We start from the raw sequence: 57,671 nt of genomic DNA on the forward strand, positions 1-57,671 counted from the left end.
AATGCGGCATAAATTCTCTACGAGATGACTGTGTTATAAATGGGGTATTTACACTCTTGATCTGCACATCCTTGGGCGCAGCGACAATGGTCTGCAGCGAAGCATACGGGACAGTGAAATCCACCACTTTGGCGCGTTCAGGCGTAATCGACAGGCTCGAGACCGTCAGATCTGCCTTGCCGGTCTGAATGCTGGGAACCCGCGCCGCGTTGGTAATTTGCACCAGATCCAGTTTGACACCCAGATCCTGGGCCAGCAGTTTGGCCGTGTCCACATCCGAACCTTCGGGTTCCATATTGGCATTGGCGTAGCTGAACATGGGCACGCCCATTGCAACGGCCACGCGGATGGTGCCATTTTTCTTGATGGTATCCAGGGCATCGGCATGGCTTGCCGCGCACACACCCATCAGGCCCAGACCAAGACCGATCGTTTTCACTGTCTGTATTAATTTCATTTGTCGTCCTACCTTTTATAAATATAGTGAGCTGCAATTACCTGCTATAAACCTGTGCCGATAAACTGCTGTAGCTCGCGGGTTTGTGGATTGGTCAGAATTTCCGGACCGCCGGTTTCCCATACCATGCCCTGATACATATAAATCACCTTGTCGGCAATTCTGCGTGCGAAAGCCATTTCGTGGGTGACCAGCACCATGGTCATCCCGCCTTTGGCCAGATCTTCAATCACCCGGAGCACTTCACCTGTCAATTGCGGGTCCAGTGCAGAGGTGACTTCGTCAAACAGCATCACTTTGGGTTCCATGGCCAGCGACCGGGCAATCGCCACCCGCTGCTGCTGGCCGCCCGATAGCTGTTCCGGATAGCTTTCTGCCTTTTCGGCCAGACCCACTTTTTCAAGTACGTACTGCGCCTTGTGACTACACTGCTCGCGCGATAGCTTGCGCACATGCTTTAACGCAAGCATGATGTTTTGCCGAACGGTCAGGTGCGGAAACAGGTTGTAGCTCTGAAAGACGATGCCCACATCCTTGCGCAGTTCACGCAGGTTAACCGTACCTGTGCCAAGTTCATGGCCACAGACCGAAATGGAACCACTGTTGATCGTCTCCAGGTGATCCATGCAGCGCAGCGCTGTACTTTTTCCCGAACCGCTCTGCCCGATGATCGCCACCACCTGGCCGCGTTGTATTTCAAACGACACGCCCCTGAGCACCTCGTTGTCTCCGAACTTCTTGTGCACATCCCTCACATTAACGATTGCCGACATTCAGTTTTCTCTCCATGGCCCTGCTCCATAACGACAATGGATAACAGAGCACAAAATAAAAGGCGCCCACCAGCACGAAAACCAGAAATGGCTGGAACAGCGAGTTATTGATAATCTGGCCGGCGCGCGTCAGTTCCACGAAACCGACAACCGACGCGAGTGACGTCAGTTTGATGACCTGCACCAGATAGCCCACCGAAGGCGGCAATGACATACGCAATGCCTGCGGAATAATCACCAGAATCAGCGATTGCCAGCGGGACAGGCCCAGGCACTCCGAGGCTTCCCATTGTGTTTTTTCTATTGCCTGCACGCTGCCGCGCCAGATCTCACCCAGGAATGCACTCACATGAATCATCAGCGCAATGGCCGAGGCCACCAGCGGCGCGACGTTGATGCCGAAAATGCCGACCCCGAAGTAGACAATAAAGAGCAGGACCAGCAAGGGAATGCCCTGAATAACCTGGATATAAACAGATATGACCACCCGGACCGATTTGTGAACCGAGACACGTGCCAGCATGACTGCGAACCCTGCCACGGAGCCAAGCGCAAATGAAATAATCGACAACACCAGCGTCCAGCCCATGCCCTTGAGCAGATACATCAGCTGTACAGAAGAAAATGAGTCCATGGTTACCCTCTGATCGTGACGGCAGGCAGCTTGCGCGACACCGCCTTTCGCTTGCGGGCGGCCGCATTGCCCATGGAGGCCGAGCGGCGCTGCGCCTGGGCGATGACCCGCTTGCGCCGAAACAGCAGTTGCTCGGCCAGCCAGAAAAGCAGTCGCAACACGACTGCCAGCAATAAGTAAAGGGCGGCAACCACGATGTACGACTCCAGCGAGAGGAACGTTTCCGACTGCACATTATTGGCCACTGCAGTGAGCTCCTCGGTGGAGATCTGTGAGGTAATGGACGACATCAGCATCATCAAGATGAACTGACTCGTAATAGCCGGGTACACTTTCTCGAAAGCCGGGAGCATAATGACGTGCCAGTAGATGCGAGGCCGGGACAGCCCAAGACATTCGGCGGCCTCAATCTGCCCCTTGGGAATGGCGTCCATGCCAGCGCGGATGATCTCCGAAGAATAGGCGCCTACATTGATGACCATGGCAATGACCGCAGCCACCGCGGCCGGCATCTGCAGCCCGATACTGGACAGCCCAAAATAGAAAATGAATATTTGCACCAGAAACGGTGTGTTGCGGATCGTCTCAACGTAGACAGCGCAAGCCCGATTTACCCAACGGTAGCGGCTGCGACTGCCGATCGAGCAGAAAATACCGATAGTCAGGCCAAACACCGTCGAGGCCAGGGTCAGTTCAAGCGTCAGTAATGCCCCTTCGAGAAACGTATTCCAGTAAGGAAGCAGACCCGCGAAATTAAAATCATACTGCACTTATATCTCCCATCCACGCTGGCCGGTTTTATATAGTCCTGCAGTCACGTGAATTACTCGAACGGGCCTTGGGCGGTGAACGCGCCCCCCTGGTAGACGGCAACGGGATCATCGGCTGCAGGCATGGGCTGGCGCTCAACCTGCTCGCGGAATATTTCAGATGTGTCCTGTGCAACGAAGTTCAGCCTGGCCGCCAGGTGGTTGTCCCACCACACTTCCTTGTTATCTGACATGCCATACACAATCGTATGCCCCACTGCTTCGGTTACCAGCCCGCAACGAATGAGTTCGGTCAAATCGCGGGAACTGATCCAGGTGTGCATCATGCGCCGGTCTTTCGCAACCGGAAAGCAGGATCCTATACGGATGCTGACCGTTTCAATGTCATAGCGATCGAAATAGAAACTGGCCATTTCTTCGCCATAGGCTTTGGAAAGACCATAATAGCCATCGGGTCGGCGCGGCACGCCGGCGTCAATGGTTTCATCCTGCCGATAAAAGCCGATGGCGTGATTCGAACTGGCGAAAATCACCCTTTTCACACCATGGCGTCGCGCGCCTTCATAGATATGAAACACACCCTTGATATTTGCCTCTAGGATTTCTTCAAAAGAACGTTCAACCGATACCCCGCCCATATGCACGATGGCATCGCAACCGGCCACCAACTGATCTACTGAGGCCTTGTCAGCCAGATTGCAAAGCATGAGCTCCTCGCCAGTTTCCGCTTGCGGATTGTCAGCAGGAGCAATGATGTCCGACAGCCTTATGGTGTCGGCAAAGGGTTTCAGGGTTTGGCGCAGCACGGTGCCCAGTCCGCCGGCAGCGCCGGTTAACAATAGGCGTTTAAAGGGTTTTGTCTGTTGCACGAATATTCCAACTGAAATACAGCGTTTATTTATGAGCCTTATTGTTGTATGTTATCTGACATCATGAAATTGTGGTTTACCCTAAAAATAACCACAAAAGTGTTTCAGGAGACGGCCTGCCAGCACGCTACTGGTGACACGCTTCCATGATTTTTGAGCGCGCAGCAGCAAGGGCTTGTCAATAGCGCTAAGGGTGTAAGCTGCTAGCTTTCGGGTGCAACTGCATATTACACATTTCTATAATGACCACACTGGCTTTGATACCCTTGGCGTTCTCAAGGCACTCGAGGCTGGCGCCCCGGCACGAACAGACAAGATAAGTTGCTATCTCTTCTTTTTTATTCTCCCTGAAAATGTCGTCTGGTCCTGCCCAGCAATATAATTGAAGCGATAGTGGGCAATAGCAACGACAGGAAGCCGTAGCCGAATCCGCCTGCGGCCTGGGATACCAGGCCGATGGCCGGAGGCCCTAAAACGACGCCCAAATAGGTAACCGCCAGCGTACCGCCGGTAACCGAACCCGATTTCCCCTCGGGCGCGCGCCTGGCCACTTCTGCCAGATACACGCCATTCCAGCCGATGGCAGTGGCGCCGAAAACAGCAAAAACAAATACGATCCACCATTGACTTGACCCAGCGTCAATATAAAAGACGCCAACGGCAGACAAGAGCATGCCGGCAGCCAGCACCAGCAACATGCTCCAGGTGGAAAAGAAATTATCAGCCAGGTAGCCCCACAAAATCCGCCCGATTACGCCTGCCGCCTGGGACACTGACAGAAAAACCCCTGCCAGAACCAACGACATGCCGACCTCGTTATGCAGGAAGGTAATGGCATATGTCATTAACGTGAGCTGGCATACAGAAAAGCAAAAGGAACATACGGCCAGCGTGCGCAATACAGGAATGCGATAAATCGTTCCAAGCGCACCGAAGAACTCTTCCCTGAAAGACCGTCTGACGCCGGTTGCGTCCGGCTCCCAGGAACGTGGAGCAAAAAGCGACACCACCGCGCAAAAGAACAGCACGATGCAGACGACACCCAAGGCGCTGTGCCACCCGACCATTTGCTCCAGGCTGGGCATGATCATGGCGGCCAGCACGCCACCAAGCGGCACGCCGGTTTGCTTGATAGAGAAAATCAAGCTCAGTCGGTGCATTGGTGTATTTTTGATCAGAATTTGCGAACTGCACGGGGTCACCGGGCCATATCCAAGACCAATGAATATACCGGCCAGGGCGAGCGTCCACACAGACGGCGCCATCACGAACAGTGTCAGGCCAACGGCGGAAGACACCAGACACAAGGCGCTCAGCCGGATCGGCCCGACCATGGTCAGCATCGCGCCTGCGCTCAGGCTGCTTAACATCGCAGACAGATAAGCCACCGCAATATAAAAGCCGATATAGCCGGCAGGCACGCCCAGCTGATTTGACAGCACGGGCGCCATCACTGGCGGCACCAGCAGCACCATGGTCGCCAGCGCCTGAATGGTCAATGTCAGGATAAGTACCATCCAGCCTGCGCGACTATCCTGTTTCCTTCGGATAGGGTTGGACTGATTATTCGTCGTTGTGTTTGTCATAGCCCACTTGTCTGGAAAAAATCGTTATGCCTGACCATGCCATTCCCGCTTGAAAACAGAATGATAGCAGCGATCCGCTGCATGCGTGCTGACCGACACTTCGATACGCTTGGCTTTTCGATTGCGATATTTTCTGACGATCCTCAGGCTTGGACCGCCTGCCCAGGATTGCCACTGCGCAGCCTGGCTTCAGATCAGACAGATTGCCTGAATTTCGTGCCCAACAGTGGACTCCACAAGGGAAACGGTCTGCTGCTTTTCAATGACAGTTGTCATATAGGTGGCATCCTGATATCGATCGGCAATACCCATCATATACAGGCTGTAAGCACTGCTGGCCTTGTTGGAAACGACCTTGACGTCCATCATGGCTGACTAACGCGTGACCTGATATGGCTGCGCCAGCCTTGTCAATGCCTCTCTGATCGTAGCAAGATTTAATTCGTCATATTGTATACAACATTCAAAAACAGCCAATTGATTACGAAACAATCTATTAATTAATTATTTTTGCATACCAATTGGCCTATGCAACCGTTGTAACGGATCGCAGGTCTGCCTGCGCGACAGACCCCCGCCGTGTCCTCAGTTCTTTGTTTGCAGACTCTCCCGGGCCAGATCCAGGCCAAGCTTGCCCTCGGTGCGGGCAAACTGAACAAACTCTTCCTGGCTGGCAGACGGGTTGACCTCTTCAAAGTTTGCCGTCAGGTTCTTTTTGACAGCCGGTTCGGCCAGAACTTTTCCGGTAGCTGCAAATAGCGTATCAATGACGGACCTGGGTGTGCCAGCCGGAACGAAAATCCCCCACCAGTTGGTGATGTTGTATCCTTTGAGCCCGGACTGGTCAATGGGTTTATATTGACTGATCACTCTGGAAGGCGTCTTGGAAGTAATCGCCAATCCCTTCACTTTGCCGGTATCGATCATCGCCTTGGCCGATGGCGCCGTCGCAAACGATATGTCGGTATCCCCGGCGGCTACCGATTGGGTCGCCGGCGCGCCCCCCTTGAACGGCACATGCAACAGATCGCGGCCCGACAACCTTAGAAACTCAACGCCTGCCAGATGGGTAATGACACCGTTGCCAGAAGAGGCAAAGGTCAGCCTCCCCGGCTCTTTCTTCGACTTTTCCAGCAGATCCTGAACACTACCTATACCCGACTTCTTGCTGGCAATAAGAATCATGGGCGACGTGGTAAGCCGACTGACCGGGATGAAACTGTCCGGTGTGTAGGCCACTTTGTACAGCACGTTGTCGCTACCCATGACACTTGAATTACCCATGAAGATCGTATAACCGTCTGGCTTGGCCCTTGCTACATGGGCTGCAGCAATGGTGGAGCCTGCCCCCGGCCTGTTTTCGACAATAACCGGCTGCTTCAGGGTTTTTGCCAGATGGTCTGCATAGACTCGCGCTACGTTGTCGGCGCCGCCGCCTGGCGGAAATCCGATGACAAGTGAAATCGGCTTGTCAGGATATCCTGCCGCCTGGACAGTCGTGGTCACAGCCAGTAAAGTTCCCGCAATCAAAATCGTTTTTTTTCCAATCATGTTTGTCTCCTGATAGGGTTTGACCTTCGTTGTAATCGCTTATTTGTTAGCGCTACTTTGTCGCTACCTTGTTGTCGCTACCTTCTTGTCGTTCAATGCCCGGTAAACACGGGCGTGCGCTGCGACCTCCAGGCTGCGGCGCCCTCTTTCATATCCTGCGAGCTTTCGGAGCGCAACACGGCCTGGGCAATTTCCTCTGTTCTTATGTCCTGCCGGGCGATCAGATTCAAGTGCTTTTTGATTCCCAGCAGGGCTTGCGGCGCCATGGCGGCCAGATGTGACGAAAGCGCATCGGCTCGCGCCAGCAGGCGCTGTGCCGGCACGAGCTCAGTCAGAAAATCCATATCCAGCATTCGAGCTGCATCAACTTTTTCTGCCGTCAAAAAAAGATACTTTGCATTGTTCAGGCCCAGGCGCGAAACATAGCGCTGCATGCCTCCGGGATAAAAATGCAGGCCGAATTTCACGGCAGGCATAAACATATTGACGCGGTCTGTGCCCAGACGAAAATCACAGGCCAGGCACAGATCTGTGCCACCGCCATATACGCCCCCCTGGATGACGGCGATAGTGATTGCACGACACTGTTCTACAGCATCGACCACTTCACCGAAATACAGCGAACTGGGCGCTTCTTCGCTGGCCAGCGAAGAAATGTCGTAGCCACTGCAGAAATATTTTCCTGATGCGACCAGACGCAACACCAGGAGGTCTTCCCGATTGTTCACGGTTGCAATATGCTGTTCAATCGCTTTGAGGTCCGCAGGCGACAGACGGTTGGCATGTTCGGCTTTGTTCAGTTGCAGCGTGGCTATCGCGCCCTGGATGTGCAGGGTTGGGGTATGCAGGTCTTCTGTCATGATCACAACCTCTTTAATTTTGCCCATCGGCCTGATACAAAACGCCGTCGGTAATCAATTGCTCGACCTGGTCCCTGTTCATCCCCATGTCATTCGCTACCCGCAGCGTATCCTGCCCGAAAACCGGCGGAGAAGAAACAACGCTGTTGCTATCGTGATTGCTCATATGCACGGGCAAGGCCACTTGCCGCAACGGCCCCAGGCGGGCATGCTCGACTGTCTGAACCAGGTTACATGCCAGGACCTGCTCATCGCGGAAAACATCTTCCAGCGTATTGATCGGCCCGGCGGGGATACCCTGCTCGATCATGATTGGCGTCCAGTGCATGCGCGGGTGCTTTTTGAGCGCGCCCTCGAGAATATCCTTGAGCGCATGGCGATTTTTCATTCGGTCTGCATTGCGAACAAAGCGCGGATCGGCAACCAGCCCATCCAGATCCAGCACGGAACACAGGCGTACCCACATATCCTGTGTGGCCGGCGCCAGATTGATGGGGCCATCGCTGGTTTCAAAGGTGCCGTAAGGCGCAATCACCGGATGAACATTGCCGCAAGGTTGCGGCACTTCTCCCACACTCAGGTAGCGCTGACCCTGTACCGACAGCAGGCTCAGCAGGCTGGCCAGCAGAGACGTCTCCACATGCTGCCCCTGTCCCGTCGACTTCATCTCGATCACCGCCGCCAGCACGCCGATCACTGCCCACATCCCCGCTGTCAGGTCACCGATAGCAGTACCGACCCGAGTCGGGCCCGACTCGGGCGTGCCGGTCAGACTCATGAAGCCGGAATATCCTTGGGCAATCTGGTCAAAGCCGGCCCAGCTTTTTGCCGGGCCAGTACTGCCGAATCCCGAAATGGACGCCATGATCAGCGAAGGCTTGTCCTTGCTGAGCGATTCATATGACAGACCCATGCTTGCCATGGTGCCCACTTTGAAGTTTTCCACGACAATGTCAGACTGCAGCGCAAGTTGGCGGATAAACGCCAGCCCTTCAGGCTTGCGAAAATCAACGCCTATACCCTTTTTATTTCTGTTGGCGCTCAGATAATAGACACTGATGTCCTCATCGAATGGCCCCCACTGGCGAATCATATCGCCATTCGGCGTGGGTTCGACCTTGATTACGTCCGCGCCCAGGTCGGCCAGGGTCATGGTACTAAACGGCCCGGACAGCGCGCGCGTCAAATCCAGAACGCGCAAACCGGCTAATGGTCTTGTCATGATTATCTCCTTTTGCATGCTATTCTATGCAATAAGATTTTCCAATCAAAATACTGTTTATTTATCGTACGATCATTTTTTCTTATTGTTATTTTCTAACCAACGCACGACATCAGTATGCAAGGACGGGACCGCCATGAACACACGCCAAATGCGCTATTTCATCAAGGTATTTGAATTGGGAAATATGACCAAGGCAGCGGCCACCCTGCATATTGCGCAGCCTGCCCTGACACAGCAGATACATCTGCTTGAGGCAGAATTGGGCGTCAGCCTTTTTTTACGATCGACGCGCGGCGTAAACCCGACAGAAGAAGGCACGCTGCTCTACAAACATGCTCAGACCATCGTGCGCCAGATTGACAATACCAAGGCAATTTTACATCGGCGCGATAACCCGGTCAGCGGCACCGTATCCATTGCGCTGGCTTCCAGTACGGCACGCATGCTGGCCCTGCCACTGATCCACCAGGTCAAGCAACGCTATCCGTCGGTGATTCTGGAGATTGTCGATCTGCCCAGCGCCGACCTGACCCGTCAGGTACTTCAGGGACGGGTAGACTTTGCCCTGACGCCGGACCAGCAGGAAATCAAAGGCATGGTGCTCAAGCCGTTTCTGGTTGAAGAGTTGCTGCTGTTGCTGCATGCTCAGACAAGCATTAAAAAACGTCGCGTCAATATCGAAGACATCAAGGATGTTCCCCTGATTCTGCCCAGTTTGCCCAACCGTTTACGCTCACGAATCGATCACGCCTTCCTGGAGCGACGCCTGCCTTATGAGCTGATCGCAGAGGCCAGCACCTCTGCCATCCTGATTCCCGCAGTCAAGAACGGGCTGGCAGCGACCATTCTTCCGTACTCCGCCGCCCACGAAGAAATCCATGACGGTACAATCATCATGCGGCGGTTCGATTTTGAGTTTTTCCGCGAGATTTTCATTTGCCATACAAATAACATCATGCGCAATGATGCCGTCGATTGCGTCATGGACGAATGCGAAAAAACGGCCGCACGCCTGATCGCGAAAAACGTCTGGAAATATACCAAGTTGCTCTAAGGCAGCCTGCTGCAACCCATAACCCGAAATTCCCTTCATGCCGGATATTATGAAACCAACCTTAACCTCTATTTGCGAACAGCTTGAGACCTTTGCCAAAGCCAGAGACTGGGATCAATACCATTCGCCCAAAAATATCGCCATGGCGCTTTCGGTGGAAGCAGCAGAGCTGGTTGAAATATTTCAATGGAAGACAGAAGCAGAATCGGCCACACTGAACGAACAAGACCAACTGGCGGCCAGACATGAAATTGCCGATGTTCTGCTGTATCTGCTCACCATCAGCCGGGTCTTGAACATTGACATCTTGCAGGCCGCCCAGGAAAAACTGCAACTGAATGCACAAAAGTATCCGGTGAGAAAAAGCAAAGGCAACGCAAAAAAATATGACAGACTCGATGACTGACGGTAATCCGGGCTCCGTCCCTGCACGTCAAGAGCAGCGCATACAGGCCCCCGCACAGGCGACGACGGACGTCGAGATGGACGTGTTTGCGCCGTGGATAAAAAAATGGAACCTGGTCCAGGACGGCACGCCCATTGCGACCCCGGGCAGCAGCCTGCTGCCGGTAAAAATGAACAATGCCATGGCAATGCTGAAGATTGCCCGTGATGAGCACGAAATACGCGGCGGCAAAGTGCTGCAATGGTGGGATGGCAATGGTGCTGCCAGGGTATTTGCCCGTAACGCTAATGCCTTGGTGTTGGAACGGGCCCAGGGCAAGCAATCGCTGATGCAGATGGCGTTGCACGGCCAGGACGACAATGCCAGCCGTATTGCCTGCGACACGGTGGCGCAACTGCACGCCTACGCAAGGCGCATTCCGGGCCAGCCTGAATTGGTTCTTTTACAACTGTGGTTCGCTGACCTGTTTGCAGCGGCCAGAAGCAACCCGGTGCTGCAACAATGTGCGAATGCAGCACAGCGGCTGCTGGCCGACCCCGAAGAGATAACCGTACTGCATGGCGATATCCACCACGACAATATTCTGGACTTCGCGGATCGTGGCTGGCTGGCCATCGACCCAAAGGGGCTACTGGGCGAGCGGGGCTTTGACTATGCTAATTTGATTGTGAACCCCGACCTGCCCACCGTAACCGACCCGGATCGCTTCGCTCGCCAGGTTCAAGTCGTATCGCAGGCGGCCAGCCTGGATCGTCACCGCTTGTTATGCTGGGTCCTGGCGTTCGCCGGCCTGTCGGCCGTCTGGTTCATCCAGGACGCAAGCGAGGCACAGGCGCAACAGGATCTGAACGTGGCGCGCCTGGCACTACAGGCCCTGTCACTGAGCCCGAATTAACTCGCGCGCCGCTTGTTCATTCCAGCGTAAAACCTGCCTTGATGCTGACCTGCCAGTGGGCCACTTTACCGTCGATAACGTGTCCGCGAGTTTCGGTAACGGTAAACCACTGAATGTTCCTGACCGTCTCATTGGCTTTGGCCAGCGCGTTGCTCACTGCATCTTCAATGCTGGTTGTTGATGAACCTGTCAGTTCAATATGCTTATAAACATGATCGCTCATGGCGCTGCTCCCTGTAGTGTGGATAGGCGCTTACCATGTTACGGCGATTAGACTATTTATGCAATTGGGCCACAATCAATCTGTCTCTTATTTTATTGCTCCTGCACCAGGCCCCTGCCAGGTAAGTCTTCACAGCGGTCGCCCCGGCAGCACGACATGCCAGACTCAGGCCAGGAAAATAAACGCGCCACGTTCCTGGAAGGGAAGACTTAGCGCGTTACCGGCACTTGCAGCAATTTATCGAAAATATCCTCGCTGCCCATCTGTCCGCCCTTTAACATGACGACCATCCCGTCCAATGCAGGATTGTCGCTATGCATTGAGCAAACGGTTACCCCGGGCGACAGTACACTTGCATAAGACAAGGCCCATACATCCAGTTGCGCGATTGCCTGGCTGGACGTATCTCCACCCGCAATGCCAAGCCGGCCCAGGCGTATACCCTGCTCTGCCAGCAGTTGCAACGTGGACTGCACAAACCGGGCCGTTGCACCCGCCAGGTCCGCTGAATGAATTGCACAGTCGCGCCCGTTTTGCTGGTCGACATAGGCCAGAACATGACGGTTAGCACTCAGCTCATCACAGATGTGCTGACATTGTGCAGCCCGGTAGTCGGCATCATTCAACAACGAGCGCGCCTGCAACGGCCGTTTGACATATCCGTCGGCAGCCCGAACCTGTGCAGCGGTCACCGGAGAAAGACTACCCGCCAACACGAAGGTCGGACCAACGTGAGCCGGGTGCTGCCTGTCGTCGATCACGTGGTCCGCAACGCTATGGGCGTGCGTACCGACATTTTCTGCCGCCGCCAGTGCCTGCAGCACGACACTTGAGCCCACAACCAATGCGGTTTTATGCTCATTGGCGATACGCAGGAGCTGTCGTCCCACGCTTGCAAGCTGCGTACTGTCAGAAACATCGAAAAGCACAGCCGTGTCCATTTTGCCCCTGGCGCTGCTACAGCGCTGAACAGTCCGATCTACAAGCGCATCAAGCAGGGCTGGTTGCTGTTGATATGCCGTATAAGGAATGTTAATGACATCTGCCATGGCCTGCGATTGCAGATGCAATCCCAGGTCGGCTTCATGCATCGGTGTCACTGGGTGGCATTGCATGGTTGGGTGCCGGTCAATACGATGCACCTGGCCGGAATCTCCGGCAGCCGCAAAAAGATTGCCAAAGCAGCAATAACGGCCAATATCGGGCTGGCCACCCACAAACAGCGCAAACGGCGCCTCCACATAGTCGCCCAGGATATTGACTGCGATCCCAAGGCTGCCCGTGTGCGCGGCACTATCAAAGGTTGAACAACATTTGTAATGCAGCACCGACACACGCTGATCCTGGAAAAAGCGCCCGATCTTCGGCAAACAGGAATGCATCTGTTGCGGGTTCATACCGCGCGCTGTACCGGCTATTCCTATTGCTTGCAGGGGGCCGATACGCGCCAGTTGCGCTTCGGTGGGCACGTCCAGAAACAGGATGCTACGCAGATTGGCGCGGGCCGCAACGGCCAGCGTATCGGTCGCCCCGGTAAAATCATCGCCATACCAGCCGAACGTCAGGCTCATGATTGCTTGTCGCCAAAAAACGCCAGTGCGGCCTTCAGCTCGGGCATATTACAAGCGAAATCCTCCAGCGTTGCTCCTTCCTGCTGCGCTGCCCAGGCCTGGCGAAGGCTGACCACGCCGGCAGCCGGTCCCATAGGATGGGCCAAAATGCCACCGCCCGACATGAAGAGCAGATCCTGGCTTTGAATCGACTGCCAGGTCACCGGGACTGTACCGGCCCACTGGCCCGAAGAAAACACCGGCAACACCCGGTCATCGACCGTGTCGGACATGCGCGCCAGAGAGTCGGAAGCCGCTGCCACCACTTCGCTATCGGGCTGCGAGAATTTCCCCTGCAGACCATGCACATGCATGTGATCCACCCCTGCCAGGCGCCACATCGTCTGATACGGCTGATAAGCCATTCCAAGCAACGGATGTCGCGAAACGGCTCCAAAGCCATTACGATGACCATGGATAGCAAGCGGCGTACTCTTTCTGAGGCTTTCAATTGCCGAGAACCCGCAGTAATTGAGGCTGGCCATCACGCAGGTGCCTTCTTCCTGCGCAACCAGATCTGCGTGACGCCGCATGGAATCCAGGTCATCGCTGATATTGAAGGCCATCATGACCTTTTTGCCGGTGCGCTGTGCATGCTCACGAATAACGGCCATCACCGCAGGCACGCGCTGGGCCAGTGGCGCATGGTCCGGATTGGCGCACACTTCATCATCCTTGATGAAATCGACACCCGCCTCGCACAAGGTTTTCACCAGCGCTGCCGTTTGCGCTGCGCTCATGCCGACATTTGGCTTGATAATCGTGCCGACCATGGCGCCGGCGGCCACACCAATACTGGCACGCGTGCCGGCAATGCCCAGACCAGGCAAGGCAAACCGCATACGAAATGAAGCGGGGAGCGTCAGCGATTCAAGACGCAGTCCGGTCACTTCACCCAGGTCGTAAAGATTGCCCGAGACCGTCGCAGCCAACGTGGCCAGGTTTGCACCAAAGTTGGCTATCGGAAATGAAATATCAATCTGGGCCCGACGCCATGGGCCGCCGACATTTCTGCGTTCGATCCAGGCATTGGGCAGGCTGGGCGCATCGCCTGCGGGCAACTCGTGAACTGCAGTTACCGTGGCACGGGCTCTATCGCGCAACTCATCGGTTTCGCCAGCAACACGGGTAAAGGTCCCGCAGGACTGTTCGCCAGCCATGATCTGGGCCACTTTGGCCGGTTCAAAAGGCGTTTCCACCACATATCGAGCCTGTACTACTGTATCGCTCATAATGTATCCAGGTCCGGGAATGGCCGGATAGCCTGTTGGCCATTCCAGTCTTCCGACGTCGCGCGAATCAGGTCAAACAGGCGACCCTTGGGGCCCGCTACTTCCGACAGTTCGATGACCGTGCCCGGATGATACTCAGTATCAAAATAGATAAACCTGCCCTGCTCGCCAACTTCCCCGCTCATGCGTGGCTTAAAACCCTGCTTGAGTAACCTTTCAAGATCGGCATCGTAATGCTCGGTCCAGTAAGCGACATGCTGCAGGCCGGTGCGGCCCGCCTGTAGAAAATCGCGGTACATCGACGGAACGTCGTTGCGTGTCTGTATCAGCTCTACCTGCACGAAACCCGAATTGGCCAGCGCTACTGAATTATGCGGCTCGTAGGTCTGACCGTCATATTGATAGTTGCGGATCGGCACCTTAGGGTTGTAATACCAGGGACCCACGCCCAGCGTGTTGCTCCAGTATGCCATTGCCGCTTCGATATCATCGACAACATATCCCAACTGACGAATTTCGCCAAAGAATGTACTCATATTATGTTCCAGCTATTTGATAAAAATGATGCCTGCAGGAACAAGCACCATGAACCTGTATGGCGAGATGATTTATTTGATAAAACCGGTGGATATCCAGGGAACAAATGTCACGATCATCAACCCGACAAACAGCGCGACAACGTAACCCCAGATATAGCGCATGCCTTCAGACGGATTGACCTTGCCAATTGCGCACGCGCCGTAATAGCCCACACCGAACGGCGGAGCGAACAATCCAATACCCATTGCAAAAATGACAACAATGGAATAGTGCACATCATGGATATCCAGGGCGCGTGCGACCGGAAAGAGCAGTGGTCCGAACAGGACGATGGCCGGAATACCCTCCAGAATGCTTCCCAATATGATGAACGCAAATACCGAGATGATCAGAAAGCCATAACCGCCTCCTGGCACGTTCGCCATGAGCGCTGCCAGATCACTGGAAAAGCCTGATTGAGTGAGTGCCCAGGCCATGGCCGTTGCGCAGCCGATAATCAGCATAATGGCGCCTGACAGCGTCGCCGTTTCCACCAGGATAGGCGTCACACGCTTCCAGTCAAACTGCCGATAGACCAGCAGGCCCAGCAAAATGGAGTACACCACCCCAATCGTAGAGACTTCAGTTGCGGTCGCTATACCCTCGACCACGGCAGCTCGGATAACGAAAGGCAACGAGATGGCAGGCAAGGCAATCAGCAGGAAACGAAAAATATCACGCTTGGGTACTTTTGCAACCTTTGTCAGATCTTCACGGCGATAGCGCCAGCCGACCACGACACACAGACACAAACCGAGAACAACAGCCGGCAATATGCCTCCGGTAAACAGCGCGGCAATGGATACGCCGGTGACCGAGCCAATGGTGATAAGCACTATGGATGGCGGAATGGTTTCGGTCTGCGCGCCCGTGGCCGACAGCAAAGCAACAAGTTCACCTTTTTTTGCGCCGCGCTTTTCCATCTCGGGAAACAGTACCGGCGTGATGGCGGCCATATCGGCAATCTTGGAACCGGAGATACCGGAAACCAGATACATGGCGCCAATCAATACGTAAGAGAGGCCACCGCGAACATGCCCCAGGCAACTGGCCAGGAACTGAATCATGGCCCGCGCCATACCCGTCATCTCTATGAGCGCGCCCAGGAAGATAAAGAGCGGCACAGCCAGCAGAATCAGATGCGACATGCCTTCATTCAAGCGACCCACCATCACGACAATGGGGGTCTGGGTCGTGAGCGTCAGATAGCCGAAAGTGGCCAGCGCAAACGAGAATGCAATTGGCACACCGGAGAAAACGCAAGCGGCCACCACGAAGACAAAGAAAATCACCAGATTGAATTTACCGAGCTCCATCAACACGGGATGCGCCAGCCAGAACACGGCCAGCAATGCCAATGTGACGCCCAGACTGATCGACAGTTGCTTGCGATCAGCAGTCATGACCATGCGAAAGACCGACGTCAGAATCATGAGCGCAATGCCCACCGGCAATGCGGCAGCGTGCCATGCATTACTGATTTCCAATGCCGGCGTCACAATATAGGATTCTTCGTAGGCATACTCAAAGGCCGGATACAGAAAAAGCACCAGGAAAGCCAGCGATGCAGACGAAGCAAAACCTTCAAGCAACAGACGTCGATTGGCGGAGACACGGTCAATAAAGGCGGTCATGCGCATATGTTGGCCGCGCCGCAACGCGATTACCGCACCCAACATGGACAGCCACAGAAACAGGATCGACGCCAGCTCATCGGTCCACACCAATGGCACATGCAATACGTACCTTGCCGCGACACCCGAAAACAGGATCACCACTTCCAGGATAATCAGCATCACGGCGAGCAGCTCAACACTGCGGCCGAGCGCGTTGTCTGCAGCGCGCACCAGCTTGGCTGCGCCGGAAACAGTAGTTGTGGCGGGCGTTTTCATCGCCATCGCAGAATCGGTCATCATTGCAGTTTCCATCACACTAAACCAGTTTACCGACCGAGGCCTCGAGCGCGGCCCAGGCTTCATCGCCAAAACGGCCCTTCCACTCTTTGTAAAAACCGGCATTACGCAGTGCAGCCCGGAATGTGTCGGGTGCTGGCGCATTGAAAGCGAGTCCTTTGGATTGCAGATCACTTTGCACCGAATCATTAAGCTTTCTGATATCTTCGCGCTGACGCACACCCGCGCCATTAATACCATCGGCCACGATTGTCTTCAGATCATCGGGCAATCGATCCCACGCCGCGCCATTGGCAATAAACCAGAAGCCATCCCAGATGTGATTGGTCTGGGAGCAATATTTTTGTACTTCGTACAGTTTTGCCACCTGGATAATGGGCAACGGGTTCTCCTGAGCATCCACAATCTTGGTCTGCAAAGACGAATACACTTCGCTGAACTGAAGGCTTGTCGGGGCAGCGCCCAGACCTTTGAACATCGAAATGGACAGCGGGCTGACCGGCACGCGGATTTTCAGGTCTTCCAGATCGGCTGCCTGCTCTATCGGCCCCTTGCTGCTGGTCATCTGGCGAAAGCCGTTGTCCCACATTTTGTCAAAGGCATACAGGCGTATCTTGCGGATGGATGCCCGCACATGCGCACCCAGATCGCCATCCATCGCTTTCCACACCTGGGCATAATCACTGAACGCAAAGCCAAGCGCATTAATGGCCGCGACCGGCACCAGCGTGGCAATCACAAGTGAAGACGGCGTAAAAAACTGAATGCCGCCGGAGCGGACCTGAGACAACATATCGGTATCGCCGCCGAGCTGGTTGTTGGGGAAAATGGCGATATCGACCCGTCCGTCGGATTTTTCCCGGATTTCGTCGGCCGCTTCCTTGGCGCGAATATTCAGGGGGTGAGACAGCGGAAGATTGTTGCCATACTTATAGGAAAATTCGGCAGCACGCGCCACCTGTGGCAGCGCGCTGACAACACCTGCCAGCGGCATGGCGGACAGGGTGCGCAGCATGCTGCGGCGAGAATACTTCTGCATATTTGTCTCCAGACGTTAAATGATGTTTTTTGATTTTATTATTTTTCTAACCGCAACGATATAGTGATAACATATCAACGTCAATCAAATTAAATGATGGTTTTTGATGTAATGAAAAACTCAGAGAAAGCCGCAAGCAGGGCCAATATTGCAGATATTGCCAAACTGGCCAACGTCTCCACCGCTACGGTAGACCGCGTACTGAACCACCGATCGGGCGTGCGCGAAGCCACGGTGCAGCGGGTACTGCGAGCCGCTGCCGAACTGGCCTATCTGCCGGAAAATGATCTGTATGCGGCGCTTACACCCAGCGCCATGCGTATTTCATTCGTGCTTCCAAAAGGCACCAACCGCTTCATCAGGATGCTGGGCGACACCATCACCTACTCCCAGGACAGCTGGACGCCCTACAACGTGAAATGCAAAGTCGATTATGTGGAAGGCTTCAATCCCGAGGTCCTTGCCGCAAGCCTGACCAAGCAGGCAGAGCGCGCAGACGGCGTTGCCTGCATGGCTATTGAGCACCCGCTAGTGCGCGACGCCATCGAGGAACTTGTCGATAAGGGCAAGCATGTAATAACGCTGATTACCGATATTTCCAATACGCGCCGCGCCGCCTATATCGGCCTGGACAATCGCGCCGCCGGCCGTACGGCCGCGTACCTGATTGCCCGCTTCATCGGCGCGCGGCCAGCCAAGGTTGCCATGATCGCCGGCAGCCTGAGTTATCGCGCTCACGAAGAGCGTGAAATGGGTTTTCTGTATATGTTCAAGGAACTGTTTCCCACTGTTGAAGTGGTGGGATTGCGCGAAGGCCTCGATAGTGCCGAAGAAAATTATCGGCTCATGCGGCAACTGCTGGAACAGTCACCGGATCTGGCAGGAATCTACAATATTGGCGGCGCATCCGACGGCGTAGCCAAAGCACTCAAGGAAGCCGGCCTGGCGCACAAAGTGGTGTTTATCGGTCACGGGCTGACGCCCGATACGCGCGCCCTGTTGATCGACGGAACCATGGACGCCGTCATTACACAGAATCCACAGTCCTCTACCATGAACTGTATCCGCATTTTTGCCAATCTGCGCGATCGACGCCCGGTCATGAGCGGCATCGACCCTGTGCAAAGTCAGATCATTTTCCGGGAAAACCTGCCCTGATCGCGCCGGCGGGCATATGCCCGCCGCCCGCTGTGCATTCATTGCAACTGCAATAGCAGGTCCGCCAGGCGGCGCTACACTGCAGGCATTGCAGCCAGCGGCTGCGCCGAAGAGGCCGGAACAGGTGTTCTGGCTACATTCATGACCATGGAAAGCAGCGAGTAATAGCCATTGATTCCGACAAGGTCCATCACGCCCTGCTCGCCAAACTGCTGCAACGCGCGCTCGTAGGTGTGATCGCATACCGACTGATTGTGAAAGAGTTCGGTCGAGAATGCATAAAGTATCGCCTCATCTTCAGGCAGACCCTCGGGCTTGCGGCCTTCGCCAATGGCCTCTATGGTTTGTTCGGATACGCCTTCACGCAACGCTATCGGCGCATGAATCGCCCACTCGACCTGCTGAGACCACTGCCGCGAAGTAATCAAAATCGCCAGCTCCGACAGGCGCTGCCCCAGGGCGCTGCGATACCGCAGATACTCTCCCATACGACTGGCGTGAGCCATGAGTTCAGGACTGCGCATCAAGGGAATAAAGGGCGACAAAAGCCCACCGCGCGGGCCGTTGATAATTTCTTGAGCGTACTGTTTCTGATCAGCGCTCCAGGTTTCTGGTGCAAGAGGAGGAAGGCGGTCCGGATACTGGTTCATAATGACTCTACACAATAACAAAGGGGAAGATAAGAAAATGATAGCTGTAACTATACCAAGACTAGCTATGAAGTCTCCTGAAGTTACCTTTGCTTCCCGGTATTGAGCTGTAGCTGCAGTATGAAACCAAAGTCAGGTATTCATGTAATGCGGTATTGACGCCCGTTTGCCTCTGCTGCCATCGCCAAAACTTGTAACGACTGAACGCATCGGTGCTTTTCATGAACCGTTGTATGATCCCTACCGCAAAAAGATAGCTAAACAGCAGTTCGCGCAGCAAATAAACAGCACGTATCCGAATCGCCAATACGAGACCTCGTTCATCGTATCGCGACTCCCGTAAAATCGTGCGAGCAACTGCAATCGGCTTTATCGGGCAGCAAACCAGAAACATCAGGTTCCAAGGCAAGCGGCGGGCGCCAGGCCCGCCCTGCTTATCTATCCGCTCAGGTCACGACCGGCACTACCCGCCCAGGTTTGACTTGAAAAATTCCAATGTCCGGGACCATGCCAGCTTTGCGGCGGCTTCGTCGTAACGAGGCGTTGTGTCGTTATGAAATCCATGATTGGCCCCATCATACATGTGCATTTCATACTTCTTGTTATTGGCTTTGAGCGCTGCTTCGTAATCCGGCCATCCCGCATTGATGCGCTCATCAATGCCGGCATAATGTATCAGCAGCGGCGCATTGATTTTCGGCACATCCGCAGCGGCAGGCTGACCACCATAGAACGGTACTGCGGCAGCCAGATCCGGCATGCGAACAGCCAGCATATTGACCACCCCACCGCCATAGCAAAACCCAACTGCGCCAATCTTGCCGTTCACTGCCTCGTGCCCCCTCAGAAATTGCGCTGCCGCCACCATATCTTCGGTGCGCTTGGCCGGATCCAGCTTCGCAAAAAGCTCGCGCGCCTTGTCTTCGTCTCCCGGGTAACCGCCGGCCGGCGTGAGCGCATCGGGTGCGAAAGCAACATAGTTTTCAACGGCTAGGCGTCTTGCCACGTCCTCGATATAGGGATTGAGCCCCCTATTTTCATGAATAACTACCACACCTGGCAACTTGTCTTTGGCATCGGCTGGTTGTGCCAGATAGCCTTTCATGGTGCCATTGCCCTGGGGAGACGGATAATCCACGTATCCAGCTTTAATTCGTTTGTCATCGGGCGCAATTTGCTGCGCCCAGGCAAAATTCGGTGCAAGACTGCTAAGAATCGCAGAGGCAGTGACGCCGCCGACGGCATACCGCGCTGAACGATCCAGAAACTGTCTGCGACTGATACCGCCATGCACATAGGCATCAAACAGCTTGAGAACATCGGGGTGAAAATCACTCGCGTTTTTTCGATTCATGTTGCGGACTCCTTGACAGGCGGGCCAGTAGACCCGGATTAGCTGAGAAAGGAACTGATGGATAAATTGCGTGAACAGTGAAATGTGAAACCCGATACTGGTACCATATGCTGGCGCAGGAGGGCTTTCTGCCGATCCTGTACAGGATCACATTCATGTTAATTAGATCACAATAAGGAGACAATCATGAAAAAAATCTCATTTGTATTAGCCGGACTGTGCGCAACACTGATCGGCGCTGCCCACGCCCAGGAAAAGCCAACAGTTCAATTTATTGCCACCGGCGGGACAATTGCCATGAAAATTGATCCAGTCAAAAAGGCGCCAGTGCCGGCCATCTCCGGCGATGATCTGCTGGCAACGGTGCCCGGTGTGGCCGAGTTCGCCAAAATAGAAGTTAACAATCTATCGAACGTGCCATCAGACTATATGGATCCGCCGCGCTGGATTGAACTGAGCAAGGCGGTCAGCGCTGCCGTGCAACGGCCGGAAGTCTCGGGAGTGATTGTGTCGCACGGCACAGATACCCTGGAAGAAACCGCATTCTGGCTGGATTTGACCGTGCAATCGGACAAACCCATAGTCCTGATCGGCGCCCAGCGCAATGCCTCCTCGTCCGATTTTGACGGCCCTCGCAATCTGCTGAATGCGGTGCGTATTGCCGTAGACGAACAGGCAAAGGGCAAAGGTGCCATGCTGGCCATGAACAACCAGATCAATGCCGCACGTCATGTCACAAAAACCCATACAGCCAATGTGGAAACATTTCAATCGGGCGACTATGGTTTCCTGGGCGAAGTCTACCCTGACCGTGTGATATTTGCCCGGGAGCCATTGCGCCGCCAACATATCGCCGTCAGCGCTGAAACCATGCCGAAAGTAGACATTGTTGCCATGTACGGTGGCGCCGACGGCAGCCTGCTGCGCAGCGCCGTCGATCAGGGTGCAAAGGGCATTGTAGTGCAGGCGTTGGGCATGGGAAATATGAACAAGCCGATGTTTGAGGCTGTGAAATATGCATTGGAAAAACAAATTCCGGTTGTGATTTCCACCCGTGTCTATAACGGTCGCGTAATGGCCAACTACGGGTTTGAAGGCGGTGGTAAAACGACCGCAGACGCAGGCGCAGTGATGGCGGGAAATCTGAGTCCGCAAAAAGCCCGTATTCTGCTGATGCTTCTTCTGCAAAGTGGCAAATCGGGCAAAGAAGACCTGCAGGCCGCATTTGACGCCATGTAAAGGGTTTGAGTAAAATCCAGTCCATAAATATATCAATGCATTAATATCGATGCATTGATATATCTGGCGTGTCAATAAGACTCGGTGCGATACGCAAAGCGTGCACTACACAAAGCGTGCACTACACATTTCTGCCAATCTGCTGCCATCCGCGCTGGGCAGCCCTCACCCGACAGCTGCAGCAACCACAGCAACCATTTGCGTGTTCCATCACTCGATTTTCGGGCACCCTTTTCTTGTTGTACTTCCCCACCTGATCAGCCGCGGCGTCTGCCGGCGCATCAGTTCGATCACTCAAGCCATCGCCCTCGCCTTTTCCCCGACACAATCGGCCTTCATTAGTTGGCACCCTGTCGGCGCGCTACACGCGACCGCGCTTTGTTGCATCCCGAATTTATGAATCAACCACTCATCAGACATGAATCCTCAATCAGCCAACTTTTTTGTATTGACCGGTGGACCCGGCTCCGGCAAAACGACATTAATCAATCATCTGGCCGATATGGGCTACCGCTGTATGCCCGAAGCCGGCCGGGCCGTCATACGCCAACAGCTAAACTGTGGCGGCGTTGCCCTTCCATGGGCCGACAAAACCGCGTATGCCCGGCGTATGCACGAGCACGACATGGCGGCTTACCAGCGCGCATGCAATATGAACGGTCCGGTTTTTTTTGACCGCAGTATTGTGGATATCATCGCGTATCTGCAACTGGAGCAATTGCCGGTTCCAGAACCGCTGCAAACAGCGGTATCCCAATGTCGATATCATACGACAGCATTCATTTTGCCGCCCTGGCCACAGATCTATCGTCGTGACCAGGAACGCCGACAGGACCTGCCCACTGCCATTGCAACCTATCATGCGATGATGAAGACGTATTTGCAATATGGCTATGCACTGGTACGCGTGCCCCGCCTGCCGGCAGCGCAACGGGCGAGGTTTATCGTGAATGCGATCGCTTGCGGCCATGGCGGCAATAAGGATTGAAATCCCTGTTGACCGAGCCCACCACAGCGCGTCACTTGTGTTCGCCCGGTGCGTATCAGAACCGATATCCTACGCCGACCGTGGCAACCCAGGGATTGATTTTTGCGGTGCCGATTTTGGTGCCATCAAGCCGAACACTGGTCTTGATATCAATATAGCGAACACTCGCATTCAAAAACCAGTTATCGTTGATTTTCAAATCGGCGCCCACTTGCGCTGCCAGTCCCCAGGAGTCTGAGAGCTTGAGCTTTTCAACGCCAAGATCGCGTAACGCACCAGTGGGTTTGGTGTCAAAGAAGGTCGTATAATTGAGCCCAACACCCACATAAGGCTGCACCCGGGCGTCGGGCAAAAAGTGCCACTGAACGCTGAGTGTAGGAGGCAGATGCCTGGTGGTGCCAATTCTGCCAAGATCGCCGCCCAGATCGGCAGCGCTACCACGAATGTCATGCTTGAACGGCGCAGCAGCCAGCAGTTCGATCCCTAGATGACGGGTTGCCATATACGTCAGACTGAAACTGGGACGCGTGCTGTCGTTGATATCCAGGTCAATGCCACGGGGGGCTATACTTTTTCCTACCGTGCCATTGCCCGACCTGGGCATCACACTGGTCATGCCGGCTTTCACTATCCAGTCCCCGGCCTCATGGGCAGCGGCAGGCAATGTAGCGAGTGAACTCAGCGCAAGCGCGCCTGCTGCAACCATATGACGAATGATATGCATTTTTTTCTCCATCAGTACTTGTTAACGAACTGACAGAATGCAACAAAAATCACAAATGAATATTGCGTTTGCGCAAGCAACAGCAACCGCACAACATCAAAATTTGATCTAAATCAAATATCATGCATTAAGCACAAGCAGAGCGCTTGGTTCAAGGATGATGCGTTACAGGAAAGCTGTCGATGGGGCAAACCGGTATGTCCTGTTCAGTTCGACTGAGCACAACGCTATAAGACGGGCGCACAATGGAATCGAAGCTGTATCTTTGTCTGCGACCAGAGCCGGCTCTGATGCCAGCACCAGTGTTTTGCTGCCGCTCTTACTGATCCCGAGCCGCCCATTTTGCAGAACCTGCTGCGCAGTGTTCACGCTTGCGACACTGTCGTAGCTTACCAATGCAAAACGGCAGCCACACTCACCAATAGACTTGCGCCATTGGAAAACCGTATTGGCCAGGAGTTGATGGCATCCAACGACCCAGCCTGGATGATGGCAACTGTTCTATCGCTTTGGAAATTGACTAAATGGTTTGTATGAAAACACACAAGCAGAACGAAAAACCCCAGAAGCGACCAGCGCTCTGGGGTTCAAACTACGGAGTTGATGCAAGGGCCGGGAGTCCTTAATACGTTGCCAGGCAACCGCACGTCTTGGATGAATAGTATGTTGAAACATTTCTACTCACTACGGTTGGCAGCAGGCTCCAAGCCTTTATTCTACTGCATCGAACCGCGCTGGCAATAACGACGCCACGCGCCGCATTGCCAGTAGCGGCAAGTCATCAGAAGCGATGATTCAGACCGACACCAACCAGTGTTGATTTCAGTTTGACGTTCTCAGTATTGTCAAACTTCAGTTTGCCCGTGCCGTAAGATGCGAGAGCATAAATAGTAGTGCGTTTGGACAATTTATGTTCGTAACCCAGGCTGAAAATATTCAGCTTGCCTTTCACACCGTCAAATGAATCATCGTTGTTTTTGGTAGAGCTGCCCTGATACGAGAACATGACTTTGCCGTCGTCTCCAACAGGCGCTGACAGGCCGGCCACCCAAGCTTGTTGACGGTAACCTTTGGTTTCTGCGTAAGTGAATCCATCAACATTTGTAGTGAAGTCATCCAATGCACCGGTCAGACCCGTACTTCCGACACCGCTAGCTACGATAACATCGTTGGCCATTGAGCCGCGAACCTGACCGTAACCCAGGAACAGTTTGACGACGTCAAAATCGTAGGCGCCAAACAGGTTCCACATGTGGGTCGTACCCTTCTCGCCTTCACCATTGGACAGACGCACGTCTGTGCGGAAGCGATCGTAAGAAGCGCCGACAGAGATTGGGCCGTTATCATAAGAGGCACCAGCCGTGATCCAGTTGGAAGTATCACGCGCTTCGAAATCTTCAAAGCCGTCGCTACCGGTCGTTTTGGTGTTTTTGCCAGCATAGCCGACGCCAACTTTGAAGCCGGCAAAATCAGGACTTATATATTTGATCGAATTGTCCATCCGGGCGTACGTTGAAGCACCGAATGCGCCAGAAAGCACACCGGCCTGCTTGTAAGCGACGCCGAAAGGATTAAGCGACGCGACTGTGTCTGCCGCAACGTTCAGTTGGCGACCCAAAGTCAGCGTACCCCAGTTGCTACCGGTCAGACCGACATAGGCATGACGACCAAACAGACGGTTACCCTGTAAGGATTTGCCGTTGCCCAGATCAAAGCCACTTTCCAATTGGAAAATTGCGCTTGTGCCGTTGCCCAGGTCTTCAGCACCCTTCATTCCCCAGCGGTTACCGCTTTTGACGCCGTTGATCAACCCGATGTCACGTGTTTTGGCCCAGGCATCACCCTGCGTTACTTTGGTCTGTTGATAGCCCATGCCGGCATCAACAATACCATACAGGGTTACGGAAGTTTCTGCGTGGGCTACGCCGGTAAAGCCGACAGCCAGTGCCGCAGCAAGCAAAGTCTTTTTCATGTATCAAATCTCCTCAGGGATGGTCATAATGCTTCTTACCCGAATGGTTCAGAAACTATTCAGATTTGAAGCAATATAAAGATTAGATACAATTATGTAAAGGAACCGGCTACCGCGAAAAATGGACAATTCGGCGGTTTCCGCAGGTGGCAGCGACGGCATTTCAATCGCAATTACGGCGCCCATATTGCGTATGGTAATAATCTAATTGCAATTGAATTAATCACCGTTTTATACGCAATTACATTTGCAATCATAGGGTTAAGGGATCAGTTCGGATATGCCTCCATCAAGCACCTTTTGGATGATTTGGTTAACTGATGCCCAAAGTTGGCACGTTTCTTGCCCAGGCAACCATTTTTGCCGCTTTAGGACATGAGGGTTTTCCTTTATAGTGAATACGCTTAGCGTTTTCTATTACATTTGTGACATATATGCGACATTGTGCATAACCGGCGCTAGTCTACTGTCGGCGTGTAAGAATGCCAGGCAGTTAGGGATTGAATGGCACTGCCGATACGCAGTAGCGTGAGTTCGTCTCCCGCCTTCCCGGTTAACTGCACACTGACAGGCAGGTTGGTTTGGTCAAAACCGGCAGGCAGGGCCAAAGCACAACCGTTGACCCAGTTCACAAAGCGAGTAAAGTAGCCCAGTGGTGTACTGGACTCGTCCACCTGCGACAGGGGTATCGGGCCAAAAGGCGTGGTAGGCAGCATCAGGGTATCTTTATCGGCCATCCATTCCCCCCAAACGGCCTGCATCTTCAGATGGGAGCCCAGCAGATCCTGGTATTGCAGATCCGATATGCCCTTTCCTGCCATGAGTCGGTCACGCACAAAAGGCCCGAAATGCAGACCCGGGTCCTGAATATAATCCCTGTGCACGCGCCATCCTTCGGCGGCGATCAATTTTCCGCAATCGCTCATTGCTTGCTGAAAGTTCAATGGGGGTGCTTCGCGTACGATTGTTGCGCCGGCCAGCTCGACCATCCTGACCATATCGCGCAAGCCCAGACGTACGGCGCGCTGCACTTGCACGCCATAGTTTTGCTCAGGCAGGACGCACACTCGTACCCCCGCCAGTTCGTGGGCATTATCCTGAGCCAGGTACGTCATGCTTTGTACGGTCTGCCCCGGCGCATGCGTCAGCGCCTGCAGCAGCAAGGCGGCATCATCTGCAGTCCTGGTCATAGGTCCCACACTGTCCAGCGTCCGGGATAATGGATACACGCCGTCGGCATTGATCGCGCCGACTGTCGTCTTCAAGCCGGTAATACCGTTGAGCGCGGCAGGAATCCGCACCGACCCGCCGGTATCGGTACCCAGGGCACCCGGCACCAGGCCGGCGGCAACCGCAACGCCCGAACCGCTTGAGGAGCCACCGGGCACCCGGTGATGGCCGCTGTCCCAGGGATTGCGAGGCGTTCCCAGCAAAGCATTGGTTCCCCATCCGCCAAACGCAAACTCCACCGTGTGCGTTTTGCCGATAATGACCGCGCCGTGGGCTCGCAAACGGTGCACCGCATCGGCGGTCCGGGCACTGGTTCGGGCTTCCCACTGCCTGGAACCGCAAGCCGTTATCGTACCCTCAATATCACATAAGTCTTTGATGCCCAGCGGTATGCCATCGAGCATACCCAGCACCCTTCCCTGTTGCCGCCGCTCATCGGACTGGCGTGCCTGCGCCAGCGCCTGTTCCGGGAAGACACGCGCAAAGGCATGCAATACGGGGTTCAAGCGCTCTATCCGGTTCAAAAAATAGTTCGTCAGCGACTCGGCAGTCACGTTGTTCATTGCCAGACTGCGCGCCAGTTCGGTGATCGAGGCGAATGCATACTGTTCCATGACATATCCTTTACACAACACCGGCTTCGCCAAGCATGCAATGGAGCAAGACGTTGCATCCGGCTTCCACGTGCTCCGGCAAGGCATCTTCGATTTCATTGTGACTGATGCCATCCTTGCAGGGGATAAAAATCATCGCTGCCGGGCATATTCGCGCCAGGTATACAGCATCATGGCCTGCGCCGCTAACCAGCCTGGAATGCCGATAGCCCAATCGGGTGGCATTTTTTTCCACAGCAGCCACTTGCGCCGCGGCAAACGCCTGGGGAGGAAAATAAACCACTTCCTCGGCTTGAATCTGTACCTGATACTTATCGGCAATGGCATCGCAATAGCGCTGGAAATCGGCAGACATCGCAGACAGGTCATCGTCAGTCAACGCGCGCAGGTCCACAGAGAACCGCACCCGTCCCGGAATGACATTGCGCGAATTGGGATACACATCAACCCAGCCAACCGTACCACGCCCATCTTCCCCGTAGCGGCGGCCAATCTCATTGACTTCGTTCATGATGCGCATTGCGGGCAATAATGCATCCCTGCGCAGTTCCATGGGTGTCGTACCGGCGTGCGACTCTACTCCCTGCACGAGGACGTCGTACCAGCGCTGACCCAGCGCGCCCGTCACTACGCCAATGGTATGCGAGCGCTGCTCCAGCACCGGTCCCTGCTCAATGTGAGCTTCAAAATAACTTTTCACGGGTGTCGCCCTGCACGGCACAGCGCCATCGTAGCCAATGTCCGCGAGCGCGGCGGCAACACTGATACCCGTGGTATCGGTACTTTGCAATGCAGTCTGAGCAGAAAATGCCCCGACATAGACACCCGATCCCATCATGACAGGCACAAAGCGCGAACCCTCTTCGTTGGTCCACACGGCGACCTCAAGCGGCGCTCGCGTGCGGATCTGCAGATCATTCAGCGTGCGCAGTACCTCAAGCCCGGCCAATACGCCATAATTGCCATCAAACTTGCCACCGGTCGGCTGCGTGTCGATATGGCTACCGGTCATGACTGGCGGCAATTGCGGATCCGCTCCCTCGCGGCGGGCAAAAATATTGCCCAGTTCATCCACACGGATGGTGCAGCCGATTTCCTTTGCCCACTGAACGAACAGATGACGACCTTCCTTGTCCAGCTCGGTCAACGCCAGACGATTTACGCCGCCTTTTTCCGTGCCGCCGATGCGAGCCAGCGTCATCAGCGAGCCCCAAAGTCGCGCGCCATTGATGCGCCCGATATTACTGTGTTCATTCATATCCATCATTTGTTACCTGTTTAAAAAATCGTTGATACGAGATCGCTGTCAGGCAGCCGCCAAATGGCACTGTACCTGATGACTTTGACTTATCTTGGTCGTCTGCGGCACACTTGTTGCGCAACGCTCCAACACATGCTCGCAACGCGCGGCAAATGGGCAGCCGGGCGGCAAGTTGGCCAGATCCGGTGGCGACCCGCGTATCACATCCAGCGGCTTGCCTCGCTCCATGCCATGGCGACGGCTCTTGAGCAACGCCAGCGTATAAGGGTGGCGGGCATCTTGCAAAATTTCCCGAATGCTGCCCTCTTCGACGATACGCCCGCCGTACATGACAGCGACCCGGTCCGCCATTTCCGTTGCTGCACCAATATCGTGAGTGACAAAAACAATGGCCAGCCCTAATTGCTTTTGTAATTCGCGCATCAAAATCAACACCTGTATCTGCACCGTCGCATCCAGGGCTGTTGTCGGTTCATCAGCCAACAACACTTCAGGCTGCGCGGACAGGGCCAGCGCGATCATGGCCCGCTGACGCATGCCACCTGACATCTCATGAGGATATGCCGCCAGGCGCTTTTCCGGACTCGGAATGCGTACCGCTTCCAGCGCCGCAATCGCGCGGGCACGCGCATCCTGGGCACTGATCTGGTGATGGGTACGAATGCACTCGATCATTTGCTGTCCAACTGTATAGACAGGGTCCAGGGCTAACAATGGCTCCTGAAACACCATTGCGATTTTCTTGCCTCGCAGTGCGCGCAATTGCCGCCGGTCCATCTGCAGCACCTCTTGCCGGTTGACCTGGATCGAGCCGCTTTGCCGGGTTTGTCGTTCCGGATGCAGGCGCATCAATGCGCGCAACGTCACACTTTTACCCGATCCGGATTCGCCGATAAGCACCAGGGTCTCACCTTTGGCCACGTGAAAAGAGACACCGTTGACCGCCCGTATCGTCTTGCCCGCGCGTTCGAAGGCAACCGTCAGGTCAGTCACTGAAATGGCGTTACCGGCTTGCTCGCCTGTGGCCGGATGCCGGCTGGTTGTCCCGTCCATGGGCGTCATCGCTTGTGTATTCATGGTGTTCCTTTTAAGACCGACATATCTGCAGACTCTTGCTGCGCCGTACCCACGCTTTGCCCAATGCGGTCATTTACGCGAATGCACGCCACCTGATGCCCAGGCAGATGCGCCAGTAACAGCGGCATATTGGATTTACACTGCGTGATCATCTGGCTGCACCTCGGGTGAAAGCGGCAACCGGAAGGCGGTTCTATGGGGTTGGGCGGATCCCCGGCCAGTGGCGCCTTTTCAGTGCGCCGATCAGGATCAGTCGTGGGCACCGACGCCAGCAATGCCTGTGTATAAGGATGAGCGGGCGTATTGAGCACCTGCCGGGTCGCACCCAGCTCTACCACCTTGCCCAGATACATGACCAGAACCCGATCACACAGGTACTCGATCACACTCAGATCGTGGCTAATGAAGACAAATGTGAGGTTGTATTTTTTCTTCAGGTCCGATAGCAGATTCAGTACCTGGGCTTCTACGGATTTATCCAGCGCAGATACGGCCTCATCAAGAATAATCAAGCGCGGTTTCAGGGCAATTGCCCGCGCGATATTAACCCGCTGCCGTTGCCCACCGGACAATTCATGAGGATATCGTCCGGCATAGCGTTGCGGGTCCAGGCCCACATTTTCCAGTAGTTCCAGCGCCTCGCGCTCCGCCTGCCGAGGGGGCATGCCGTGGACGATCGGGGCAAACGCGATGGTATCCAGAATAGTCATGCGCGGATTCAGCGATGAATAACTATCCTGGAAAACCATCTGCACCTGACGCCGGAATGATTTCATCGGCAGCTGCGTGCTGCCGACAGTCTGTCCGTCGAAGATCAGTTCACCGCGATCCTGCTGCAACAGTTGCAGCAGCAGCCTGGCCGTTGTCGATTTGCCGCAGCCGGACTCCCCGACAATACCCAATGTCTCGTTTTTCATGACATCGAAACTAATGTCATCTACAGCCTGTACTGCTGCGGCGCCACGACGAAAAAGCGAGGCTTTCAAAGGAAAGTGCTTCAGCAGGTTCTTCACAATAAGCAAGGGCTGGGCCGGTCCACCAATATCCTGATGCTGGGTCAATGTCGTTGTCACAATATTACTCCTTGATATCCATCGCCTGGCGCAGCCCGTCTGAAAAGACGTTGAAGGAAATCGATGTGATGAAAATCATCAGACCCGGCAATGCCGCGATCACCGGCTGGGTGTAAATGGCTGTGCGCAGGGTGTTGAGCATAAGCCCCCATTCGGGCTCTGGCGGCTTGACGCCCAGGCCCAGAAAGGAAAGCCCCGATGCCAGGATCATGGAAACGGAAATCAAACTGGTGGAAAAAACGAAAATAGGGCCCAGCACATTATTGAGGACCTGACTGAACACGATCCTGACTGGCGAGGCTCCCGATGTTCTGGCAGCATCAACAAACTCCTGAGTGCGCATTTGGGTGGTCACGCTTTCGGCCACGCGAATGATTTGCGGGATGAACACCACGGTCAGCGACAACAGTGCGTTGCCAGTGCCGGCGCCCAGCGTACCCGAGAGAGCGATCGCCAGCAACACAGAAGGAAAGGCGTACAGCACATCGGTCAGGCGCATGATTACCGCGTTGATACGCCCGCCGGCATAACCGGCAATAACGCCTATGGTTCCTCCGATTGCAAACGCAATTATTACGGGCGTAATGCCCATAAACAGCGACAGGCGGGCACCCAGGATCAAACGGGACAGCATATCGCGCCCCAGTTCATCGGTGCCCAGCAGATAGTTTTCTGTGCCGATCGGCTTGAGCCGGTGAATAATCGAAGATTTATAAGGATCTGCCGGCATGATCCACGGGGCCAGGATCGCCATCAACAGCAGGAGCAGCAACAGACAGGCAGCAAACATCGCAACCTTGTTGCGGCGCAGATTGAGCATGACGCCGCTCCAGTATCCCGCCGAGCGGTGCGCCTGCACGAGCAGCAACTCTGCGTTCCGGTTAAGGGAATAATCGGTCATTGTGTTACCTTTGAATACGGGGATCAAGCCAGGTCTGAACGGTATCGACCAGCAGGTTGAGCAGCACGAAAAAAATCGCCATGACCAGGATCGTGCCTTGCAGCAGCGGAAAGTCTCGCTGGAACACAGCTGAATTGAGCAGAAAACCGGCTCCAGGCCATGAGAAAACGGTTTCGATCAGGATAGAGCCGCCCAGCAGATAGCCCAGTTGCAGTCCCATCACGGAAAGGGCCGTTGGCGCCACGTTCTTGACCAGATGCATGAACATCCGGCCTCTGCCCAGGCCACGGGCTTGCAATCCGACCATGAATTCACGCGACAGAACATCGCTGACAAGGGCACGAATGGTGCGGGCCACAATCCCCATGGGAATCACTGACATCGTGATTGCAGGCAGGATCATATATTGCACGTGATCCCAGTCCCAGCGCCATCCGGTGCCGTCGCCCGCAGCGGAACCCGTTGCAGGAAACCAGTTCAGGTACACAGAAAACACAATGACCAGCACCATGCCCAGCCAATAATGCGGAATACTGACGCCAAATATAGAGCTCAATGATGCCAGCCGATCCCAAATGGAATTTCTGGCGTAACCGGAAATCATGCCGAATACGACGCCCAGCGAAAAACCGATCAGCACGGCAATCACGGCCAGCCGCAGCGAATTGCCCACTGCCGCGATAACCTCTGCGGCCACGGGGCGACTGGTCGCAATGGACATGCCCAGGTCCCCATGCAATGCCCGCCACAACCAGTTCCAGAACTGAATCAGGAATGGCTGATCAAACCCGTAGATGCCCATCATCTGGCGGCGCAAGGCTTCAGAGGCGTCGGGGGGCATGACCGAAATCAGTGGATCGCCGGGAGCGATATGGATCAGGGAGAAGCACAGAAATGCGACTCCCAGCAATACGGGCAACGAATACACGAGCCGTCTTAGAAAATACATCATGATAATCAGGCTTCAAAAAGAGGAAATATGGGTGGTGCCGACCACTGTCGTGGTCAGTCAAATCACTCCTTGGACATGGTCGCAATATCAATGAACCAGCTTTGTGGCTGAACTACGCCCTTTACCTTGTTGGAAATCGCTCTGGGCCCGACATCATGCGCCACGTAAAGAAACACAGCTTCGTCTACCATTCGGGTATGCAGCTTGGCCAGTGCCGCATCCCGCTGAGCCGGATCAAAACTGGTGCGAGCCTGGCGGATATAGTCGTCGAACGTGTCGTCAATCACATAGCCCCAGTTATTCGATACGGGCGGCAACGCTTTGCTGCTGACAAAACGCACCATGGCAAAGAACGGATCCATGGTTGCCGCACTGACATTGGTCGCCTGTGCCCCATGTGCGCTGGCGTCCTTGGCGCCCAGGCGCCAGCTGTTGAACAGGGTATTCCATTCGACAACATCGAACTGAACATCGAAAAAGCACTCTTTCAAATTCTGCTGTATGTACTCATTCATCGGCAGAGGCTGCATCTGGCCCGAGCCCGACGCTGAGATCTGCACTTTGACCTTGACCGGCTTGCTCTCGGAGAAACCCGCCTCTTGCATCAGCTGGCGCGAAGCGTTCGGATCATATTTGATATCGAATGTCGGCGTGCCCCACCAGGGGCTGGATTTGGCAACAACGCCCTGCGCCGGTGCCATCAGGCCGGCCAGCATGCCTTTCATGCCCTCGCGATCCACGCAAAGATTGGCTGCCTGCCGCACCCTTTTATCGGCCCAGGGCGAGCCCTCGGCCAGGGAAAACTGCCACGGCCAAATATGCGGCTGTACATTTGTATAGATAGTATTGCCACGTGCCTTGATAGGCTCGATCGCATCGGGGGCTGGCGCCTCAATCCAGTCCACCTGTCCCGACATAAGTGCTGCGGTCCTGGCGCTGGCTTCCGGCATGGGAATTAGCACAACCTTATCCAGCTTGGGTATGCGCGCAGGATTCCAGTAACGATCATTTTTGATTATTTCAAGTCTGGATCGCGGCACCAGCCGGGAAAGCTTGAACGGGCCGGTACCCGACGCTTCACTTGCGAATGCGTTCCAGGCCTGCTTTGATCGCTCCAGCGGCTCCTTGACCGAAGCCGGCACTGCATCGAATTTCTTTTGCCATTGCACAGGCGAAGCCATGAACAGGTTTGTCAGATTATATGGCAGGAACGCATCGGGTTCTGTCGTTGTTATTTCAACCGTCATAGCATCAATTGCCTTGGCTGCCTTGAGCGTAGGCATTCTTGATACCGTAGCGCCGACTTGTGCCGGATCATATTGGGGAGCTGACTTGTCCAGTACTTTGGCGACGTTCCAGACCACTGCCTCGGCATTAAACGGTGATCCATCATGGAAGCTGACATCAGGACGCAGCTTGAAAATCCATTTGGTCCTGTCCGCCTCGTCCACGGTCCAGCTTGTGGCCAGCCCAGGGGTCAGCGGTGTCGCGCCTTTATCGGATGACAGATCCCAGCCGACGAGTGCATCGTACATGGGTATGCCGGTAAACCGATTGCCCTCGAATCCCTGATCAGGCTGACCCGAAGTCCGCGGGATATCCGCTGCGGTCATGGCAATGGTCAGCACCGATTCTGCATTGGCAGCCAGAGGCATGGCGCAGGCACTAAAAAATACAGCCAGTGTCATGGCCGTGGATAAGGTGTTCTTGGGAAAAGAGGGGATCATGACGTTTCCTTGAAAGTGACCCAAGCTCTCAAGCAAAAGACGTGCCAACACCAAAGCCACACAGTCTGCGCTGTGCGGCGCGCTTGTCGCGGCTTACACAATAGGGTTGTCGCACCAAAACAAGGCACGCCTGTGCATTGGTTGACATGCACATGAGAAAACGCGCCTGGAAGCGACCTAAATTGTTCAACGTAAGCAACGTAGATGCGCCTGGTCCTGAAGTGCCTTCGCGTTCACATTTAGCAAAGAACGCCTCCCAGGGGGCGTGCCCACCTTGACTTTTGACGGCAGTCCAATCCATGCCCGACGCTTCACTTTTCCAACGTACAGCTCTGGAAAACCCGCATTGCGGATATCCTAAGCGCATTTACAATACAGTCATAATGTAAATGACAAGCGATGTATGTCTCCTTCTACCTCCACACGTCGCCGCCAGGCGGACCGTAGTAAAGCGACGCAGCAGGATGTGATCCTGGCGGCGATCCGCATTATTTCTGAAAAGGGGCCAGAGGCCGCATCCATGCAGGAAATTGCCCGTGAGGCAGGCGTCACGCCGGGCGCGATCCAACATCATTTCCAATCCAAGGCTACGCTCATGATGCATGTGCTTACCACCTTGGTTGACGAGAACATTGAGGCCGGAAAGTTCTGGCCCCCTGTTGACATGCCGATCGACACGCGTGCACAAACCCTCGTTTCCAATCTGTGGACACTGTTTTATAAACAGCCACGTTTTATCTCGGCCTGGGCAACGTATCTTAGTTGCCGTAACCAGCCTGTACTGCTGGCCCATATATCGGAGCAACGCAAAGTCCTGCAAATGCGCCTGCACGCCACTTTCCCGACAATATTTCCTGAACTGGCCAACGATCCCGCACTGACCGCTTTCATCAACCTGGTGTTCTCCACGTTGCGCGGGCTGGGATTATTGGAAATGTTCGCTGCTGCACATGAGGGAACCCAGGAACAACTCGATTGCCTGGCAGACCTGATCGCGCAGCGATGTTACAGCCAAAACTCACCATAACCTTACAACCACAAATTGGCAGACCCCACAAAACCCTAGAAAAGCAATATTCGTCAGGAGACATTCATGCAGTACAAACAGACCGCGTCGTTTTTGAATTCCATACTTACTGCCCTCACCATCGGTTTTTCCGGCTCGGCCTTTGCCGCCTATCCCGAGTCGCCGATAACAATAGTGGCGCAGCAGCCTCCGGGCAGCGGCTCAGACGCGATGACGCGTGTTCTGGCCGATTGCCTGGCAAAACAGCTTAAGCAGCCTGTCGTTGTGCAAAACAAAGCAGGTGCAAACGGCATTCTGGCCATCAATTATCTGAAAGGACAGCCAGCCAATGGATACACGCTGATGACAATCGGTATGTCGCAAATGACCATTACCCCTTATGTCTACAAAAAGATGCCCTATGATCCGCAAACCGACTTTACGGGTGTGACTGTTTTCGGTACATCACCGCTGGTGCTAACGGCATCTCTGAATTCGGGTGTGAAGGTGCTTGGGGATTTGGCCAAGAAATTCTCAGGCAAGGATGGCGGCGCCAATTTCGGCTCGCCAGGCAAGGGTAGCCCAGCCCATTTGCTCACCACCGCGCTCTTGGAACGATTAAAAGTGCCCGGCACACATGTGCCGTTTACGGGCGAGTCTGCAGGGGCAACCGCCCTCATCGGCAATCAGATTGATATCATGACCTTGGTTTCGGGCACAGCACTGCCTCAGGTCAAGGCGGGCAGGCTGGTGCCGTTGGCCGTCTTTGATGACGCACGCTCGCCTGCATTCCCTGAAGTGCCTACCATTGCCGAATTATTGGGCGACCAGGAACTGGCTCGTGGGGCATGGATTGGGCTGGTTGCCGTCAAAGACACGCCGGCACCTGTCGTCCAAACACTAAATAAAGCCGCCAGCCAATGCAGTCAGGACCCGGCCTATATAAAGCGCTTTGCGCAAATGAACGCCAAGGCGATCGCCACTTCAGCGACCGACGTGATCAGCCGCGCCAAAGCCGATTCCGATGTCTGGCGTCCCTTGATTAAAAGCCTGAATCTGACCGTAGACTAAATATGACCGAACACACTCATTTAGCGAGCCAGGACATAGGTACAAAAGTTGGCACCGTACGTGGTGTTGTCCGTGATGGATTATGCATTTTTCGCGGCGTGCGTTATGCCCGTGCATGCACCGCCACCACACGCTTTTCCCCGCCCCAGCCTTTGGCAGAAACCTCTTCGCTCATGGACGCACGCACGTTCGCGGCGCCACCGGTTCAGCCGGCGCGCAGTCCGAATCCGGAGAACATATATGGCAACATTGATTGCCTGAATCTGAATATCTGGACCTCGGAATCGTCCTTGAAAACGGGTGGACTGCCTGTAATGGTATGGATACCCGGCGGCGGTTTTATGCGTTGCGATGCCAACGATCCGCTGTACGATGGCTCTCACTTTGCGCGTAAAGACATTATTTTTGTCACTGTGAACTATCGCGTGGGCGTGGAAGGATTTCTGCAATTGCCAGGCATGGCCGCTAACCGCGGGCTGCAGGATCTGTTATTGGCGCTCAATTGGGTACAGCAACATATTGGCAACTTCGGCGGAGATCCGGCTCGGGTAACCGTTGTCGGGCAATCGGCCGGGTCCGGGGCAATCGCGTGCCTGATGGGCATGCAACAAGCCAACGGTTTATTTCAACAGGCCATTTTGCAAAGCCCCAGTACACTGGTGCAGACGACGGCCGAAGCGCAAACGGCGGCAAATGCGATCGCCGACTTGGCCAACTGCCCAGCCACGCTTGAGGCACTTACATCCATCAGTCCGGCAAAGGCGGCCACAGCGCTGGCCAAACTCTCGCTAAATGGCGCACTGCGCCGACAATACGGCCTGGGTGAACATCACCGTTTCGCACTGCGCCCAGTAATAGATGGCGAAATTGTTGCCAGTTCACCATTGCAAGCGATCAGGCAGAACAAGATAATGCCAAGAGCGATACTGGCGGGCGCAACCAAGGAGGAAGCCCGTCTTTATCTGGTTCCTGACGGCAGCATTTCTAAAATATCTGCCGATGATGTGAACAGATTCATCACGGATGCAAAGCTGCCACCGAACACGGCACAGCGCTATCGACAACAACTTTCCGCCGATAGACAAAGCAACGGCGAAATCCTTTGCGCTATTCAATCTGATTACTATTACCGCGAACCAGCACGGCGCATTGCCGAGCATGCGGCAGATCGTGGCTCAAAAGCCTACTCCTACGAATTTTGCTGGCAATCAAACTTATACGAAGGTCAGCTTGGTGCTGCCCACGGCGTTGAGCTTCCATTTATGTTTAACAACCTGCATAACGACACAGCACGTCATTTTATCGACGTTGACAAACCTGTTTCAAGCGCACTGGTCTCAAGCATGCATCAAGCCTGGGTGAGATTTGCCAAGACTGGAGAACCAGGCTGGCCTGCACAAACAAAAGATCAACGGAGCATGATGCTCTTCGGAGACGGTGATAGCATACAGCGCCTGGTCACTTATTGATCAGGCACAACGGGTGCCTTGTCGCCAGAATGTACGGCCACCCTCTCGCCGCCTGACCTGAGATCGCCATATGGACTGGTCTGCCAGTTCATTCGGCCTCTCCCAACATTGGGAAATCTCCACCTTGCAACAGCCGGCGACTGTAGGTGCGACCCTCTGCCGCCAGGGCCAGCAAATTGCGATCCTGTTCTCGGCTATCCAGAAACAACAGTGCAATGTGTTGGGAATAGGTATGATCTGGCCTGAGTGGAATCAATTTTATACGCGGCGTAAAGGAGGCGATTCGCCCGGGCAGCAAACTGATTCCCATGCCATTGCTAACCAGGTTGATCAGCGAAAAAATATCGCCCACATGCATCCCTATCACAGGTGATATACCGGCACTCTCCATCATTCGGTTAAAACTGAATGATGTGATGAATCCGTCGGCCAGGGTCACAAAATTCTCGTGGGCCAGTTCGTGCAAATCAACCTCGGTGCGACTCGCATAGGGCGAATCCAGCGGTACGGCCAAAAACATTTCATCAGAAAACAAGGGCACGGTAATCAGGCGCTTGCTGGCGATACCGTCATGCACCCCGATGACAATAGCATCGAGTCTGCCGTCTTGCAGCTTTTGCAGCAGCTCGTCATTGGAACCCAGTGTCAGCTCTATATTGAGCCCGTCCTTGCGCAACTTGGTCCCGACAATCAGGTGCGGAATGCAATGCAGCGTCAGGGAATAGATGGCGCCCAGCCTGAGCCGGGACGCATTGATCCCCGCCATGTCTCGCACTGCATGGATGCCCTCTTCGCACTCGGCCACGACCCGACGGGCAGATTCGGCCAATCGTCGCGCCGTATTCTGCGGGACCAGATTTCTTCCTTCCAGCTTGAACAGCGGGCAGCCGATGGCCTGCTCAAGCGAATGCAGGGCGCGGTGCACGCTGACAACGCTCTGGCCCAGATCCTCTGCAACCCGGGCAAGATTGTTGCGCTCCATGAAAGCCAGAAAGACTTCCAGTTTTTTCAGGGTAATGGATTCGTCAATGGCCATGGGTTTAACTCACTGGATATTTCATGATGGCTAGGGTAAACGATAGGTCAGGCCAGACAACCTGGCCGTTGACTATGGAAACGCATGCCGGGACAGCACAATATTTAACATCAGGCTAAATGATTGTACATGCAGGTTGATTGAAAAGCCTGCCATCCCTGTCTATTGTCTGTCTGACGAAAGGGAGTCGTGGCAGCGTTCGCAAGTGTTCTCTGCAGACCGATTCCATTTTCGGCACCAGGAACGTTTAACTACACATCATAAAAACATCCGGAGACAAAACCATGATTATTTACGGTACAGCCATACTGGCTGCATGCCATTTACTGGGAGCCTATATCGGCGACCTGCTGGGCATGCTGATCGGGGTCAAGGCCAACGTAGGCGGCGTCGGCATCTCCATGATGCTGCTGATCGCAGCCCGCACTTATCTGCACAGGAAAGGGCTCATGCCCGCCACAACACTGGCTGGCGTTGGGTTCTGGTCGGCCATGTACATTCCTATCGTCATCGCCATGGCTTCACAGCAAAATGTTGTGGCCGCGCTCAAGGGCGGCCCTGTCGCCATACTGGGCGCCATCCTGACCGTTGCGCTTACAGGATGCGCTATTGCGGCGATCAACCGCTCCGGTCCCGAAGATGCGGGCGCCACCTGGCAAGCCAGCCTCGCTGCAGACCGCGCCTGAAAGGAGACATGACAATGGACATGTTGAAACAGGCAATTATGCAGAACAATCTGATCGCCGCCTTCGCTTTCGTCGGTCTGATCATATGGATATCAGGCCATCTGTCAAGACGACTAACCAATGGGCGCGTACATGGTTCAGCCATTGCAATTGTGATCGGTTTGATTCTTGCCTACTGGGGCGGACTGGAAACGGGTGGCTCCAAAGGGCTGGCTGACGTCAAGCTCTTTGCCGGGATAGGACTGATGGGCGGCGCCATGTTGCGTGATTTTGCCATCGTCGCGACGGCATTTGACGTACAGGTAGAAGAAGTCAAAAAGGCAGGGCTCATCGGTATGGTTTCCCTGCTGCTGGGTATCGTACTCCCGTTCGTTGTGGGGGCCAGCGTTGCCTATGCATTCGGGTACCGGGACGCGGTATCCATGGCGACAATCGGTGCTGGTGCCATGACCTACATTGTGGGTCCGGTTACCGGCGCGGCAATCGGCGCCAGTTCAGACGTCATTGCCCTGTCCATCGGCATTGGGCTGATCAAGGCCATTCTCGTCATGGTCTTTACCCCTGCCACGGCTCGCTTCATGCGCCTGGATAACCCGCGCTCGGCAATGGTCTTTGGCGGCATGGCGGGAACCACCAGCGGCGTGGCAGCAGGTTTGGCGGCGACAGACCCCCGTCTGGTGCCGTATGGCGCGCTGACGGCAACCTTTTATACCGGCCTGGGCTGCCTGATGGGGCCCTCTGTTCTGTTTCTCGCGACAAGAGCGCTATTCGGTTAATTTAGCAACAGGAATATCCTATGAATCACACTGGCACCTCCAAAGTCTGGGATACACGAAAACGCGGGCGACAGCGACGCCTGGAGCGCGCAGCCAGCCTGGGATTGCGTCCTAGAATCACGCAAGAGCAGATCACCCAGCTGCTGCAGACGGTTATTGAACCAGGCGATCGCGTGTGCCTGGAAGGCAATAACCAGAAACAGGCCGATTTTCTCGCCGACTCGCTGGCCGCTTGCGATCCGCAACAATTGCATCATCTGCATATGGTTCAGTCTGTGCTCGCCCTGCCCAGTCATTTGGATCTTTTCGAAAACGGCATTGCCAGCCGACTGGATTTTTCTTTTTCAGGTCCTCAAGGAGGCCGCCTGGCACGACTGGTTCAGGATAAGCAGATCGAGATCGGCGCCATTCATACTTATCTGGAACTGTTCGGTCGCTATTTCACCGATCTGACTCCCAATGTTTGCCTGATTGCGGCGCAGGCGGCAGACGCTGCCGGCAACCTGTATACCGGTCCGAATACCGAAGACACACCAGCCATTGTGGAGGCCACGGCGTTTCGCAGCGGGATCGTGATCGCTCAGGTCAATGAGCGAGTCGATACACTGCCACGGGTCGATATTCCGGCGGACTGGGTCGACTTTACCGTGGTCGCACCGCATCCGAACTATATTGAACCCCTGTTCACCCGCGACCCGGCTCAGATTACAGAGGTGCAGATCCTGATGGCCATGATGGCCATCAAAGGTATTTACGCCGAGTATGGTGTACAACGGCTCAATCATGGCATTGGCTTTGATACCGCTGCGATTGAATTGCTGCTGCCCACTTATGCAACCGAACTTGGCTTGAAAGGAAAAATCTGCACGCACTGGGCCCTGAACCCTCATCCCACCCTGATTCCCGCCATTGAATCCGGTTGCGTGCAATCCATCCACAGCTTTGGCTCGGAAGTTGGCATGGAAAACTACATTGCCGCCCGCTCCGACGTATTTTTCACCGGCCGGGACGGCAGTATGCGTTCGAATCGTGCTTTGAGCCAGACTGCCGGCCTGTATGCCTGCGACATGTTCATCGGCTCGACGCTGCAAATCGATCTGGCCGGCAATAGTTCAACCGCAACGACCGGACGCATTACAGGCTTCGGCGGCGCGCCCAATATGGGTTCAGACCCGCATGGCCGGCGGCATGCCTCTGCCGCATGGCTCAAGGCAGGCAGGCAAGCAGGCGGGCCCGATGCCATACGCGGGCGCAAGCTGGTTGTGCAAACGGTAGAAACGTTTCGCGAACATATGACCCCGGTATTTGTGGAGGAGCTCGATGCCTGGCAGTTGAAAGCGGCCATGGATGCCGAGTTGCCTCCCATCATGATTTACGGCGATGATGTCACGCACATTGTGACCGAAGAAGGCATCGCCAATCTGCTGCTATGTCGCAGCGCCGAGGAACGCGCCCAGGCCATTCGCGGTGTTGCCGGCTTTACCCCTGTGGGCATGGCACGCGATGGGCGCATGGTCGAAAATCTGCGCGATCGTGGCGTGGTGCGCCGTCCCGAAGATTTGGGTATTGACCCTCGTCTGGCAACGCGGGATCTGCTGGCAGCCCGCTCGGTAAAAGATCTGGTCAGGTGGTCTGGCGATCTTTACACGCCCCCTTCCCGATTCCGGAATTGGTGATCTCCATGGAAAAACTTGAATATCATTTTTCAACACCCACTATCGAACCCGCTCATGGCGCAGTGCTTTGCGGCGTCGTTGGCTCGGGCAATCTTGAAGTGCTGGTTCGACCCGCGGATACCGCGGCGTCCTGCACAATAGAGATAAAGACGTCTGCCCGCGGATTCGGAAATATCTGGCAGGCTGTTCTGGCGGAGTTTATAGCTCGTCATTCCGTGGGTGGCACGCACATCGCCATTAACGACATGGGCGCAACACCTGCGGTGGTCACACTCAGGCTTGACCAGGCGATCAGTCAATATGCAGGAGGTTTGCGATGACCACAGAAAATCGATCGGCGCTCTCGTTACGCCATAGTTACTTCGAAGCCACTGCCCGACAGCGTATTTCCTGGATACTGGATGAAGGCAGTTTCCGGGAACTGATGCCCCCGACAGAGAGTTCACCAAGCACGCATCTGGCGGCACTGGATATTCCCGGCGCCTTCGACGATGGGGTGGTCATTGGCCAGGGCGCCCTGGATGAAAAACCGGTATTCATTATTTCTCAGGAGGGCCAGTTCATGGGTGGATCTGTTGGCGAAATCCATGGAGCCAAAATTGTTGGTCTGCTGCGCCGCGCCATACGCGATAAACCCGCTGCGGTCCTGTTTCTGGTCGACTCGGGCGGTGTCCGGTTACACGAAGCCAATGCCGGATTGATCGCCATTTCAGAAATCATGCGCGCCATACTGGACACTCGAGCCGCTGGCATACCGGTAGTGGCGCTGGTGGGAGGCAGCTGCGGCGCGTTTGGCGGCATGGGCATTGTGACCTGCCTTTGCTCTGCGATTGTCATGTCCGAAGAAGGCCGTCTTGCCCTGTCCGGGCCCGAAGTCATCGAGACCGTGGCCGGTGTTGAGGAATTCGATTCCCGTGATCGGGCGCTGGTGTGGCGCGTGACTGGTGGCAAGCACCGTTATCTGATGAACGATTGCGCCGCTCTGGTAGAAGACGATCCGTTTGCATTCCGGGATGCTGCCAGACAGCTGCTTGCAGATAATCCATTTACGCCACCTGATCTGGCGACGCAGAAACAGAACCAGTTGCGCCTGCTGGCTCGATTGGAGAATTTCAAAGGCATGCGCGATGGCCTGCAAGTGTGGCAGGCCCTGGGCATCGAGGCGCCCGCCAACATCCCCATGATGAACTGTGCGGACCTGACCCGACTGCATAAGGAACTTTACACATGACCCTGACAAGCATTCTGGACTCCCTGTTTCCGGCCGGACATCAAGTTCGAATCAATGGGCATCAATTGGCGGGCACCGCAAGCACCGCCGCGGGCGAGGTTGCCGTGCTGGGAACGACCGATGCTGCCGCCATCGACCACGAGATCGCGCTTTACCTGGCACAACAGATATTGGCTACGATCCAGACACATCCGCGCCGACCGCTGATATTTCTTGTCGACACCCAGGGTCAGGCGTTATCGCGTGCCCAAGAGCTGCTTTGCCTCAATGGGAGCCTGGCGCACCTGGCTGCCTGCGTCGACCTGGCCCGACGCCTTGGCCATGTCAGTCTGAGCCTGGTCACAGGCGAGGCGGTCAGCGGCGGCTACTTGTCTTTCGGACTCATGGCCGATCGCGCCTACGCGCTGGACAGTTCGCAAGTTCGGGTCATGGATTTGAAGGCCATGGCGCGCGTGACCAAGATAGATCATGCAAAATTGGTGGAACTGGCAGCCAGCGCGCCCACCTTTGCACCTGGCGCCGATAATTACCAGCGCATGGGTGCAATCGAAGATATATGGCAGGCGCCCTCGGCCTCACTGCTTGACGCTGCGCTTGCTGAATTATTAAAAACCCAGGCCAGTACAGACCTTCGCATGCTGACAGGCCAGGACAGAACTGGACGGATCCAGGCCGCCAGAATAGTCGATCAGATCCTGGCTGCCTAGGAAATAACGCATGCGCCGCCATGATCTTGCCTATCTGTACCCGGCCGCAGAGTACCGGCTGCTCAGCCCTGTGCAATGCCCTGCCGCTCACGACGCACTGCAGCGCTGGCTGCAGGCACAGCGCCCGCTGGTGGTGGCCCGGCAATCCGTGGCGGCCGGTGCTCAGATCCTGTTGGGCCTGACTTTACCACCGGATGCAGAGCCCAGACGAATAAGTGTATCGGTCAATCCCGATGCAGTCAGCGCAATCGCCCCCCCGCTTGCGCTCGCGCATTGCGTAAATACATGCACCGCAGCCGTTGCTGCTGCATTGAAACGTCTGTTGCGGCAATGTGAATCACACGATATTGTGGTCAGTGTGTACGGATCGCTCGCATGGGAAGCGCTAAGCGGGACGACATACCGACACGACCAGTCTGACATTGATCTTGTCTGCGATATTGCCCGTGCGCCTCAGCTTGCTTGCTGCATTGAAGCCCTGCAACTGGCCCAGCAGGCGCTGCCCTGCTCTCTGGACGGTGAAATACGCTTTGCCGGTGGCGCGGCGGTCAACTGGAAGGAGCTTTCCCAGGCCTTGTTGCAACCCGCGCAACCGACAACGAGAGTTGTCGTCAAGGAAAATGCCGGCGTCGCATTGCTTAGTCTGACTGAACTGCTATCGCGTTTGAAGGAGCACGAGCATGTATGCTGAATCCGTCAAACCCGAGCAAAGCATCGATCAGGCGTCCCGCGCAACATTGACTCCGGAAAAAATTGGCCGGCGGGCAATTGGCGCGCTATATCGGGAGGTCGCACTTGCACCCAAACCGGGCCTGGTCAGCCCCATGGACAGCGGCAGCCATGCTGACATGAATTTCAGTACCTTTGTGAGAAGCCTTCAGGCGCTGCGAGGGTATTTTCCAGCGATATCTCGCCTGGGCATGCAAACGCCCACTTATGCACAGTTGCAATGTTGCGGCGTGGATGCAGAGCAGCGCATGCTGCGGGCCACCAATGGCGTGAATACTCACCGCGGGGCAATTTTCAACCTGGGGTTGCTGTGTGCAGCAGCTGGTGTTGATATTGCCCTTACCGGTTCGTGCTCGGCCGAATCGGTAAGCCAGCGCGTTGCAGATCTGTGGGGGCCCGCCATTGTGGCCACGGCAAAAACCGTCAGCGATAGTCATGGTGCTGTCGTTCAACGCCGTTACGGCAGTGGCGGCGCGCGCACCGAGGCTGCCGCAGGCTTTCCTTCGGCCATCAGCATCGGCTTGCCTGCCTATCGTACGGCGCTTGCGCAAACCCAGTGCCCGCAACAGGCCGCTGTGCAGTGTTTCTTTGCCCTCATGGCCGAACTTGAAGACACCAATCTGCTTTGGCGAGGCGGCCGCCCGGGCCTGGATTTTGCCCGCGAAGCCGCAACGACATTTCTTGCCCGTGGTGGCGTGCACGCCCCAGACTGGCAACATCAGGCCCGCGCCTTGCATGCCACGTTTGTGGCCCGCCGGCTAAGTCCTGGCGGCTCGGCCGACTTGTTAGGTGTCGTCCTGTTTCTGGAGTCACTCTGATATGCGCCTTGCCATCGTATTCAGCGGTCAGGGACAGCAATCTGCTGAGCACTTTCAAGCACTGCAAGCGATGGTGTCATCAGAGACGGCGGCACAATTGTCGAAACTGCTTCCTGATGTCTGGCAGAACGCTGCGGTCCATTGCGAGGCTCTTGGACAAAACAGGATTGCCCAGCCGTTTATCTTTGCATTTCAATTGCAATGGTGGCACCAATTACAACCGTTGCTGCCCCGGCCGATTTGCGCAGCGGGGTATTCCCTTGGAGAATTGGCAGCCTGCAGCGCAGCGGGCGCCCTCGACATGCAGCAGGGAATCAGTCTGGCAGCACAACGGGCTGCCAGCATGGACGACTGCGTGCAGACACAGGCCGGCCTGATGGCCATCATGGGTTTGCCCCTTAAAGATATCGAAGAGATTACCGCCAACAGCAATACGCATCTGGCCATCATCAATCCAGATCAGCACTATGTCATTGGTGGTTTCGAGCAACACTTGCAGCATGCCGGGCAATTGGCCCACGAGCAAGGCGCCATGCGCGTTGTCAGGCTGTCGGTTCAGACGCCTTCGCATACCGTACTGCTGCAGTCCGCTACACCGGCCTTCGCACGACACCTCGCGCCCTATCGTAATGAGGGGCCGCTGAGATTCAAAGTGCTTGGCGCTATGGATGGTCGCGCAGCCATGCGCGTGGCGCAGGCACTGGATACGCTGGCTGACCAGATAAGCCATGCCATGGACTGGGTAGCCTGCCTGCAGGCCATTCGTGAGCTGCAACCGGATGCCGTGCTAGAGATCGGGCCGGGTCGCGCTATGGCGCGGATGTGGAATGCCATCTATCCAGATATACCAGCCAGATCAGTCGATGACTTCCGCAGCCCGGTCGGCATACAAAAGTGGGTTGACAATGTGCTGGCGCGCCGTTGATACTGATCGTTCAAAAACCACCTGAACGCTCCCGAGCCGTTTATTCCGCAATCGTCATATGAATCGCACTCAGGTAAGGTCTCGACCCGTTGTCCGGGGCGCCTGACTGAACGGCCCGGGCGATGCAACACCAGGAACCAACGTCCAATAATCCGCTGCGAAAAATATATAATGAAATAACACGGCATGACAAAAGCAGATCGCGCCAGCCGTTATGCCTGGGCACTGGCAGCCAGTCAAACAGGATGCCGCTTGAATTTACTTCTTGCTATTACCCTCATATCCAGCATTGTCAGGAGACCGAGATGGCCAGAAAAATGCACCCCCTCAGAAAAGCTGTTATTTATCGCATGGTCATGGACGAGCACACGTGTCCGTATGGCCTGAAAGCCAGAGCCCTGTTACGGCGCTCCGGTTACGACGTGGAAGATCATTGGCTGACTTCGCACGAAGAAACAGAGGCTTTCAAGGAACAACACGCCGTACCGACCACACCGCAGATTTTCATTGATGGCACAAGAATCGGCGGGTATGACGACCTGCGCCGTTATTTGGGCAAGAAAGTCGCCGAGCCGGGCCAGACAAGCTACCGACCTGTGATTGCGCTGTTTGTATTGACGTTTTTAATGTCGCTTGCCGTAAGCCACCTGGTATACGGTCAGCCATTGACGGTGCAGGCAATCAAGTGGTTTATTGCTTTTAGCATGGTGATCCTTGCGCTGCTTAAACTACAAGACGTAGAAAGTTTTTCCACCATGTTTTTGAACTACGACATACTTGCCAAGCGTTGGGTTCCATACGCCTATATTTATCCGTTCGCAGAAGGCCTGGCTGGCATTTTAATGATTGGCAATATGCTGACATGGCTATCGGTGCCAGTTGCGCTGTTTATCGGAACGATAGGCGCCGCTTCAGTCATCAAGGCTGTTTATATCGACAAACGACAATTGAAATGCGCCTGCGTTGGTGGATCAAGCAACGTGCCGCTCGGATTTATCTCGCTGACTGAAAACCTGATGATGATTGCAATGGCAGTCTGGATGGCTTTTGCTGCTTGGGGAAACGGCGGTCACTAGACATTTTTATACCGTTGACCTGATTGTCGGTCGATATTCGAACCGCACATTCGTCAATTTTCTGGCAACGCTATAAGTTCGAGAACTATCTTATTCCGCGCAGCTGCCCGATCAATATCCTGCCAAATGTCATTGCAAAATCGATCGCATCTGAAGCGATGCCTCCCGCCGCATGTACGCAATGCACCGTGCGCCCTGACGATAAGATAATGCACAAAACGCCAAATAGAGATAATATTTCGTCTCAACTATTTTTATAACAAGGACTATTTCTCATGCAACTTATGAATCCGGCCAGCATTATCGGCATTGCAATTGGCGCGTCATTATTTGCTCTGTTCTCAAAGAAAAACAAAGATAAGACAAAGTTGCACAGGTTCGGTCTTTTTATTGCCAGTTTTTTTGGTGTTCTAGTTGTCCTGCTGGCTGTTAACTTTGGTATCTATTATTTTCAGCGGTATTGAGTATATAGAAGCACAAGGGCATTAGTCAGCTGGCTCGTCAGCGAATTTCAATATAAGGCATACCTGTCTCGCGTCTCAGGCAGGCACCCCAATCTCTAGCATGCAACGCCGACGCCTCGTAAAGCATTAACGCAGCGCAGCGACGCCCGGCTTGTCAATCGGCAAGCGCCAGAAAAGCATGAATCAGCTTTTCCCTCACATTGGAACGCAACCACATGATGCCCAAATTGCGGGTGGGTACTGGCCCCGGCAGCCGATGGCGGATCAGGCCGGGATCGTATTGATTACCATAACTCCAGTCGGGTACAACAGATACCCCAAGATCGGCCTTGACCAGATCGGAAATATAGTCCAACCCATCCAGTTCCAGCCAGGGTTCAGGATAGACCCCATGCAATTTCAGATATTCGTCGGCCATCTTGCCAGCGACAACACGTCTGTCATAGCGGATGAATGGATATTTTCTCAAAATTGAAAACGGGTCCTGCCCCTGCAACCGGGCCGGCGCAAGCAGGATCAGCGGCTCTTTCCTAAGCTGCTTCCACAAGACTGTTTTAGGCACCTCGAATAAGGGATGCACCAAGATGGCCGCATCCAGCTCCCCTTGCAACAGGCGCTGGTAAAGCACGGTAGATGCTGCCGGCTCTATCAGTATCTTGGTGCCTTCATATTTACCAAGCCATTTTCTGAGCATGCCTGGAAGCATGCCCTTGACGACCGATGGTGTGGCGCCAAGCGTCAGTGGACCGGCCGGCAACTCGGTATTGCTGGCCAGCGAATTGAAGTTTTTTACTTCTGCCAGCACCAGCTTGGCCTGTCGTAATGCCTTGCTGCCCGCCTCGGTTGGCATCATCGTGCGGCCCACGCGCTTGATCAGCGCTGTGCCAACGTCAGCTTCCAGCGCCCTGAGCCTGAGCGATACGGCGGTGGGTGTCAAATCCAGCTGCCTGGCCGCCGCAGCGACAGATCCCAGCTCGACGACCTGCACGAAGCTTTCCAGAAATCTGGTGTCCACATCTGTCCTTTCACTTGTAATAAAAGCAAACCCGATCCAGGTGAGCCGGGGCTTCAAAAACCAGTTTTTGTTATTTATAAACCCAGTAAAACAATATTGTTCTTTTGTTACGAACTTCCAATAATAGCATTATGTGTTCACTTCATTTCACTCGTCATCAACAGTAAAAAGGATCCTATGCCAATTATCGAATCGATACAGGTATGCGCGCCAGTCGTGCCGCTTGATAAAGTCACCTCGTTTTCCAACCGTACCGTGAGCGCACGCCATTACGGCCTGGTCAAAGTGACCTCGACCGACGGGGTAACGGGCATCGGATTTTGCTACGTCGGTAGCGCTGGTGGCGCGATTTTCACCCAGGCGGTAAGGCAGTTGCTGGCGCCGGTATTGATCGGGCAGGACTCCTATGCGGTCGAGGGGCTGTGGCAGACAATGTATCAGGAGTCGTTGTTGCAAGGCAGATCCGGTACCGTGATGCGTGCGCTCAGCGCGCTCGATATCGCCTTGTGGGATTTGAATTCGAAAACCCATCAGCTCCCCCTGCATAAATACCTTGGCGCCGTCGCCCTGGAGCAGGTGCCGGCCTACGCCAGCGGTGGCTATTACCTGGACGGCAAGACGCCCGGACATCTGGGTGAAGAAATGGCAAGTTACGTTGCCAAGGGATTCAAGGCGGTGAAAATGAAATCCGGGCGCCTGTCGCCCAGGCAAGAAGAACAGCGCCTGAAGGCAGCACGAGAAGCGGTAGGGCCGGACGTTGAGCTGATGATGGACATGAATAATGCCTGGTATGACACCACCCAGGCCATGCAGTATGTCAGGCGCTTCGAACAATACGATCCTTATTTTATCGAAGAACCCTTCTTGCCCGACGACCTGGAAAACCACGCCCGTCTGGCCCGCATGACGCATATACCCATAGCCACCGCCGAGATCGGCTATGGCCGTTGGTACCACAAGGCCCTGATGGACCAGGGCGCGGCGGCGATCCTGCAAACGGATGCCGCGGTTTGCGGTGGCATTACGGAATGGCGCAGAATTGCCCAGACCGCGGCCAGTTTCGGCCTGGTCATGTGTCCGCACTGGTTTCATGACTTGCATGCGCCACTGGTTGCCAGCACCCCAAACGCCCGCTATGTGGAGTACTTCTGGGACGACCAGGTGCTTAACTTCCGGCGCCTGGTAGATCGACAGTTATCGCACAAGAATGGTTATGTCATCCTGCACCAGGAACCCGGCCTGGGCTTCGGATTCGATGAAAAATACCTGGCCAGCCTGGCTAAATGGGAATTAATAAAAAAGTAATAACGATGAAGGGGAAAGCAACACGCAAGTCATCAGGCAGAACTGACCAGGGAGATCACCAGATAACAAGTCAGAACAGACAGCAGCATTTTCGCAAAATGGTCGTACACGTTCCAAGGAGACAAACGTGAACAAAATTAAATATGCAATTGCAGCAACGACGTTAGTGGTGGCCTCTTTTCCCGGTTTTGCCTGCGCCCAGGATGCGTGGCCAAACAAGGCGATTACCTATGTTGTACCGTTTCCGGCAGGCAGCAACACCGATGTCCTGGGCCGCATCATTGCCGACGAACTGGGCAAGCGGCTGAAGGTGCCGGTGGTGATCGAGAACAGGCCTGGCGCCACCGGCATGATCGGCTCGACCCACGTAGCCAGGGCCAAAGCCGACGGTTATACCATCATGGGCGGCAGCATCGCCTCGCATGCGATCAATGCCGGACTGTTTCCGAATATGCAATATGATCCGGCCGGTGATTTCAAGCCCATTACGATTATCGGTTTCAATGCCAATACGCTGGTGGTCTCCAACAAAAGCCCGTTCACCGACCTCAAGGCGATTATCGCAGCGGCCAGGGACAAGCCGGACACCATCACCTATGCATCGTCGGGGATTGGTACGACACAACATTTGTCCGGCGTTCTTTTCGGCCAGCAAGCTAATGTCAAAGTCGTGCACGTCCCTTATGGCGGCAAGGCAGCACTGCCGGACGTAATGGGTGGGCAGGTCAGCATGATGTTCGAAGGGCCGACCGTCATCCCTCATGTACAACAAAAGACAGTCAGAGCCCTGGCGGTCACATCCGCAACCCGGCTGGCCGGCTTGCCTGATGTGCCAACCATGAAGGAGCTGGGATTGCCCGACTATGAGATGCGTTCATGGCAAGCCATTTTCGCGCCCAAAGGCACGCCCGGGCCGATCGTGGAAAAACTGTACTCGCACATCAAGGCAATTCTGGAGACCCCGCAGATTCGCAAAAAACTCGATACCATGGGTGTTGAGCCATCAGGCATGCCGCCCGCCGAATTTGCTGATTTTCAGAAGCAGGAAATAGACAAATGGCGCGCCGTCATCAAGAGTGCGAATATCAAAATTCAATGATCGCCCGCCTCCCGTGTCCTGTCAGACCCGGGTTTTACAACCCCCCCCCCAACTGGAGACATGATGTCCGATCGAATTAAAGGTGTACTCTCCCCCGTCGTTACCCCATTTGCCGAAGACGCGACGGTGGACCTTGCGAGATTTACCGAACAATGCAAATGGCTGCAAGCCAATCAGATCGGCCTGGCTTTTCTGGGCACCAACTCTGAAGCAAATTCGATTTCGCCCGATGAACGCATCGCCATGATTGACGTTCTCATTGATGCCGGGCTGGATCCCAAAGGGATGATGCCTGGCACCGGCAGCTGCGATCTGCCTACAACCGTGCGCCTGACCCGACACGCTGTCGAGAACGGCTGCGCCGGCGTGCTGATGCTACCGCCCTTCTATTACAAAGGGGTATCTGACGAAGGCCTGTACCGTTACTTCTCTGAGGTTATCGAGCAGGTTGGCAATGACCGGCTGAGAATCTACCTATATCATATCCCGCCGGTCGCGCAGGTGGGCATCAGCCTGCCCTTGATCGAGCGGCTGCTCAAATCTTATCCATCCGTTGTCGCCGGCGTCAAAGACTCCTCCGGAGACTGGAACAATACCCAGGCCATGCTGACGCATTTCGCACCCGAGGGCTTTGACGTCTTTGCGGGCAGCGAAACCTTTCTGCTGCAAACGCTGCGCGGCGGTGGCGCCGGATGCATAAGCGCCACCGCCAATGTGAATGCACCGGCCATTCATGCCTTATACAGCAGCTGGCAAGGTGCCGACGCAGACCGCCAGCAACAGGATCTTGATAAAATCCGCCAGATATTTCAAAGCTACCCGATGATACCTGCGCTCAAATCGGCCATCGCTCATTGGAGTGCAAATCCGTCGTGGACCCGTGTGCGACCACCGTTGGTCCAGTTGGAGCCGCAACAGCACCGTAATCTGATTGAGCAACTGCAAGCCGCCGGCTTCAGCATATCAGGCCTGGGAACATGACAGACGCCTGAGCAATACGATTTCAAACGGCGTCGGGTGCGCAATGGCGCAGACAGGCTTGCTGGCGACCGTCAAGCTTGTTGTTGATCCGTCTGGACAGGACTGACGGCAAGCCGAGTGGCGCGTGCCCTGTGCCATTGATCGCTTCGAACCTGCCCTGGTCGCGCTGTCGGTAGACAGACGCAAACCAGATGGCGATCATCAACTGACTTCAGCCGCCGGGGTGCGAGGCGGGGTCTGCTCATGAAACCAATAGGAACGTCAGCGGCTATTGTGGCTAAGCTTCAAAATGCAGTTCAAATAGCAATGCAGGATCCCGAAATGAAAGAAAGACTGAGCACGTTAGGAATCGAACCAATAGGAAGTACGTCGGAAGAACTGTTAGCCACCATCAAAAGCCAGATAAAACAGTATACAAAGGTGGCACGGGAGGCAAAGATCAGTATTGACTGACGTTCAGGCAACAGGAAGTGCCCTCTATCGGACCAACCCGGTAGAGCCTCGGATACTCTGGCAGCTTCGCTGCCTTAGCCTTGATATCATCTTTCAGCCTTTGTGCGGCGTCGGGATTGTCGTCCACTACCTACTGCTGACATGGAAACAGGCGATATTATATTTGGCCGCGTTCGACTAGCGATACGGCGGTGTTTCCGGCAACAATGGTGTGATCAAGCAAGCGTACTTCGATCAAGTGCTGCGCCTGTTTCAGGTGGCGTGTTAGCGAAATGCCGGCGGCTCCGGGCTCGACAAAACCTGGCGGGTGGATGTGCGACATAATCAACGCGGCCGAGTTCAAAAGCAGGGCCGTTTTCACGATCTCACGCGGGTATACGCTTGCCTGCGCCACCACCCAGCCCGAACATTCGGCCCGGATGGCCTCGGCGTCCAGCTTGGCCTGCGCCAACTGTCCGATTAGCGTCCGAGGCTGGATATAGACACTGTATCCAACGTGCTTATCTGATATTCTTGTGACGACGTCTATTGACAGTGACCAAAGAAGGAAGAAGCTCATCCCCATCGCCCTCGTTCACGACGCTTCGCAGCGTCTGCAACAAATGGGGCGCCAACATGTCGGCGTTCACATAAGGGTTGATCATGCTATTAAAGTAGCCAATATCTTTGGCTGCATTCCGGATCGTAAAGGCGAGTTGCCCATAATCATTTTTTAGAATGCCGCCCAGCAAGCGACGCACAATCAGGTTATCTGCGGCGCCACTCCTTAATAAATCGTCAAATAGTTCAAGGTCTATGCCCAAGGGCTCACATATGGCTACAGCCTCTGCCACCAGGGTCGTCATGCCCAGAGTGACAAAGTTATTCAGCAGCTTCAGCTTGTGAGCACTGCCGACCGGCCCTGCATGGAAAATATTCTCGGCGAACGCATTTAACACGGGCTTGATTCTAAGCAGCATAGCGTCGTCTGCGCCCACTATTACATTCAGCGTTCCTAACTGCGCTTCTATTGGCGTTCGCCCCAAAGGGGCATCAACCAAACATACATTTTCATCCGTACAAGCCCGCCATAACCTGGCCGTTGTATCTGGGTCACCCGTAGAGCAGTCAATCACCACAAGGCCGTCCCGCCGGAACGCCAAAATGCCATTGTCACCCAACAGCACCGACTCGACCTGCGTGCTATCGGCCAAGCACATAACCACAGCATCGCTAGCTCGTACGAGCTCCTTCATGTTGGCTGCCTCGCGCGCGCCACGCGCAACCAGGTCATCAATGGGGATACGATTTCGATGAGCGATGACGGTTACCTCGAACCCTTTGGCTATCAGGTTTGCAGCAATGCCGTGCCCCATCAAACCAACGCCAACACATCCGATTTTTTTAAACTCTTGCGTCATACTCCACCTGAAATAAGAAACGTAAAAATCAACTTTTTACAGAGCCGGCGGTCAGACCCGACACCATATAACGGCGAAACGTGTAATAGATCGCGGCCGGTGGCAAGGAATAGATAATGCCAGTGGCCATTAATAAGTTCCATGGCGCATCGTCCACCGTTGTGAATATCCCCATGCCTACCGCCAGCGTGATGTTTTTCTCTGAGGACAACAGCAAAAACGCATATAGATATTCATTCCACGCCAGCAACAGCGCATAGGTACCAATAGCAACAATGGTTGGAGTCATCAACGGCAGATATACCAACCGAAATATCTGCCAGGCAGTTGCGCCATCCATTCGAGCCGCCTCATCTAGCTCGTAAGGCAGCTTGTCAGCGGCCTGCTTCATGATCCAGATAGCGTAAGGGGAAGCCAGGGCCAACATCGAGAAAATAAGCGACAACCTGTTATCCAGCAGACCATAGTTGCCCATAGTCTTGTACATAGGTATTGCCAGGAAAGCGGATGGAATCAAGTACGTCAGCAACGAAATATTCAAAACCACACGCCCGCCTCGCAGCCGCAACCGGCTGATTGCGAACGCAGACGTCGTCGCGACCATTACGGTGCCCAATGCCACAGCGACAGCCACGACCACGCTGTTAAACATCTGCATCCAGAAACTGCGCAGATAATAATGGCCCTGCGTAAATACAGTTACAAAGTTCTGCAGCGACAGGTTCTCTGGCCACAAGGCACCGGTAAAAGCGGTTTCCGGAGGGGTCAATGCGATCACTGTCATGTGATAGATCGGTATCACAGCCCACAGAAAAATAGGTATCCCGAGCAGTATCAAGCGCGCCTCACGTAGCTGTTTCCTCATGTCCGGCTTTCCTTGCTCAGATACTTCATCATGAACCACATCATTGGAACAATAAAAGGCATGGCCACGATGACAGCGGCTATCGCCATGTCCACGCGATCCATCCTGAGATACCGCATGCCCAGGGTCGCCAGCACTTGGGTTCGATCCGCCGGCCCGCCGCCGGTCAACAGATAAATGCTATTAAAGTCCCCGAGGGTCCAAATCATGGAGAGCGTCGTTGCCGACACATAAAGCAAACCAATACTGGGAAAGGTAATAAAACGGAATCTTTGCCATGCGCTCGCACCGTCTACATTGGCCGCTTCATAGAGCTCGCCGGGGATCGTCATCCGGCCAGCGAGCAATATCAGAGTCCAAAATGGCAAATACTTCCATATATGCACAACAACCGCGCTCCCAAACGCCAACCATCTTTCCGTCAGCCAACTGGGTCCCATGATTTGAAACTGATTAAACAAAAAGCTATTGAGCATTCCCCATTCGGGATTGAGCATCCATTTGATAGAAAAAATGGTTGATATCGAAGGTACCGCCCAAGCCAGGATGAATATCAACCCCAGCGCTTTTATCCAGCGCTGCTCATTCAAGAAGAAGCCTGAAATCAGCAACGCAAGAAGCATCTTGATATTGACCGCAACCAGCACAAATACGACAGTGTTAAATGCCGCCATTCGAAAGATGGGATCAGCAAATAAATCGGCATAAGTGTCCGGATTCGACCCAAGGCTGATACCGTAAGCAATCGGATAGACCACAAACGCAAAAAAGATAAGCAGGTATGGAAGCAAAAAGAGATACCGTGCGGCACCCCACGCCGAGATCGTACTGATCCGAGCGCGGGAACCGCCAGCGGCGACCTCATCGATTTTAGTCATGGTATTCATGCCAGGAATCGCTCCACCGCTGTTTAAGGCTGCTCAACAATGGTTTGAATCCGCTTAATCATTTCGTCGGTCGCCTGCGCGGGCGAAACATTGTCCTGCGAGATTCTAGCCAAGGCCTGCGCCCAAACATTTTCTGCGTTAACAATAGTAAAACGCCAGTTATAAACAAACTGAAACGGCACAACCCCGTCTTCAAACATCTTACGCGCCACAGCACGATGCGGGTCTTTACCATCCGTCCAGAATGGACGGTCAGCGCCGTACTTGGTAACGGGATACCATACGCCCAGCATGCTCTCAAGATAGCTTGTCACGTTCTCGTCGCGCATCAGGTATTCCATGAACTGCTTGCCGCCCTCAATGTTTTTCGCATCGGCAAAAACCATCCCTGTCTTGACCGAAGTCAGGTTAGGCAGGACGCTGCCATCTGGTTTTTTTGGAAACGCCGCAGTAACCAGGTTTTCGTGATAGTTTTTACGGGCGATTTCTTTCTGCTCGGCTGTGGCGTCTTGCTTGTTCATCGCATCTAGGTAGGACGCCGGAATGGAAATGGTGGCGTTGGGCGTCATGACTGTCGTTCGATTATTAAAGTTGACGTTGTTATCAACGTCGCCCCAATTGATCGAGCTAGGTGGAGTGCATTTCTGCTCATATACCTTTGAGTAGTCGGCTAGCGCCAACTCGATGCCTTTCCGGTTCTTTGGGTCATCCAGCAGCAATTTGCCGTCTTCATCCACGACTTGGACGTTGTGCGCGTTCAAGAATGTAAGAAGACCAAAAAAGGTATCACTTGCCTGCACACTGTATGGCAGGCCTATGCCGTATGTCCGCTGGCCTTTCTTGCGCAGTGCGGGCTGAACCTTATCGCACCAGAAGCTCCAGTACTCGGCCCATTCAGTAGGAATATCGGCCTGGGTAAAGCCGGCCTCTTCCAGCATGTCGCGCCAGTAAAATGTATGCAGAATATTCTGTCCGATTGGAACGGCGTAATACGCTTTCTTGCCCACTTTCTCATTGAACAGATACGTCGTTTCCAATGTGCCGGGTAGAAATTTGTCTTTCATCGGCCCAACCACATCGCTGACATCCGCCAGCTTCCCCTCGTAGGCCCACTTACCCGTAGTGCGCACGTCGTAGGTCAAGCCAAAACTAAAGTCAGGCGGAGAACCGGCCGCCACGGCACTGACCGCGCGCGTAATCAAATCTTCGTTGGAGTAAAAACTCAGGTTGACCTTGTTACCGGTGTCCTTCTCAAACCGTTTGACCACATCTCGCAAAGATGAGTCCATGGCCTCATAGAAGCCCTTATTTGCCCATACCGTTACCGTCTTGTCCTGCGCCATTGCTGAACCAATCGTTATAGCGCCCAATGATGCGACCAGTCCCGCCTGCAGTATCTG

60 protein-coding genes (1 of these 60 running past the window's edge) are annotated in these 57,671 nt (G+C 54.7%); 24 read left to right on the forward strand and 36 right to left on the reverse strand.

Going from position 1 to position 57,671, the window contains the following annotated elements; translation table 11 throughout:
* The 10 genes from INT32_RS19295 to INT32_RS19340 form a co-directional block, all read right to left on the reverse strand.
* Positions 1-457 (reverse strand): transporter substrate-binding domain-containing protein (locus tag INT32_RS19295; protein ID WP_193090340.1); only part of this gene is annotated, 457 nt, incomplete at its 3' end.
* Positions 458-501: 44 nt separating this feature from the next.
* Entirely contained in the window at positions 502-1,230 is a 729-nt protein-coding gene (locus INT32_RS19300; protein ID WP_193090341.1) for an amino acid ABC transporter ATP-binding protein, read from the reverse strand.
* Positions 1,214-1,864: an amino acid ABC transporter permease gene (locus INT32_RS19305; RefSeq protein ID WP_193090342.1), complete on the reverse strand. Its 651-nt coding sequence runs from the start codon at positions 1,862-1,864 to the stop codon at positions 1,214-1,216. The genes INT32_RS19300 and INT32_RS19305 overlap by 17 nt, the downstream gene beginning before the upstream one ends.
* 2 nt (positions 1,865-1,866) lie before the next feature.
* Positions 1,867-2,634 carry an amino acid ABC transporter permease gene (locus tag INT32_RS19310; protein WP_193090343.1) on the reverse strand — a complete coding sequence of 256 codons (768 nt, stop codon included), beginning with the start codon at positions 2,632-2,634 and terminating at the stop codon, positions 1,867-1,869.
* 53 nt (positions 2,635-2,687) lie between these two features.
* Positions 2,688-3,503 (reverse strand): NAD(P)-dependent oxidoreductase, encoded by an 816-nt coding sequence (locus INT32_RS19315; RefSeq protein ID WP_193090344.1) that lies wholly within the window; start codon positions 3,501-3,503, stop codon positions 2,688-2,690.
* A 338-nt stretch (positions 3,504-3,841) separates the two neighbouring features.
* A complete protein-coding gene (locus tag INT32_RS19320; RefSeq protein ID WP_193090345.1) occupies positions 3,842-5,089 on the reverse strand; it encodes an MFS transporter in 1,248 nt (415 codons plus the stop codon).
* A gap of 189 nt (positions 5,090-5,278) precedes the next feature.
* Positions 5,279-5,458 (reverse strand): hypothetical protein, encoded by a 180-nt coding sequence (locus tag INT32_RS19325; protein WP_193090346.1) that lies wholly within the window; start codon positions 5,456-5,458, stop codon positions 5,279-5,281.
* 216 nt (positions 5,459-5,674) lie between these two features.
* Positions 5,675-6,640 (reverse strand): tripartite tricarboxylate transporter substrate binding protein, encoded by a 966-nt coding sequence (locus INT32_RS19330; protein ID WP_193090347.1) that lies wholly within the window; start codon positions 6,638-6,640, stop codon positions 5,675-5,677.
* Between the two features lie 92 nt (positions 6,641-6,732).
* Positions 6,733-7,500: an enoyl-CoA hydratase/isomerase family protein gene (locus INT32_RS19335; RefSeq protein WP_193090348.1), complete on the reverse strand. Its 768-nt coding sequence runs from the start codon at positions 7,498-7,500 to the stop codon at positions 6,733-6,735.
* Positions 7,501-7,513: 13 nt separating this feature from the next.
* Positions 7,514-8,722, reverse strand: a complete 1,209-nt coding sequence (locus INT32_RS19340) for a CaiB/BaiF CoA-transferase family protein (RefSeq protein ID WP_193090349.1) — start codon at positions 8,720-8,722, stop codon at positions 7,514-7,516.
* 136 nt (positions 8,723-8,858) lie between these two features.
* Here INT32_RS19340 and INT32_RS19345 point away from each other — a divergent pair, with 136 nt between their 5' ends.
* From INT32_RS19345 to INT32_RS19355, 3 genes are read left to right on the forward strand one after another with little or no spacing between them, the layout of a single operon-like run.
* Positions 8,859-9,779, forward strand: a complete 921-nt coding sequence (locus INT32_RS19345; protein ID WP_193090350.1) for a LysR substrate-binding domain-containing protein — start codon at positions 8,859-8,861, stop codon at positions 9,777-9,779.
* Between the two features lie 49 nt (positions 9,780-9,828).
* Positions 9,829-10,185 carry a nucleotide pyrophosphohydrolase gene (locus tag INT32_RS19350; protein ID WP_226817291.1) on the forward strand — a complete coding sequence of 119 codons (357 nt, stop codon included), beginning with the start codon at positions 9,829-9,831 and terminating at the stop codon, positions 10,183-10,185.
* Complete coding sequence (locus INT32_RS19355) at positions 10,166-11,080, forward strand: aminoglycoside phosphotransferase family protein (RefSeq protein WP_226817292.1); 915 nt, start codon at positions 10,166-10,168, stop codon at positions 11,078-11,080. Before INT32_RS19350 ends, INT32_RS19355 begins: the two co-directional genes overlap by 20 nt.
* Before the next feature lie 16 nt (positions 11,081-11,096).
* Here INT32_RS19355 and INT32_RS19360 read toward each other — a convergent pair whose 3' ends face one another.
* The 6 genes from INT32_RS19360 to INT32_RS19385 form a co-directional block, all read right to left on the reverse strand.
* Positions 11,097-11,303 (reverse strand): dodecin, encoded by a 207-nt coding sequence (locus INT32_RS19360; RefSeq protein ID WP_193090352.1) that lies wholly within the window; start codon positions 11,301-11,303, stop codon positions 11,097-11,099.
* Between the two features lie 209 nt (positions 11,304-11,512).
* Positions 11,513-12,874, reverse strand: coding sequence for a four-carbon acid sugar kinase family protein (locus tag INT32_RS19365; RefSeq protein ID WP_193090353.1), 1,362 nt, complete (start codon positions 12,872-12,874; stop codon positions 11,513-11,515).
* The gene (locus tag INT32_RS19370; protein ID WP_193090354.1) at positions 12,871-14,145 is read right to left on the reverse strand and encodes a ribulose-bisphosphate carboxylase large subunit family protein; all 1,275 of its coding nucleotides are present in this window, start codon (positions 14,143-14,145) and stop codon (positions 12,871-12,873) included. Before INT32_RS19370 ends, INT32_RS19365 begins: the two co-directional genes overlap by 4 nt.
* Positions 14,142-14,681 carry a VOC family protein gene (locus tag INT32_RS19375; protein ID WP_193090355.1) on the reverse strand — a complete coding sequence of 180 codons (540 nt, stop codon included), beginning with the start codon at positions 14,679-14,681 and terminating at the stop codon, positions 14,142-14,144. The genes INT32_RS19370 and INT32_RS19375 overlap by 4 nt, the downstream gene beginning before the upstream one ends.
* Positions 14,682-14,753: 72 nt before the next feature.
* Positions 14,754-16,616: a TRAP transporter large permease subunit gene (locus INT32_RS19380; protein WP_370540262.1), complete on the reverse strand. Its 1,863-nt coding sequence runs from the start codon at positions 16,614-16,616 to the stop codon at positions 14,754-14,756.
* Positions 16,617-16,656: 40 nt separating this feature from the next.
* Positions 16,657-17,676, reverse strand: coding sequence for a TRAP transporter substrate-binding protein (locus INT32_RS19385; protein WP_193090357.1), 1,020 nt, complete (start codon positions 17,674-17,676; stop codon positions 16,657-16,659).
* A gap of 93 nt (positions 17,677-17,769) precedes the next feature.
* Between INT32_RS19385 and INT32_RS19390 the strand changes: the two genes are divergently transcribed.
* Positions 17,770-18,834 (forward strand): LacI family DNA-binding transcriptional regulator, encoded by a 1,065-nt coding sequence (locus INT32_RS19390; protein ID WP_193090358.1) that lies wholly within the window; start codon positions 17,770-17,772, stop codon positions 18,832-18,834.
* Between the two features lie 74 nt (positions 18,835-18,908).
* Here INT32_RS19390 and INT32_RS19395 read toward each other — a convergent pair whose 3' ends face one another.
* Positions 18,909-19,484: a carboxymuconolactone decarboxylase family protein gene (locus tag INT32_RS19395; protein ID WP_193090359.1), complete on the reverse strand. Its 576-nt coding sequence runs from the start codon at positions 19,482-19,484 to the stop codon at positions 18,909-18,911.
* Between the two features lie 463 nt (positions 19,485-19,947).
* Entirely contained in the window at positions 19,948-20,838 is an 891-nt protein-coding gene (locus INT32_RS19400; protein ID WP_193090360.1) for a dienelactone hydrolase family protein, read from the reverse strand.
* A 186-nt stretch (positions 20,839-21,024) separates the two neighbouring features.
* On the opposite strand from INT32_RS19400, the gene INT32_RS19405 reads away from it, so the two are divergent.
* On the forward strand, positions 21,025-22,077 hold the full coding sequence (locus tag INT32_RS19405) for an asparaginase (RefSeq protein WP_193090361.1): 1,053 nt from the start codon (positions 21,025-21,027) through the stop codon (positions 22,075-22,077).
* A 418-nt stretch (positions 22,078-22,495) separates the two neighbouring features.
* Positions 22,496-23,065, forward strand: a complete 570-nt coding sequence (locus tag INT32_RS19410) for an AAA family ATPase (protein ID WP_193090362.1) — start codon at positions 22,496-22,498, stop codon at positions 23,063-23,065.
* A gap of 55 nt (positions 23,066-23,120) precedes the next feature.
* Here INT32_RS19410 and INT32_RS19415 read toward each other — a convergent pair whose 3' ends face one another.
* The 10 genes from INT32_RS19415 to INT32_RS19460 form a co-directional block, all read right to left on the reverse strand.
* The gene (locus INT32_RS19415; RefSeq protein WP_193090363.1) at positions 23,121-23,789 is read right to left on the reverse strand and encodes an OmpW family outer membrane protein; all 669 of its coding nucleotides are present in this window, start codon (positions 23,787-23,789) and stop codon (positions 23,121-23,123) included.
* Between the two features lie 165 nt (positions 23,790-23,954).
* Positions 23,955-24,245 carry a DUF2195 family protein gene (locus INT32_RS22440; RefSeq protein ID WP_193090401.1) on the reverse strand — a complete coding sequence of 97 codons (291 nt, stop codon included), beginning with the start codon at positions 24,243-24,245 and terminating at the stop codon, positions 23,955-23,957.
* 325 nt (positions 24,246-24,570) lie between these two features.
* Entirely contained in the window at positions 24,571-25,761 is a 1,191-nt protein-coding gene (locus tag INT32_RS19425; RefSeq protein WP_193090364.1) for a porin, read from the reverse strand.
* A 458-nt stretch (positions 25,762-26,219) separates the two neighbouring features.
* Positions 26,220-27,605 (reverse strand): amidase, encoded by a 1,386-nt coding sequence (locus tag INT32_RS19430; RefSeq protein WP_193090365.1) that lies wholly within the window; start codon positions 27,603-27,605, stop codon positions 26,220-26,222.
* A gap of 10 nt (positions 27,606-27,615) precedes the next feature.
* The gene (locus INT32_RS19435) at positions 27,616-28,869 is read right to left on the reverse strand and encodes a Zn-dependent hydrolase (protein ID WP_193090402.1); all 1,254 of its coding nucleotides are present in this window, start codon (positions 28,867-28,869) and stop codon (positions 27,616-27,618) included.
* Positions 28,870-28,911: 42 nt separating this feature from the next.
* A complete protein-coding gene (locus tag INT32_RS19440) occupies positions 28,912-29,919 on the reverse strand; it encodes an ABC transporter ATP-binding protein (RefSeq protein ID WP_193090403.1) in 1,008 nt (335 codons plus the stop codon).
* A 20-nt stretch (positions 29,920-29,939) separates the two neighbouring features.
* Entirely contained in the window at positions 29,940-31,019 is a 1,080-nt protein-coding gene (locus INT32_RS19445) for an ABC transporter ATP-binding protein (protein ID WP_193090404.1), read from the reverse strand.
* Between the two features lies 1 nt (position 31,020).
* On the reverse strand, positions 31,021-31,917 hold the full coding sequence (locus INT32_RS19450; RefSeq protein ID WP_193090366.1) for an ABC transporter permease: 897 nt from the start codon (positions 31,915-31,917) through the stop codon (positions 31,021-31,023).
* Positions 31,918-31,921: 4 nt separating this feature from the next.
* Positions 31,922-32,869, reverse strand: coding sequence for an ABC transporter permease (locus tag INT32_RS19455; RefSeq protein ID WP_193090367.1), 948 nt, complete (start codon positions 32,867-32,869; stop codon positions 31,922-31,924).
* A gap of 62 nt (positions 32,870-32,931) precedes the next feature.
* The gene (locus INT32_RS19460; protein WP_226817301.1) at positions 32,932-34,557 is read right to left on the reverse strand and encodes an ABC transporter substrate-binding protein; all 1,626 of its coding nucleotides are present in this window, start codon (positions 34,555-34,557) and stop codon (positions 32,932-32,934) included.
* 442 nt (positions 34,558-34,999) lie between these two features.
* On the opposite strand from INT32_RS19460, the gene INT32_RS19465 reads away from it, so the two are divergent.
* From INT32_RS19465 to INT32_RS19475, 3 genes are all read left to right on the forward strand, one after another.
* Positions 35,000-35,623 (forward strand): TetR/AcrR family transcriptional regulator, encoded by a 624-nt coding sequence (locus tag INT32_RS19465; protein WP_193090369.1) that lies wholly within the window; start codon positions 35,000-35,002, stop codon positions 35,621-35,623.
* 66 nt (positions 35,624-35,689) lie between these two features.
* Positions 35,690-36,673 carry a tripartite tricarboxylate transporter substrate binding protein gene (locus INT32_RS19470; protein WP_193090370.1) on the forward strand — a complete coding sequence of 328 codons (984 nt, stop codon included), beginning with the start codon at positions 35,690-35,692 and terminating at the stop codon, positions 36,671-36,673.
* Between the two features lie 2 nt (positions 36,674-36,675).
* Positions 36,676-38,142 (forward strand): carboxylesterase/lipase family protein, encoded by a 1,467-nt coding sequence (locus tag INT32_RS19475; protein WP_193090371.1) that lies wholly within the window; start codon positions 36,676-36,678, stop codon positions 38,140-38,142.
* A gap of 88 nt (positions 38,143-38,230) precedes the next feature.
* On the opposite strand, the gene INT32_RS19480 is transcribed toward INT32_RS19475, so the two are convergent.
* Positions 38,231-39,178, reverse strand: a complete 948-nt coding sequence (locus INT32_RS19480; protein ID WP_193090372.1) for a LysR family transcriptional regulator — start codon at positions 39,176-39,178, stop codon at positions 38,231-38,233.
* A gap of 284 nt (positions 39,179-39,462) precedes the next feature.
* Here INT32_RS19480 and madL point away from each other — a divergent pair, with 284 nt between their 5' ends.
* The 11 genes from madL (at position 39,463) to INT32_RS19535 (ending at position 48,266) form a co-directional block, all read left to right on the forward strand.
* Complete coding sequence (madL, locus tag INT32_RS19485; RefSeq protein WP_193090373.1) at positions 39,463-39,864, forward strand: malonate transporter subunit MadL; 402 nt, start codon at positions 39,463-39,465, stop codon at positions 39,862-39,864.
* Positions 39,865-39,878: 14 nt separating this feature from the next.
* Entirely contained in the window at positions 39,879-40,640 is a 762-nt protein-coding gene (gene madM / locus INT32_RS19490) for a malonate transporter subunit MadM (RefSeq protein ID WP_193090374.1), read from the forward strand.
* A 20-nt stretch (positions 40,641-40,660) separates the two neighbouring features.
* A complete protein-coding gene (gene mdcA, locus INT32_RS19495; protein WP_193090375.1) occupies positions 40,661-42,316 on the forward strand; it encodes a malonate decarboxylase subunit alpha in 1,656 nt (551 codons plus the stop codon).
* 5 nt (positions 42,317-42,321) lie between these two features.
* Positions 42,322-42,636: a malonate decarboxylase acyl carrier protein gene (gene mdcC / locus INT32_RS19500; protein ID WP_193090376.1), complete on the forward strand. Its 315-nt coding sequence runs from the start codon at positions 42,322-42,324 to the stop codon at positions 42,634-42,636.
* On the forward strand, positions 42,633-43,547 hold the full coding sequence (locus INT32_RS19505) for a biotin-independent malonate decarboxylase subunit beta (protein ID WP_193090377.1): 915 nt from the start codon (positions 42,633-42,635) through the stop codon (positions 43,545-43,547). Before mdcC ends, INT32_RS19505 begins: the two co-directional genes overlap by 4 nt.
* Positions 43,544-44,254, forward strand: coding sequence for a biotin-independent malonate decarboxylase subunit gamma (locus INT32_RS19510; protein WP_193090378.1), 711 nt, complete (start codon positions 43,544-43,546; stop codon positions 44,252-44,254). The genes INT32_RS19505 and INT32_RS19510 overlap by 4 nt, the downstream gene beginning before the upstream one ends.
* A 10-nt stretch (positions 44,255-44,264) precedes the next feature.
* Positions 44,265-44,945, forward strand: a complete 681-nt coding sequence (gene mdcG / locus INT32_RS19515) for a malonate decarboxylase holo-[acyl-carrier-protein] synthase (RefSeq protein WP_193090379.1) — start codon at positions 44,265-44,267, stop codon at positions 44,943-44,945.
* Positions 44,935-45,801: a triphosphoribosyl-dephospho-CoA synthase MdcB gene (gene mdcB / locus INT32_RS19520; RefSeq protein ID WP_193090380.1), complete on the forward strand. Its 867-nt coding sequence runs from the start codon at positions 44,935-44,937 to the stop codon at positions 45,799-45,801. Before mdcG ends, mdcB begins: the two co-directional genes overlap by 11 nt.
* 1 nt (position 45,802) lies before the next feature.
* Complete coding sequence (locus INT32_RS19525; protein ID WP_193090381.1) at positions 45,803-46,726, forward strand: malonate decarboxylase subunit epsilon; 924 nt, start codon at positions 45,803-45,805, stop codon at positions 46,724-46,726.
* A gap of 305 nt (positions 46,727-47,031) precedes the next feature.
* Positions 47,032-47,802, forward strand: coding sequence for a glutaredoxin family protein (locus INT32_RS19530; RefSeq protein ID WP_193090382.1), 771 nt, complete (start codon positions 47,032-47,034; stop codon positions 47,800-47,802).
* Positions 47,803-48,077: 275 nt separating this feature from the next.
* A complete protein-coding gene (locus INT32_RS19535; protein ID WP_193090383.1) occupies positions 48,078-48,266 on the forward strand; it encodes a hypothetical protein in 189 nt (62 codons plus the stop codon).
* A 154-nt stretch (positions 48,267-48,420) separates the two neighbouring features.
* On the opposite strand, the gene INT32_RS19540 is transcribed toward INT32_RS19535, so the two are convergent.
* Positions 48,421-49,281: a LysR family transcriptional regulator gene (locus tag INT32_RS19540; protein WP_193090384.1), complete on the reverse strand. Its 861-nt coding sequence runs from the start codon at positions 49,279-49,281 to the stop codon at positions 48,421-48,423.
* 177 nt (positions 49,282-49,458) lie between these two features.
* Here INT32_RS19540 and INT32_RS19545 point away from each other — a divergent pair, with 177 nt between their 5' ends.
* The 3 genes from INT32_RS19545 (at position 49,459) to INT32_RS19555 (ending at position 52,666) form a co-directional block, all read left to right on the forward strand.
* Complete coding sequence (locus INT32_RS19545; RefSeq protein WP_193090385.1) at positions 49,459-50,586, forward strand: mandelate racemase/muconate lactonizing enzyme family protein; 1,128 nt, start codon at positions 49,459-49,461, stop codon at positions 50,584-50,586.
* 127 nt (positions 50,587-50,713) lie between these two features.
* Entirely contained in the window at positions 50,714-51,685 is a 972-nt protein-coding gene (locus INT32_RS19550) for a tripartite tricarboxylate transporter substrate binding protein (protein WP_193090386.1), read from the forward strand.
* A 63-nt stretch (positions 51,686-51,748) separates the two neighbouring features.
* The gene (locus INT32_RS19555; protein ID WP_193090387.1) at positions 51,749-52,666 is read left to right on the forward strand and encodes a dihydrodipicolinate synthase family protein; all 918 of its coding nucleotides are present in this window, start codon (positions 51,749-51,751) and stop codon (positions 52,664-52,666) included.
* Positions 52,667-52,688: 22 nt separating this feature from the next.
* Here the strand turns inward: INT32_RS19555 and INT32_RS19560 are convergent, their stop codons facing one another.
* Positions 52,689-52,868 (reverse strand): hypothetical protein, encoded by a 180-nt coding sequence (locus tag INT32_RS19560; RefSeq protein ID WP_193090388.1) that lies wholly within the window; start codon positions 52,866-52,868, stop codon positions 52,689-52,691.
* A 41-nt stretch (positions 52,869-52,909) separates the two neighbouring features.
* Here INT32_RS19560 and INT32_RS19565 point away from each other — a divergent pair, with 41 nt between their 5' ends.
* Complete coding sequence (locus tag INT32_RS19565) at positions 52,910-53,119, forward strand: tripartite tricarboxylate transporter substrate-binding protein (RefSeq protein WP_193090389.1); 210 nt, start codon at positions 52,910-52,912, stop codon at positions 53,117-53,119.
* A 157-nt stretch (positions 53,120-53,276) separates the two neighbouring features.
* Here INT32_RS19565 and INT32_RS19570 read toward each other — a convergent pair whose 3' ends face one another.
* The 5 genes in view from INT32_RS19570 to INT32_RS19590 are tightly spaced (at most 28 nt apart) and all read right to left on the reverse strand, a layout consistent with a single transcriptional unit that may run on beyond the window.
* Positions 53,277-53,678: a JAB domain-containing protein gene (locus tag INT32_RS19570; RefSeq protein WP_226817295.1), complete on the reverse strand. Its 402-nt coding sequence runs from the start codon at positions 53,676-53,678 to the stop codon at positions 53,277-53,279.
* Entirely contained in the window at positions 53,620-54,519 is a 900-nt protein-coding gene (locus INT32_RS19575; protein WP_193090391.1) for an NAD(P)-dependent oxidoreductase, read from the reverse strand. The genes INT32_RS19570 and INT32_RS19575 overlap by 59 nt, the downstream gene beginning before the upstream one ends.
* A gap of 28 nt (positions 54,520-54,547) precedes the next feature.
* Positions 54,548-55,384: a carbohydrate ABC transporter permease gene (locus INT32_RS19580; protein ID WP_193090392.1), complete on the reverse strand. Its 837-nt coding sequence runs from the start codon at positions 55,382-55,384 to the stop codon at positions 54,548-54,550.
* Positions 55,381-56,271 (reverse strand): carbohydrate ABC transporter permease, encoded by an 891-nt coding sequence (locus tag INT32_RS19585; protein ID WP_193090393.1) that lies wholly within the window; start codon positions 56,269-56,271, stop codon positions 55,381-55,383. The genes INT32_RS19580 and INT32_RS19585 overlap by 4 nt, the downstream gene beginning before the upstream one ends.
* Positions 56,272-56,294: 23 nt before the next feature.
* Positions 56,295-57,671, reverse strand: partial view of an ABC transporter substrate-binding protein gene (locus tag INT32_RS19590; protein WP_370540261.1) — the 3' portion only. The gene runs 15 nt beyond the window's last position; only the last 1,377 of its 1,392 coding nucleotides appear in the window; its start codon lies off the right edge, out of view; the stop codon is at positions 56,295-56,297.

The organism is Advenella sp. FME57 (assembly GCF_014897675.1).
Classification (GTDB): Bacteria; Pseudomonadota; Gammaproteobacteria; order Burkholderiales; family Burkholderiaceae_B; genus Advenella.

Bases quoted from the DNA above. Each gene is read 5' to 3' on its own strand.
- INT32_RS19300 (WP_193090341.1), bottom strand. From the start codon at position 1,230: ATGTCGGCAATCGTTAATGTGAGGGATGTGCACAAGAAGTTCGGAGAC.
- INT32_RS19305 (WP_193090342.1), bottom strand. From the start codon at position 1,864: ATGGACTCATTTTCTTCTGTACAGCTGATGTATCTGCTCAAGGGCATG.
- INT32_RS19320 (WP_193090345.1), bottom strand. From the start codon at position 5,089: ATGACAAACACAACGACGAATAATCAGTCCAACCCTATCCGAAGGAAA.
- INT32_RS19325 (WP_193090346.1), bottom strand. From the start codon at position 5,458: ATGATGGACGTCAAGGTCGTTTCCAACAAGGCCAGCAGTGCTTACAGC.
- INT32_RS19330 (WP_193090347.1), bottom strand. From the start codon at position 6,640: ATGATTGGAAAAAAAACGATTTTGATTGCGGGAACTTTACTGGCTGTG.
- INT32_RS19335 (WP_193090348.1), bottom strand. From the start codon at position 7,500: ATGACAGAAGACCTGCATACCCCAACCCTGCACATCCAGGGCGCGATA.
- INT32_RS19340 (WP_193090349.1), bottom strand. From the start codon at position 8,722: ATGACAAGACCATTAGCCGGTTTGCGCGTTCTGGATTTGACGCGCGCG.
- INT32_RS19345 (WP_193090350.1), top strand. From the start codon at position 8,859: ATGAACACACGCCAAATGCGCTATTTCATCAAGGTATTTGAATTGGGA.
- INT32_RS19350 (WP_226817291.1), top strand. From the start codon at position 9,829: ATGAAACCAACCTTAACCTCTATTTGCGAACAGCTTGAGACCTTTGCC.
- INT32_RS19355 (WP_226817292.1), top strand. From the start codon at position 10,166: ATGACAGACTCGATGACTGACGGTAATCCGGGCTCCGTCCCTGCACGT.
- INT32_RS19360 (WP_193090352.1), bottom strand. From the start codon at position 11,303: ATGAGCGATCATGTTTATAAGCATATTGAACTGACAGGTTCATCAACA.
- INT32_RS19365 (WP_193090353.1), bottom strand. From the start codon at position 12,874: ATGAGCCTGACGTTCGGCTGGTATGGCGATGATTTTACCGGGGCGACC.
- INT32_RS19370 (WP_193090354.1), bottom strand. From the start codon at position 14,145: ATGAGCGATACAGTAGTACAGGCTCGATATGTGGTGGAAACGCCTTTT.
- INT32_RS19375 (WP_193090355.1), bottom strand. From the start codon at position 14,681: ATGAGTACATTCTTTGGCGAAATTCGTCAGTTGGGATATGTTGTCGAT.
- INT32_RS19380 (WP_370540262.1), bottom strand. From the start codon at position 16,616: ATGAAAACGCCCGCCACAACTACTGTTTCCGGCGCAGCCAAGCTGGTG.
- INT32_RS19385 (WP_193090357.1), bottom strand. From the start codon at position 17,676: ATGCAGAAGTATTCTCGCCGCAGCATGCTGCGCACCCTGTCCGCCATG.
- INT32_RS19390 (WP_193090358.1), top strand. From the start codon at position 17,770: ATGATGGTTTTTGATGTAATGAAAAACTCAGAGAAAGCCGCAAGCAGG.
- INT32_RS19395 (WP_193090359.1), bottom strand. From the start codon at position 19,484: ATGAACCAGTATCCGGACCGCCTTCCTCCTCTTGCACCAGAAACCTGG.
- INT32_RS19400 (WP_193090360.1), bottom strand. From the start codon at position 20,838: ATGAATCGAAAAAACGCGAGTGATTTTCACCCCGATGTTCTCAAGCTG.
- INT32_RS19405 (WP_193090361.1), top strand. From the start codon at position 21,025: ATGAAAAAAATCTCATTTGTATTAGCCGGACTGTGCGCAACACTGATC.
- INT32_RS19410 (WP_193090362.1), top strand. From the start codon at position 22,496: ATGAATCCTCAATCAGCCAACTTTTTTGTATTGACCGGTGGACCCGGC.
- INT32_RS19415 (WP_193090363.1), bottom strand. From the start codon at position 23,789: ATGCATATCATTCGTCATATGGTTGCAGCAGGCGCGCTTGCGCTGAGT.
- INT32_RS19425 (WP_193090364.1), bottom strand. From the start codon at position 25,761: ATGAAAAAGACTTTGCTTGCTGCGGCACTGGCTGTCGGCTTTACCGGC.
- INT32_RS19430 (WP_193090365.1), bottom strand. From the start codon at position 27,605: ATGGAACAGTATGCATTCGCCTCGATCACCGAACTGGCGCGCAGTCTG.
- INT32_RS19435 (WP_193090402.1), bottom strand. From the start codon at position 28,869: ATGGATATGAATGAACACAGTAATATCGGGCGCATCAATGGCGCGCGA.
- INT32_RS19440 (WP_193090403.1), bottom strand. From the start codon at position 29,919: ATGGACGGGACAACCAGCCGGCATCCGGCCACAGGCGAGCAAGCCGGT.
- INT32_RS19450 (WP_193090366.1), bottom strand. From the start codon at position 31,917: ATGACCGATTATTCCCTTAACCGGAACGCAGAGTTGCTGCTCGTGCAG.
- INT32_RS19455 (WP_193090367.1), bottom strand. From the start codon at position 32,869: ATGATGTATTTTCTAAGACGGCTCGTGTATTCGTTGCCCGTATTGCTG.
- INT32_RS19460 (WP_226817301.1), bottom strand. From the start codon at position 34,557: ATGACACTGGCTGTATTTTTTAGTGCCTGCGCCATGCCTCTGGCTGCC.
- INT32_RS19465 (WP_193090369.1), top strand. From the start codon at position 35,000: ATGTCTCCTTCTACCTCCACACGTCGCCGCCAGGCGGACCGTAGTAAA.
- INT32_RS19470 (WP_193090370.1), top strand. From the start codon at position 35,690: ATGCAGTACAAACAGACCGCGTCGTTTTTGAATTCCATACTTACTGCC.
- INT32_RS19475 (WP_193090371.1), top strand. From the start codon at position 36,676: ATGACCGAACACACTCATTTAGCGAGCCAGGACATAGGTACAAAAGTT.
- INT32_RS19480 (WP_193090372.1), bottom strand. From the start codon at position 39,178: ATGGCCATTGACGAATCCATTACCCTGAAAAAACTGGAAGTCTTTCTG.
- madL (WP_193090373.1), top strand. From the start codon at position 39,463: ATGATTATTTACGGTACAGCCATACTGGCTGCATGCCATTTACTGGGA.
- madM (WP_193090374.1), top strand. From the start codon at position 39,879: ATGGACATGTTGAAACAGGCAATTATGCAGAACAATCTGATCGCCGCC.
- mdcA (WP_193090375.1), top strand. From the start codon at position 40,661: ATGAATCACACTGGCACCTCCAAAGTCTGGGATACACGAAAACGCGGG.
- mdcC (WP_193090376.1), top strand. From the start codon at position 42,322: ATGGAAAAACTTGAATATCATTTTTCAACACCCACTATCGAACCCGCT.
- INT32_RS19505 (WP_193090377.1), top strand. From the start codon at position 42,633: ATGACCACAGAAAATCGATCGGCGCTCTCGTTACGCCATAGTTACTTC.
- INT32_RS19510 (WP_193090378.1), top strand. From the start codon at position 43,544: ATGACCCTGACAAGCATTCTGGACTCCCTGTTTCCGGCCGGACATCAA.
- mdcG (WP_193090379.1), top strand. From the start codon at position 44,265: ATGCGCCGCCATGATCTTGCCTATCTGTACCCGGCCGCAGAGTACCGG.
- mdcB (WP_193090380.1), top strand. From the start codon at position 44,935: ATGTATGCTGAATCCGTCAAACCCGAGCAAAGCATCGATCAGGCGTCC.
- INT32_RS19525 (WP_193090381.1), top strand. From the start codon at position 45,803: ATGCGCCTTGCCATCGTATTCAGCGGTCAGGGACAGCAATCTGCTGAG.
- INT32_RS19530 (WP_193090382.1), top strand. From the start codon at position 47,032: ATGGCCAGAAAAATGCACCCCCTCAGAAAAGCTGTTATTTATCGCATG.
- INT32_RS19535 (WP_193090383.1), top strand. From the start codon at position 48,078: ATGCAACTTATGAATCCGGCCAGCATTATCGGCATTGCAATTGGCGCG.
- INT32_RS19545 (WP_193090385.1), top strand. From the start codon at position 49,459: ATGCCAATTATCGAATCGATACAGGTATGCGCGCCAGTCGTGCCGCTT.
- INT32_RS19555 (WP_193090387.1), top strand. From the start codon at position 51,749: ATGTCCGATCGAATTAAAGGTGTACTCTCCCCCGTCGTTACCCCATTT.
- INT32_RS19560 (WP_193090388.1), bottom strand. From the start codon at position 52,868: ATGATCGCCATCTGGTTTGCGTCTGTCTACCGACAGCGCGACCAGGGC.
- INT32_RS19565 (WP_193090389.1), top strand. From the start codon at position 52,910: ATGAAACCAATAGGAACGTCAGCGGCTATTGTGGCTAAGCTTCAAAAT.
- INT32_RS19570 (WP_226817295.1), bottom strand. From the start codon at position 53,678: ATGAGCTTCTTCCTTCTTTGGTCACTGTCAATAGACGTCGTCACAAGA.
- INT32_RS19575 (WP_193090391.1), bottom strand. From the start codon at position 54,519: ATGACGCAAGAGTTTAAAAAAATCGGATGTGTTGGCGTTGGTTTGATG.
- INT32_RS19580 (WP_193090392.1), bottom strand. From the start codon at position 55,384: ATGAGGAAACAGCTACGTGAGGCGCGCTTGATACTGCTCGGGATACCT.
- INT32_RS19585 (WP_193090393.1), bottom strand. From the start codon at position 56,271: ATGAATACCATGACTAAAATCGATGAGGTCGCCGCTGGCGGTTCCCGC.